The following is a 55,365-nucleotide window of genomic DNA, read 5'->3' as shown; positions in this document are numbered from 1 at the left end:
CGAAGGGTCGCGGGAGCAGATGGAACTCCACGCGCAGGCGATGCACGACTACGGACTCTGGGCGACCGTGCGCGAGGCGGGATCGTGACCGGCCGGCGGGTGAGCCTCGAGCTCACGCTGCTCGAGGCGGCGCACCTGTCGGACCTCCTCGCGCAGTTCGAAGAGGTCGTGGCCGAGCGGGACGCTCGCGATCCCGCCGTCCGCCGGCTCGTCCCCGATGCCTACCGCGACGACGCCGACGCGGCCGCGGAGTTCCGCCGCCTCACGCAGGACGACATCCTGGAGCGACGGCTGACGGATGCCGGGGTGGTGCGCGCGTCGCTGCGCCGGGACGGACGCGACCTGGCCCCTGCGGAGCTCGACCGCACCCAGGCCGAGGACGCGCTGGTCGTCGAGCTGACGCCGGAGGTCGCCGGCGCCTGGCTGCGGACCCTCGCCGCGCTGCGGCTCGTGCTCGCGGAGCGGCTCGGCGTCACCGGCGAAGACCACGACGGCGACGGGGATCCCCGCTTCGGGGTGTACGAGTGGGTCGGGTACCGACTCGACGTGCTCGTCCGCGCCCTCGACGACTGACGGAGGATCAGGGCAGGACGACGACGATCCGCGCGAGCTCCGCCGGTCGGTTCTCGCGCAGGTGCGCATCCTCCTGCGCCGCCCACCGCTCCCAGTGCGGGCGATAGGCATCGCCGTCGCGGGCGAGGGCGCGCGCCTTGCGCGCGGCATCCGGTGCCTCCAGCCAGACCGTGACGTCCGCGAGAACGGCGGATGCCGCGGTGAGGACGCCGGCTCCTTCGACGATGACCACCGGGGCGGGCTCGACCGTCGCGTGACGTCCCGACGGTCTGTCGCGGGACCAGTCCCAGAGCGGCCACCGGGCGGGCTCACCGCGCCGGAGCGGCGTCAGGACCCGCTCGTGCACGATGTCGGTCGCCGCCCGCAGTCCGTCCCACCCCGGGTAGACGTCGTCGAGCCGCACGACGGCCGCATCCGGGAACCGCCCGGCCAGCGTGTCGGCGAAGGTCGATTTGCCGGCACCCGAGCGTCCGTCGATCAGGACGACGACCGGGACGCCGGACGCCGCGTTCACCGCGTCGGCGACCCGCTCGATCCCCGCCGCTGCCGCAGTGGTGAGGGAGGGATCAGCGGGTGAGGGCACGGATGACGCGGCTGAGCGCCCGTCCGGCGACCCACACGAAAGGGATCCCGACCGCGAGGAGCGAGACGAGGTTCGGCTCGAACCGCAGGTCGTCGCCCTTGCGGATGTAGGCGCCGACCGGGATCGCGGCACCTCCGCCACCGCCGCCGCCGCCGTTGGGGTCCTCCCCCGCGCCGAAGCCCGACCAGGTGAGGGCGACGGGGATGAGCCGGATGCCGTCGACGTCCTGCTGCTCGCCGTAGACGCTCGTGACACCGAGGGACGCGAATTGCTTGCCGAGTTCGAGAGGGAGGTTGGCCATGACGACCACGCTAGCCGGTCGCATCACCACGCACAGGGGCTTGCGCGTGACGCGTCCTCACTCCTGCACCGGTCGCGGGTTGGTCGGCAGCGCATTGACGTCGCGTCTGGGGCCGAGTGTGCTCGCCCTCGTCACGGCGCCGCGCCCGAAGCGCGAGCGCGCGTCGTCGAGTGCGGCGTCGACGCGGCGCCACTCGGCATCGTCGTCCCACAGTGCGAGGCCGCCCACGCCGTCGGCGGTCAGCTTCTCGCCGCGCACGCCGATGAGGCGCACGGGTTGCACGAGATCGATCTTCGAGAAGAGGTCGAGGGCGACGTCGCCGATCCGTTGGCCGACGTTGGTGGGCTCGGGGACGCTCACCGACCGCGACAGCGTCGTGAAGTCGGAGAACCGCACCTTCACCGCGATCGTGCGGGCCTCCCAGCCGCCCGCGCGGAGGCGGCTCGCGACCCGGTCCGACAACCGCCGGAACTCGCTCCGCAGCGTCGCGACGTCGGACACGTCCTCGAGGAAGGTCTCTTCGTGACCGACGCTCTTCTCGGTGTGCTCGGTCTGCACGGACCGCGGATCGATCCCGCGGGCCAGCTGCGACACGCGGGCGCCCATCGCCGGTCCCAGCGCCCGGTCGAGGACGCCCCGGGGCGTGTTCAGGATGTCCGACACCATCCGGATGCCGCGGGCCTCGAGCGCCTCGGCTGCTTTCGGTCCCACGCCCCACAGCGCGCCCACGGGCCGCGCCGCGAGGAACGCCTGGGTCTCCGGCTCACTGACGATGAGGAGCCCGTCGGGTTTCGAGACGGTCGAGGCGATCTTGGCGACGTGTTTCGTGGCGGCGACGCCGATGCTGCACGTCAGTCCGGTCTCGTCGAGCACGCGACGCCGGACCATGCGGGCGATCTCGCCGGGACTCCCCCACAGCCGGCGCGCGCCGCTCACATCGAGGAACGCCTCGTCGATCGAGAGCGGCTCCACGAGCGGGGTGACGTCGCGGAAGATCGCCATGACCTTCTTCGACAGCTCCGAGTAGCGTTCGAACCGCGGCACGACGACGATCGCCTGCGGGCACAGCTGCAGGGCGCGCCCGACCGACATGGCGGAGCGCACGCCGAAGCGCCGGGCCTCGTACGAGGCGCTCGAGACGACGCCGCGCCCCTCCATGCCGCCGACGATGAGCGGCTTGCCCGCCAGGGACGGGTCGTAGAGGACCTCGACCGACGCGTAGAACGCGTCCATGTCGACATGGAGGATGCGGGTGCCGGTGTCGTCGGCGCCGTCGGGCGAGACGATCCGCCCCGTCCCGTCACCGCGTCCCATACGTCCATTGTCGACGATGCCGCCGACACCGGTCCGGATCCGGTGCCGACGGCATCGTCACGGCGTCACTGGCCGGCGCGCTCCAGGATGAGCTCGCGGACACGGGCGGCATCCGCCTGGCCCTTCATCGCCTTCATGACCGCACCGATGACGGCGCCGGCGGCCTGGACCTTGCCGTCCTGGATCTTCGCCAGCACGTCGGGCTGGGCGGCGAGGGCCTCGTCGATCGCGGCGATGAGCGCCCCGTCGTCCGAGACGACGGCGAGACCGCGGGCGTCGACGACCTCCTGCGGCGTGCCCTCCCCCGCGATGACGCCTTCCAGGACCTGACGGGCCAGCTTGTCGGTGAGGGTGCCGGCATCCACCAGCTTCTGCAGCTGCGCCACCGACTCCGGCGACACGAGGGCGGCGGGCTCGGTGCCCTGCGCGTTCGCGATGCGGGTGATCTCGCCCGTCCACCACTTGCGGGCGGATGCCGGTGACGCGCCGGCGGCGATCGTCGCCTCGACCTCGGCGAGCAGCCCGCCGTTCGCGACGTCCTGGAATTCGAGGTCGGTGAACCCCCACTCCGCCTTCAGCCGGCGCCGGTACACCGCCGGAGCCTCGGGGAGCGCCGCGCGGAGCTCTTCGATCAGCTCTGCGGACGGCTCGACGGGGAGCAGGTCGGGCTCGGGGAAGTAGCGGTAGTCGTCGGCATCCGACTTGGGACGACCCGGCGAGGTGCGCCCGGTGTCCTCATGCCAGTGCCGCGTCTCCTGCGTGATGGTGCCGCCGGCGGCGAGGATCGCGGCCTGCCGCTGGATCTCGTAGCGCACGGCGCGCTCGACCGAGCGCATCGAGTTGACGTTCTTCGTCTCGGTGCGGGTGCCGAGCTTCTCCTGTCCGCGCGGGCGCAGCGAGACGTTCGCGTCGCAGCGGAGGTTGCCGCGCTCCATGCGGGCCTCGGAGATGCCGAGCGAGCGCACGATGTCGCGGATCGCGGCGACGTAGGCCTTGGCGACCTCGGGGGCGCGGTGCTCCGTGCCGAATATCGGCTTGGTGACGATCTCGACGAGGGGCACGCCGGCGCGGTTGTAGTCGACGAGCGAGTACTCGGCACCCTGGATGCGACCGGTCGCGCCGCCCATGTGGGTGAGCTTGCCGGCATCCTCCTCCATGTGCGCGCGCTCGATCGGCACGACGACGACGTCGCCGCCCTCGAGTTCGATCTCGACGCTGCCCTCGAAGGCGATGGGCTCGTCGTACTGGGAGATCTGGTAGTTCTTGCCGAGGTCGGGGTAGAAGTAGTTCTTCCGCGCGAACCGCGACGACGGCGCGATCGAGCAGCCGAGGGCGAGGCCCAGGCTGATCGAGTAGCGAACGGCGGTCTCGTTCACGACCGGCAGCGACCCCGGCAGCCCCATGTCGACGGGCGCGACGAGCGTGTTGGGTGCCGCATCGTGGTTCGCCTCGTTCGCGGGGTTGCCGGCGGGCGAGAACATCTTGGTCTCGGTGTTGAGCTCGACGTGGACCTCGAATCCGAGGACGGGCTCGAACAGCTCGAGCGCGGTGTCGAAGTCCATCAGCGCGTCCTTGGCCATCAGCGGGCTCCTCCGAGGATCGGGGCGCGGTCCAGGATCGGACCGCCCCAGCTGTCGACGAGCAGCGCCTCGAGCGCCGCCCCCACGCGGTACAGTCGCGCGTCCTCGCGGGCGGGAGCGACGAACTGGATGCCGACGGGCAACCCGTCCTCTTCCGCGAGGCCCGAGGGGATCGAGATGCCGGGGACGCCGGCGAGGTTGACCGGGATGGTCGTGACGTCGTTGAGGTACATCTGCAGCGGGTCGTCGAGCTGCTCGCCCAGGCGGAACGCGGTCGTCGGCGCGGACGGCGTCGCGATGACGTCGACCTGCGCGAACGCCTCGTCGAAGTCGCGCTGGATGAGGGTGCGGACCTTCTGCGCGCTGCCGTAGTAGGCGTCGTAGTAGCCCGCCGAGAGCGCGTAGGTGCCGAGGATGACGCGGCGCTTGACCTCGTCGCCGAAGCCGGCGTCGCGCGTGGCGGCCATGACGTCCTCGACGGTGCCGCCGGGCACGTTCACCCGCATCCCGAAACGGACCGAGTCGAACTTCGCCAGGTTGCTGGACGCCTCCGCCGGGAGGATCAGGTAATACGCGGCGACGCCGTACTCGAAGTGCGGTGCGCTGACCTCGACGATCTCGGCGCCGGCTGCCTCCATCGCGGCGAGGGACGCTCGGAAAGATGCCGAGACGCCGGACTGGAAGCCGGAGTCGTCGAGCTCGCGGATGACGCCGACCTTCAGACCCTTGAGGACCTCGCCGGTCGCGCCCTCGCGGGCGGCGGCGGCGAACGACGGCCAGGCGTCGGTCAGCGACGTCGCGTCGTGCGGGTCGTGCCCGCCGATGACGTCGTGCAGGAGCGCCGAGTCGAGGACGGTGCGCGAGACGGGACCGACCTGGTCGAGGCTCGAGGCGAGGGCGATCGCGCCGTAGCGGCTCACGCCGCCGTATGTGGGCTTCATACCGACGGTGCCGGTGACGTGCGCGGGCTGGCGGATCGAGCCGCCCGTGTCGGAACCGAGCGCGAGCGGTGCTTCGAAGGCGGCGACCGCAGCGGCCGAACCGCCGCCGGAGCCGCCGGGGATCCGATCGAGGTCCCACGGGTTGCGGGTCGGGCCGTACGCCGAGTGCTCGGTCGACGAGCCCATCGCGAACTCGTCCATGTTGGTCTTGCCGAGCGGGACGAGGCCCGCCGCCCGGGATCGTGCGACGACGGTCGCGTCGTAGGGCGACATGTAGCCCTCGAGGATCTTCGAGCCGCTCGTGGAGGGCATGTCGGTCGTCACGAGGACGTCCTTGATCGCCAAGGGCACGCCGGCCAGCTCGCCGAGCTCCTCGCCGGCGGCGCGACGGCGGTCGATGTCCGCCGCGACCTCGACCGCGTGGTCGGAGACGTGGAGGAAGGCGTGCACGTCGCCGTCGACGGCGGCGATGCGGTCGAGGTGGGCCTGGGTGGCCTCGACGCTCGAGAGCTCGCCGGAGCGCAGCTTCGCGGAGAGGTCGGCGGCGGTCAGCTTCAGGATGTCGCTCACTGCTCCTCCCCCAGGATCGCGGTCACGCGGAACCGGCCGTCGGCGGCATCCGGTGCGTTCTGGAGCACCTCGTCGACGGTCAGCATGTCGCCGGGGACATCGGGACGGAAGACGTTGCGCAGCGGGATCGGGTGGCTCGTCGCGGCGACCTCGGGGGTGGCGACTTCGGACACCTTGGCGATGTTGTCGACGATCGCGTCGAGCTGGCCGGTGAGCCGCGCCACCTCCTCGTCGCTCAGCTGGATCCGGGCGAGCACGCCGAGATGGCGCACGAGATCGGGGGTGATTTCTGACACCCCGACAGTCTAGTTCGGGCCGGTCGCCCTCCCGAGCCCGCGCCGACCCGCGCCCTAGGCTGGGGGCGTGACCGATTCGCCCTCCGCCGATCGCCCGTGGCTCTCCTCGTACGGTGAGGGCGTCCCCCTCGACCTGCCCCTCATCGACGGGTCGTTGATGGACCTGCTCGACGAGTCCGCGCGCGACTACCCGGACGCGCCCGCCCTCCAGTTCTTCGGCCGCGAGACGACGTACGCGGCTCTGCACGACGCCGTGAACCGGGCCGCCGCGGGGCTGCGCGATCTCGGGGTGAACAAGGGCGACCGGGTCGCGATCGTCCTCCCCAACTGCCCGCAGCACATCATCGCGTTCTATGCCGTCCTGCGACTGGGCGCGGTCGTCGTCGAGCACAACCCGCTCTACACCCCGCGGGAGCTGCGGACGCAGTTCCAGGACCACGGCGCGCGGCACGCCATCGTGTGGGACAAGGTCGCGCCGACCGTGCAGGGGTTCCCCGCGGACCTCCGGGTCGAGGCGCTCGTCGCCGTCGACGTCACGCGGGCGCTGCCCCTGCACACGCGCCTCGCGCTGCGGCTGCCCGTGAAGAAGGCGCGGGAATCGCGTGCCGCTTTGACCTCGCCGGCGCGCGGTGCGCTGTCGTGGGACGACCTCGTGCGGACGCCGGCACTGGCGGCATCCCACCCCGGTCCGCGGACCGAGGACCTCGCGGTCCTGCAGTACACCTCGGGGACGACGGGGACACCGAAGGGGGCGATGCTGACGCACCGCAACCTGCTCGCCAACGCCCGGCAGAGCCAAGCGTTCATCCCGGCCGTGCAGCGCGGGGACGGATGCGTCTTCTACGCCGTCCTGCCGATGTTCCACGCCTACGGGCTCACCCTCTGCCTCACCTTCGCCATGTCGATGGGAGCGCGTCTCGTGCTCTTCCCCAAGTTCGACCCCGACATGGTGATCGATGCGGTCAAGAAGCACCCGCCCACCGTCCTCCCGCTGGTCCCGCCCATCGCCGAGCGGCTGCTCGCGCGGGCACGCGAGCGCGGCGCTTCGATCCGCGGCATCCGGATCGGCGTCTCGGGGGCGATGGCCCTCTCCCCTGCCCTCGTCGAGCCGTTCGAGGAGGCCACCGGCGGTTACCTCATCGAGGGTTACGGCCTGAGCGAGTGCTCCCCCGTCCTCATGGTCAACCCGCCCGCCGACAACCGGAAGGCGGGCACCATCGGCATCCCGATCCCAGGAACGGACGCGCGGGTCGTCGACCCCGACAACCCGTCGCGTGTCCTCGGCGACGGCGAGCCGGGCGAACTCGTGGTGCGGGGACCGCAGGTGTTCTCGGGGTACTACGGTAAGCCGGAGGAGACCGAGAAGGTGCTCGTCGACGGCTGGTTCCGCACCGGCGATATCGTCGAGCGCGACGCCGACGGCTTCTTCCGCGTGGTCGACCGCCTGAAGGAACTCATCGTCACGGGCGGGTTCAACGTGTCGCCCTCCGAGGTGGAGGCCACGCTCCGGCAGCACCCGCAGGTCGCGGATGCCGCCGTCGTCGGTCTCCCCGACGCGCACAGCGGCGAGCAGGTCGTCGCCGTCGTGATCCCCGCCCCGGGGGTGGGCGAAGTCGACGTCGAGGACGTCCGCGCGTTCGCCCGCACCCGGCTGACGCCCTACAAGGTGCCGAAGCGGATTGAGACGGTCGACGAGCTGCCGCGCTCGCTCATCGGCAAGGTCCTGCGCCGACAGGTGCGCGACGCGCTCCTCGCGAAGGACGCCTGAGCGTCACTCCGCGGCGGGAGCGTCGCCGAGCGCGGCCGGACCCTCGGTGACGAGGACGTGGAACTGCGCGGCGTCGATGATCCGGATGCCGAGGGCCTCGGCCTTCGCGAGCTTCGATCCCGCACCGGGCCCGGCGGCGACGAAGTCCGTCTTCTTCGAGACGCTCGACGCCGCTTTGCCGCCCGCCTGCATGATGGCCTCCTGCGCGCCCTCGCGGGTGTACCCCTCGAGCGAGCCCGTCGCGACGACGGTGATGCCCTCGAGCACTCCTCCGGCCGCGGCCGCGGCGCCGGGTCCCGGGTGCCCGGGCGTGGCCAGCCGCGCGCCCGCGGCGGTCCAGCGGTCGACGATCTCGACGTGCCAGTCGACGGCGAACCAGTCGATGAGAGCGTCGGCGATGATCCCGCCGACACCGTCGACCGCGGCGAGCTCGTCGCGCGAGGCGGCCCGGATCGCGTCGAGCGAGCCGAAGTACTGCGCCAGGGCGCGGGCGGCGACGGGTCCGACGTGGCGGATGTTCAACGCGACGAGGAAGCGCCACAGATCCTTCGTCTTGGCCTTCTCGAGCTCGTCGATGAGGGTGAGGGCCTGCGCCGACGGCTGCGGACCCGTGAGGCCCTCCTTCTTCTCCGCCGCGGTGGGGTTGCGGCGGAACGGCGCGCGGCGGACGACCTCGCCGGTGCTCTCGTCGACCCGCGGCTCGCCGGTCTCGGCGTCGCGGACGATGACCTCGATGGGCACGAGCCGCTCCAGGGTCAGCTCGAACAGTCCCGCCTCGGTCTCGAGCGCCGGCTGCTGCGGATCGATCGGCTGGGTCAGCGCGGCCGCAGTGACCTCACCGAGCGCCTCGATGTCGAGCGCGCCGCGCGAGCCGATGTGCTCGACGCGCCCGCGGACCTGCGCGGGGCAGCCGCGCGTGTTGGGGCAGCGCAGGTCGATGTCGCCCTCTTTGGCAGGGGCGAGGGTCGACCCGCACTCCGGGCACGCCGTCGGCATGACGAAGGCGCGCTCCGTGCCGTCGCGGAGTTCGGCGACCGGGCCCAGCACCTCGGGGATGACGTCCCCGGCCTTGCGGAGCACGACCATGTCGCCGATCAGCACACCCTTCGCCTTGACGACGTCCTGGTTGTGCAGGGTCGCCTGGCGCACGACGCTGCCCGCGACGAGCGCCGGCGCCATCTGCGCGTACGGGGTGGCGCGGCCGGTGCGCCCGACCGACACGATGATGTCGAGGAGTCGCGTCTGCACCTCTTCGGGCGGGTACTTGTACGCGATCGCCCAGCGCGGGGCACGGCTGGTCGCGCCGAGCTCGTCGTGCAGGGACAGCTCGTCGACTTTCACGACGATGCCGTCGAGTTCGTGCGCGACCGAGTGGCGCTTCTCGCCGTACTCGGCGACGAAGGCGAGGACGCCGTCGACGTCGTCGAACGTCTGCGGATACGGGCTGACCGGCAGGCCCCATTCGGCGAGCAGGCCGTACACCTCGCTCTGAGCGGACACGGGCGGGTCGGGCCACGCGCCGATGCCGTGGACGTACATGCGGAGGGACGAGAGACGGGCCTCGCCGGCTTCGAGTTCGAGCCCGGACTTCTTGTCGAGCTGCTGGCGCAGACCTCCGCTCGCGGCGTTGCGCGGATTGGCGAACGCCGGGAAGCGCCGCGCCGCGCTCTTCTGCGCCTTCTCCTCGTCGTAGCGGGGGCGGGAGGCGGCGTCGGCGACGACGCGGTCGCGCAGACGCGCCTGCAGCGCGTTGAGTTCTTCGAAGGCCGCCACCGGGATGAAGACCTCCCCCCGCACCTCCACGAGAGGGGGGTGCCCCTGCCCCGACAGCCGCTCCGGGATGCCGGCCACGCGCACCGCGTTCACCGTGACGTCCTCCCCGACGCGGCCGTCGCCGCGGGTCGCCGCCGAGGTCAGCACACCGTTCTCGTAGCGCAGCGAGATGGCGAGCCCGTCGATCTTGAGCTCCGTCAGCCATCGCACCTTGCGCCCCGCTGCGGCCTCGGCCTTCGTGCACCACTCCTTCAGTTCGTCCGGCGAGAAGACGTTGTCGAGGCTCAGCATCCGCTCGGCGTGCTCGACGGGAGCGAACATCGACGACTCCGCCGCGCCGACGGTCTGCGTCGGCGAATCCTGCCCCTGCAGCTCGGGGTGCGCGCGCTCGATGGCTTCGAGGCGATGCATCCACCCGTCGTAGGTGGCGTCGTCGACCAGACCGACGTCGCCCCCGTAGTAGGCCTCGCGCGCGGCGAGGATCTTCTCCGTGAGCCGCGCGGCCTCTGCGCGGGCCTCATCGAGGGTCAGCTCGGGGAGTTCTGCGTCAGCCACATCGACAGTGTAGGGAGGCCCGGCGACACCGCCGGGACCGTTCCGCGCTCCGGCAGGATGCGGTAGACGAAGGTCCCGGAGTAGCGGAAGACCTCGCCGAGCAGCGGCATCCGCAGTCGGACGTCGACGCGCTGCCGGCCGTTCCCGTCCTCCGTCTCCCGCACCTCCACCCCCGCGATGCGCGGCGCAGCACCGGAGGCAGCGAGCGGATGCCGGGTCCCACGGCGCGTTCGTACACGGATGCCGCGTGTTCCCGGCCCTCGGAGTTCATGGTCGGAATCTACCGGCGACGTGACCGGGTAGCGTCGAGGCATGTCCCGTCCTCGTGCCGTCGTCGCCGGTGCCGGCGGATTCATCGGCGAGGCTCTCGTCGCAGCCCTCACGGACGACGGATACGACGTCGTCACCGTCGGACGCACCGCCGCCGTCCGCTGGGACGACCCCGCCGCGCTCGCGGCCGCCGTCGACGGCTCCGACCTGCTCGTGAACCTCGCCGGGAAGTCCGTCGACTGTCGCTACACCGATCGCAACCGCGACGAGATCCTGCGGTCGCGGGTGGAGACGACGCGCGCCCTGCACGCTGCGGTGGCCGCGGTATCCGCCCCGCCCCGGCTCTGGCTCAATGCGTCCACCGCGACGATCTACCGCCACGCGATGGACCGCCCGAACACCGAATCGGGCGGCGAACTCGGGCAGGGTTTCTCGGTCGACGTCGCGCGGTCGTGGGAGCGTGCGTTCTTCGCGGGGAATCTCCCTCGTACGCGCCGCGTCGCCCTGCGTCTGGCGATCGTCGTGGGCGACGGCCCCGCCTCCCGGATGCTGCTCACCCTCGCACGTACCGGACTCGGTGGGCCGCAGCACGACGGCTGGCTCCCGCCGCACCGTCGCTACCGGGGCATCGGCGACGAGCCGACGGGCGACCGGCCGCCCTGGTACCGCACCCGGGGGCGCCAGCGCTTCAGCTGGGTGCACATCGAGGACGTGCTCCGCGCCGTCCGCTTCCTCATCGAGCGGGACGACATCTCCGGCCCCGTCAACATCGCGGTGCCTGAGGCATCCGACAACCGCACCCTCATGCGCACCCTCCGCGGCGTCGTCGGGATGCCGGTGGGCCTGCCGTCGCTGCGCTGGATGCTCGAGATCGCCATGTGGGTGCTGCGGACCGAGCCCGAGCTGATCCTCAAGAGCAGATGGGTCTTCCCCGAGCGGCTCGTCGACGCCGGATTCCGGTTCGCGCACACCGACCTCCGCGCGGCGTTCGCCGAGGTCGAACGGGGCCGCCGGGTCAGGCGTTCTGGGGAACGGCGGAGACGGTCCGCGCGATCGTGAACTGCCCGATCACCCGGGTCCCGTCGTACAGCACCGCCGTCTGACCGGGCGCGACGCCGTCGAAGGGGGTCTCGGGGACGACCGTGATCGACCCGTCGCGCACGCTCGCCCGAGCGCGGACCGGATCGGCGTGCGCGCGGATCTGCACGTCGCAGGCGAACACGCCGTCGGCAGGAGCACGTCCGGCCCAGCTGTGCCGCTCCCCGGAGATCTCCGCCGTCGCGAGAGCCTCCTTCGGCCCGACGACGACCGTGTTCGAGACGGGACGCACCTCGAGGACGAACCGCGGCTTGCCGTCCGCGGCGGGGACGCCGAGCTGCAGCCCCCGGCGCTGACCGACCGTGAACGCGTGCGCTCCCTCGTGCCGCCCGACGACCGATCCCCCGCGGTCCACGACGTCACCCTGCTCGGCGCCCACCTTCTCGGCGAGCCACCCGCGGGTGTCGCCGTCGGGGATGAAGCAGATGTCGTGGCTGTCCGGCTTCTGAGCGACCGTGAGACCGCGCGTGGCGGCCTCGGCGCGGACGACGGCCTTCGACGGCGTCGTCCCGAGCGGGAAGTAGGTGTGGGCGAGCTGGTCCGCGGTGAGCACCCCGAGGACGTAGGACTGGTCTTTCGCCTCATCCGACGCGCGATGCAGCTCGCGCCCCTCCGAACCGTCGACGAGGGTCGCGTAGTGGCCGGTGCAGACGGCGTCGAAACCGAGTTCGAGGGCCCGTTCCAGCAGGGCCGCGAACTTGATCTTCTCGTTGCACCGCATGCACGGGTTCGGCGTGCGCCCCGCCCGGTACTCGCTGATGAAGTCGTCGATGACGTCGTCGCGGAAGCGCTCGGAGAAGTCCCACACGTAGAACGGGATGCCGAGCAGGTCGGCCGCGCGCCGGGCGTCGAGTGCGTCCTCGATCGTGCAGCAGCCCCGGCTGCCGGTGCGGAGGGTGCCTCCGGCGCGCGAGAGCGCGAGGTGGACGCCGACGACGTCGTGACCCGCGTCCACCGCGCGCGCCGCGGCGACGGCCGAATCGACCCCACCGCTCATGGCTGCCAGTACGCGCATCGTCCCAGTCTACGAGCGCGACCCCGCACGGGCGCTGGACGCCGCCGCGCGGCGGTGCGCCTCGGGGAGGGCGGCGAGGAACGCGTCGACGTCGGCCGCCGTGGTCGTGCGCCCGAGCGTGACCCGAAGGACCGAACGGGCCTCGCGATCGGTGCGACCGAGGGCGAGGACGACGTGGCTCGGCTCGGCGACACCCGCTTGGCATGCCGATCCGGTCGACACACGCACGCCCGCGGAGTCGAGGAGGAACAGGAGGGTCTCCCCCAGCGCGTCGGGGAAGAGCAGGTGCAGGTGGCCGGGCAGTCGCTGGTCCGGTGCGCCGAGCAGTACGACCTCCGGGGCGATGTCGTGCACACCGATGAGGAGCCGGTCGGACAGCGCGCGCAGGCGTTCCGCCTCGGCGGCGCGCTCCGCCGCCGTCAGCTCGAGGGCCACGGCCAGGGCGGCGGCACCGGCGACATCCGGTGTGCCCGAGCGGAGGCCACGCTGCTGCCCGCCGCCGTGAAGGACCGCGCCCATGCGGGCGTGACGCGACACGACGAGCGCCCCCGTCCCGACCGGCGCCCCCACCTTGTGGCCTGCGACGCTCAGCGCGACGAGTCCGCCGCGACCGGCTCCCGGTCCCCGCAGCGCGGCGAAGTCGAGCGACAGATGGGCGATGGCCCCGACGGCGTCGAGGTGGAGGGGCACGTCTGCCGCCGCCGCCGATGCGGCCAGGGCGGCGACATCCGACACGCTCCCGACCTCGTTGTTGGCCACGAGCGCCGTCGCCAGGGCGGCGCCCGGGAGTGCCGCATCGAAGGCCGCGACATCGATCGCCGCGCTCTCGTCGAGCGGCACGGGTCGTACCTCCGCCCCCTGGGCGGAAGCGAGCCACGACACCGTGTCGAGGGTCGCGTGGTGCTCGCCGTCGGGCAGGACGACCGCCGACCGGTCCGGGTCGCGCGCCCACCACGTCCCCTGGAGGGCGAGGTTCACCGACTCCGTGCCCCCAGAGGTCAGCACCACTTCGATGGGGTCGCACCCCAGCACCGCCGCGATCCGCTCACGGGCGTCCTCGAGCAGCCTCCGCGCCGCCTGGCCTGCGCCGTGCACGGACGACGCGTTGCCGGTGACCTCCGACGCGGCGAGCCACGCATCACGCGCCTCCGGCCGCAGCGGAGTGGATGCCGCGTGGTCGAGATAGACCGCCATGACCCTCCGCCTGCCGCTGACCTTCATCGCCTGCTCACTACTGTAGGACGCATGACCTTCGCTCCGGCCGGCCCGACGACCGCGGCGTCCGACACCCCCGTCCCGGGGATGCTGTCGGACGTCTACGACCGGCTCGGGGTACGCCTGCACGACGGGGGCGGGACGCTGCGGGTGTGGTCGGAGCACGCCAACGACGTCGAGCTCGTGGTCTTCGACGACGACGACCCGGACTGGCTCGTCGACACCGTCCCGCTGGCCCCCGTGGGCGGCGGCGTGTGGGAGGCGACGACGCGCGCGCTGCGGGGCGGCGTCACCTACGGCGTGCGGGTCGACGGACCGCACGGCCCCGGGATGACCTTCAACCCGGCGACGCTGCTGATCGATCCCTACGCGCGGGGGTTGTCGGCCCCCGGCATCCACTCCTGGCGCTCCGTCGTCGTCGACGACTGCTTCGACTGGGGCGGCGTCGCGAAGCCGGCGACGCCGCTCGATCGCACCGTCGTCTACGAAGCGCACGTCAAAGGCCTCACCAAGCGGCATCCCGGTGTGCCGGCGGCGTTGCACGGCACCTACGCCGGGATGGCGCATCCGGCCATGATCGAGCACTACCGGAGCATCGGGGTGACCGCGATCGAGCTGCTCCCGGTCCACGCCTTCGCGAGCGAGCCCCGCCTCCTGCAGCTGGGGTTGACCAATTACTGGGGCTACAACTCCGTCGGCTTCTTCGCGCCGCACGCCCCGTATGCGACGGCCGCCGCCCAGGCCGAAGGCGCCACCGCGGTGCTCCGCGAGGTGAAGGGGATGGTGAAGCTGCTGCACGCGGCCGGCATCGAGGTGATCCTCGACGTCGTCTTCAACCACACCTCCGAGCAGGGACTCGGCGAGCCCCGCTCGAGCTTCCGCGGGATCGACAACCGGTCGTACTACCGGCAGGCCGACGACGGCACCTACATCGACGTGACGGGATGCGGGAACTCCCTGAACACGTCGACGGATGCCGCGTCCCGCCTCGTCCTCGATTCGCTGCGCTACTGGGCGAACGAGGTGCAGATCGACGGGTTCCGCTTCGACCTCGCCCCCGTCCTGGGACGCGATGCCTCCCACGCCTTCACCCCGGAGCACCCGCTCCTGCAGGCGATCGTCGAGGACCCCGCGCTGGCGGGCGTCAAGATGATCGCCGAACCCTGGGACGTCGGCATCGGCGGCTGGCAGACAGGGGCGTTCGGCGCCGGCTGGAGCGAATGGAACGACCGCTACCGCGATCGGGTCCGCAACTTCTGGCTGAGCGACATCGACTACTCCCGCCGCGCCGATGTCACGCCGGTGGGGATCGGCGGATTCGCGACCCGGCTCGCCGGATCGGCCAACACCTTCAGCGCCGAGCGCGGACCGCTCGCGAGCGTCAACTTCGTCACCGCGCACGACGGGTTCACCCTCCACGACCTCGTCTCCTACGACTCCAAGCGCAACGAGGCCAACGGCGAGCACGGGCGGGACGGGGCGGACACGAACCGCTCCTTCAACCACGGATTCGAGGGGCCGACCGACGATCCGGCCGTTCTCGCCGCCCGCCGGCGCGCGATGCGCAACCTGCTGGGCACGCTCCTGCTCTCGGCGGGCGTTCCGATGATCACCGCGGGCGACGAGATCGGGCGCACGCAGCACGGCAACAACAACGCGTACTGCCACGACTCCGCGCTGACCTGGTACGACTGGGGCCGCGAACCCTGGCAGGACGACCTGCGCGCCCACGTCGAGCTGCTCACCCGCATCCGCCGGGAGAACCCGGCCCTGCGACCCATCCGGTTCGCCCATGCCGACAAGGCCGTTCCGGGCGCGTCCGTCATCGACTGGTACGACGAGCAGGGGAACACGATGTCGGTCGAGCAGTGGACGGATCCCTCGCACCGCACGCTGCAGTACGACGCCTGCTCCACACCCGAGAGCGAAGCGCCCAACCGCACGCTCCTGGTGGTCCACGGCCGCGAGAGCGACGTCGAGATCACCCTTCCGGCGCTGGAGGGTGTGACGCGCTTCGCCCCCCTGTGGTCGAGCGTCGACGAGCGTCCGCGATCGGATGCCGCCCCGCTCTCCCCCGGCGATGCGTTCACCGCGACCGGTCCGTCAATGTACCTGTTCCGGGCCGAGTGATCCAGGCCGTTTCGAGCCTTCCTCGGCACCGGTAGGTTCGGAACGTGGCCACACAGATCTCCCCCGTTTCCGTCCGCAGCTCCGCTGAGATCCCGGTCCGGCCGGTGAAGGCGACCAGAAAGGATGCCGGCATCCGCAACGGCCGCATCCCGATCGCCTCCCATCGTCCCAGCGTCCCGGGCGGCCGGTTCGCGCCGACCGCGTTCGTCGGCGAGGCGGTGCCGTTCACGGTCGCCGCCTTCCGCGAGGGACACGACCGCATCGGCGTGCACCTGCGGCTGACGGCGCCCTCGGGCGCGGTCACGCTCCACCGGCTCCGGCCCCTCGACGACGGCTTCGACAATTGGCGCGTCGTCGTGGCACCCCTCGAGCAGGGCACCTGGAAGTTCCGTTTCGAGACGTTCGCCGACGACTACGCGACCTGGCGTCATGCAGCCGAGCTGAAGATCGCCGCGGGTGTCGACCCGATCCTCATGCGGGAGATGGGCGCGCGGCTGTTCGAGCGCGCCGCCGCGGAGAAGACCCGTCCCGTCGAGGAGCGCACCGCCCTCACCTCCGCGGCGCGCGCCCTCCGCGATGACGCCGTGGACGACGAGGCGGCCCTCATCGTGGTGCGCGACCCGGGGCTCGCCCGGGCGTTCGCCGACCGCCCCGCCCTCTCGCTCCACACCCTCCACGAGGAGAACACGCTCCACGTCGAGCGCGAGCGAGCCGGCGTGGGCGCCTGGTACGAGTTCTTCCCGCGCTCCGAGGGGGCGGTCCGCCTGCCCGACGGCACCGTCCGCAGCGGCACCTTCCGGACGGCGGCCGAACGCCTCCCCGCCGTCGCCGCGATGGGCTTCGACGTGGTCTACCTCCCGCCCATCCACCCGATCGGCGAGGTGAACCGCAAGGGCCCCAACAACACCCTGAACGCCGGTCCCGGGGACCCGGGATCGCCGTGGGCCATCGGCTCGGCGGACGGCGGACACGATGCGGTCCACCCCGACCTCGGGACGCTCGAGGACTTCCGCGCGTTCGTGGACACCGCGAACGCCCACGGCCTGGAGATCGCCCTCGACCTCGCCCTCCAGGCCGCTCCCGACCACCCTTGGGTGACCGAGCACCCGGAGTGGTTCACGACCCTGCCCGACGGTTCGATCGCCTTCGCCGAGAACCCGCCGAAGAAGTACCAGGACATCTACCCGGTCAACTTCGACAACGATCCGGTCGGCATCCGCGCCGAGGTGCTGCGCATCGTCCAGCACTGGATCCGACAGGGGGTGAAGATCTTCCGCGTCGACAACCCCCACACCAAGCCGCTGCAGTTCTGGGAGTGGCTCATCCGCACCGTCAACGCCGAGCACCCCGACGTCGTCTTCCTGGCCGAGGCGTTCACCCGTCCCATGCCGATGCGGGCGCTCGCACAGAGCGGTTTCCAGCAGAGCTACTCGTACTTCACGTGGCGCAACACCAAGACCGAGCTGGAGGAGTTCTTCGCCTCGATCTCGGACGAGACGGCGGATTTCATGCGCCCGAACCTCTTCGTCAACACCCCCGACATCCTCACCGAGTACCTGCAGTTCGGCGGTCGCCCCGCCTATCGGATCCGCGCCGCTCTCGCGGCCACCGCGGGGGCCAGCTACGGCGTCTACGCGGGATACGAGCTCTACGAGAACGTCGCCCGCCCGGGGTCCGAGGAGAACATCGACAACGAGAAGTACGAGTACAAGTTCCGCGACTGGGCGGGCGCCGAGGCCGCGGGCGACTCCCTCGCCCCCTACCTGCGGCGGCTGAACGAGATCCGCCGGGCGCATCCCGCGCTCCGGCAGCTGCGCGGTCTGCACCTGCAGGGGACGGACGACGACGCGATCCTCGCCTACGTGAAGCACCTGCCCGCGGCGGTGGCCGAGCGCGGCGAATCCGACACGATCATCGTCGTCGTGAACGTCGACCCGCACTCGGCGCGCGAGACGACGGTGCACGTCGATTCGCAGATCTGGGGGCTCCCCCGCGGCCACGACTACGAGGTCGAGGACCTCCTCACTGGCGCGCGCTGGACGTGGAACGAGCACAACTACGTCCGACTCGACGCTTTCGCCGAACCCGTCCACATCCTCCACGTGAAGGCACACTCATGACCCGTCCCGATGATTCGATCCTGGATGCCGTCGGTGCCGGCGCCTACCACGCCCCCCACGACGTGCTGGGCCCGCACCCCGAGGGCGACGAATGGGTGATCCGGGCGCGGCGCCCCTTCGCGCAGACCGTGACCGCCGTGCTGGCCGACGGCTCCCGCGTCGAACTCGAGCACATCCGTCAAGGGGTCTGGGAGGGCGTCGCGGAGACGCAGCCGACCGCCTACGATCTCGTCGCGACGTACGAGGGCGCTCCCGACTACCGCGTGGACGACCCGTACCGGCATCTGCCGTCGCTCGGCGAGATGGACCTGCACCTCATCCGCGAGGGGCGCCACGAGCAGCTGTGGACCGTCCTCGGGGCCCACGTCCGCCACTACGGCCCCGTCAGCGGCGTCTCCTTCGCGGTGTGGGCGCCCAACGCCCGGGCCGTCCGCGTCGTCGGCGATCTGAACGGGTGGGACGGCACCCAGCATGCCATGCGCTCGCTCGGATCGAGTGGCGTCTGGGAACTGTTCGTCCCGGGTATCGGCGCGGGCTCGGCCTACAAGTTCGAGATCCTCACCGCCGCGGGCCACTGGGTGATGAAGGCCGACCCGATGGCCCGGGCCGCCGAGGTCCCGCCCGCGACGGCATCCGTCGTCACGGAGAGCGCGTACACCTGGTCGGACGACGAGTGGATCGCCGCACGGTCGTCCGGCTCCGTGCACGACAAGCCGATGTCCACCTACGAACTCCATCTCGGCTCGTGGCGGCCCGGTCTCAGCTACCGCGACGCCGCCGACGAGCTCGTGGACTACGTGGGGGCGCAGGGCTTCACCCACGTCGAGTTCCTCCCACTCGCCGAGCACCCCTTCGGGGGCTCCTGGGGCTATCAGGTGACGGGCTACTACGCCCCGACGAGCCGCTTCGGCAGCCCCGACGACCTCCGCTATCTCATCGACCGGCTGCACCAGGCGGGCATCGGCGTCATCATGGACTGGGTGCCCGGGCACTTCCCGAAGGACGAGTTCGCGCTCGCGCGCTTCGACGGAGCCCCGCTCTACGAGCACCCGGATCCCCGGCGCGGCGAGCACCGCGACTGGGGCACGTACATCTTCGACTACGGGCGCAACGAGGTGCGTAACTTCCTCGTCGCGAACGCGCTCTACTGGTTCGAGGAGTTCCACGTCGACGGCCTGCGTGTCGACGCCGTCGCCTCGATGCTCTACCTGGACTACTCCCGCGAGGAAGGGCAGTGGGAGCCGAACATCCACGGCGGCCGCGAGAACCTCGAGGCGATCCGCTTCCTGCAGGAGGTCAACGCCACCGCCTACAAGCGCCACCCGGGGATCGCCATGATCGCCGAGGAGTCGACGAGCTTCCCCGGCGTCACGGCGCCGACGAGTCAGGGCGGTCTCGGCTTCGGCTTCAAGTGGAACATGGGCTGGATGAACGACTCGCTCGTGTACATCGGCCGCGATCCGCTCTACCGCTCGCACCACGAGGGCGAGCTCTCGTTCTCGTTCGTCTACGCGTTCAGCGAGAACTTCGTGCTCCCCATCAGCCACGACGAGGTCGTGCACGGCAAGGGGTCGCTGTTCACCCGGATGCCGGGCGACCACTGGCAGCAGCTCGCCAACATGCGAGCCTTCCTGGCGTACATGTGGGGGCACCCGGGCAAGCAGCTCCTGTTCATGGGGCAGGAGTTCGGGCAGATGTCCGAATGGTCCGAGGGGCGCGGCCTGGACTGGTGGATGCTGGATCAGCCGGCGCACCAGCAGTTGCAGCACTTCGTCGCCGCCCTCAACCGCACCTACCGGGACGAAGCGCCGCTGTGGTCGCGCGACACCGACGGGTCCGCTTTCTCCCGCGTCTGGCCGCACACCCCCGACGGCAACATCCTCGGGTTCGCCCGCCGCGACCACGACGGCGGCACGGTGGTCGTGCTGTGCAATTTCGCCGGCTCCCCCCGCCACGACGTGCGGATCACCCTGCCCGAGGCCGGGGCGTGGGCCGAGATCCTCAACAGCGACGCGCAGGAGTTCGGCGGGTCCGGGGTCGGCAACTTCGGCGGCGTGACGACGGATGCCGACGGCACCGCGACCGTCGTCCTGCCGCCGCTCGGCGTCCTCTGGCTCCGTCACCAGGCGTGAGAGAAAGGGGGTCCGGGCTGATGCCCGGACCCCCTTTCCTCTGTCAGAAGAGCAGACTCGCGAGCCGTCCCCGCGCTCGGATGACCCGAGAGTCTGCGTCGCCCACGACGCCGAAGAGTTCGAGCAGACGTGCCCGCACGGGCGCGCGCTCGTCCGTCGGCAGAGCGGCGAACAGATCCAGCAGTCGCGCGAACGCGTCGTCGACGTGCCCGCCGGCGAGATCGAGATCGGCGACGGCGAACTGCGCCTCGACGTCGTGCGGAGCGGCAGCGGCAGCGGCGCGCGCGCCGGCGAGGTCCAGGTTCTGCACACGGCCGAGCAGATGCACCTGCGCGAGGCCGGCTTTCGCGTCCTCGTCGCGGGGGTTCTCGGCGAGAGCCTGCTCGTACGCTGCCGCGGCGGCCTGGTAGTCACCGGACTCGATGGCGTCGAACGCCTCCTGATGGAGCGGCGGCAAGGCGGCCGGGCGGTCCTCGGCATCCGTCTCAGCGCCTTCGACGGGCACCGTCCCGGTCACCCCGTGCTGCGCGGCGAGCTGCAGCAGTTGCGTGAAGACCTCGCGCACCTGCGCCTCGGGCACGGCCCCCGTGAAGAGCTGGACGGGCTGACCGGCGACGAGGGCGACCACGAGCGGGATCGACTGCGCACGGAAGCTCTGCGCGAGCTGCGGGTTCGCGTCGACGTCCACCTTCGCGAGCACGAGCCTGCCGCCGAGCTCGTTCACAAGCTTCTCGAGCACGGGGCTCAGCTGCTTGCAGGGGCCGCACCAGTCGGCCCAGAGGTCGACGACGACGGGGACGGTCCGCGACAGCTCGAGGACCTGACCGAAGTCGGCATCCGTCACGTCGAAGACGAGGCGGGATGCCGGGGCTCCGCCGTCGGCGGGCGCGGCGGCCTCGGGCTGTCCCGCGGGCCGGTTGCGAAGGGACGAGAGATCGACGGCGCCGCGGAGGACGGCGCCGGGTGCGGGGGTGCTCACTCTTTTTCAACCACCTTGGCGTCGAGGACGTTGGAACGGGAGGCCAGCAGCTGGATCTTGTCGTTCGAACCCTGCGCGGGCACGAAGAAGTACAGCTGATCGGTGTAACGGGTCTGGAAGCCGGTGCTCGACTGCGAGACGCCCGAGAGCGCCTTCACCACGACGTTCTCGCCGAGTTTGATCACGGCGTCGTCATCGGTCGGGACGGCGGTCTCGTTCTCCGTGACGGTCACGGCCACGATCGCACCGCTGTCGAGTGTGACGAGGGAGAGCGGCTCGGAATCGCCGGGCTCGGCCAGGAACGAGACCCGGCCGGTCTCCTCACCGGTCTCGTTGAACTTCTTGAGGACGGCAGCGCGGTTCTCGGCGACGAGTGAGCGGAACGTGTCGGTCTTCTCGTCGAACAGGGCGGCGAACTCGCTCTTGTCGCCCTTGTCGAGGACGTCCGCGTACGCGGCGGCCAGGTTCTCGGGCGGCATGAGGAGGAACGGTGAGTTGGGCTCGACGGCCACCGCGCCGACGTACTCCGCGGCGAGGTTCATCGTGGCATCGGCGCGGAGACTCGAGATGTAGGCGACCTTGTACTCGGCCCACGGGTCGCTCTGCGTCGCCGTCATGACGGTGGCGACGCCCTCCGCGTCCTCGACCACCGCCATGAACATGCGCGGCCAGTCGTTCTTCGCCTGCGGCAGGAGCGCGGTCATCGTGCCGGCCGGGATGGCGGGCAGCGGGTCGGCATCGGGGAGTTCGGTGCGGAGTCGGTAGTTCGTCTCACGCTCGGTGAGGGCGGGCCCCGTAAGTCGCAGTGCGGCGGCCTTCGGGTCCTTCGCCTCGTCGGCGGCGGCGACCTGCTCGGAGATCCGGCCGAGGATGCGCTCGGCCTGCGTCTTCGTCACGGCGGGCGCTCCCTGGCCCTCGGGCACGATGACGGATGCCGAGGGCGATGGCGTCGCCTCGGGCTGCAGGTCGGGCCAGGCGTCGGGCGAGCAGCCGGTGAGCGCGATTCCGCCGACGAGAAGCGCGGAGAGCGCGACGAACGGGCGCCGTCCGCGGCCGAGTCGCTTCCGCGCGGGAGCCGCCGTGATGACGCCCTTCTCCGCCTGCTCGACCGAGAGGTCGATGGGTTGCGTCGCAGTGGTCGGCAGACCCTTGCGACGCGGGCCCCGGGACCGCCGGACGTGACGCAGAGCGAGGATGTACAGGACGAGGCCCACGACGGCCATCAGGATGCCGCCGGCCAGCAGCGGTCCCGCCCACGGCGTGGTCGCGCCGGTCGGCCAGGTGACGCTCAGCTCGGAGGGGGCCGCCGCGGTGCCGTCCGAGGCGACCAGGACGCTCATGTCCGCGGGGAGGCGGAGGGTGGTGGCGAGAGATCCGTCCTGCTCGAACTCGTCCAGCCAGAGGTCGGACCCGGCGGGCGCCGCGGTCGGCGCATCGCCCTCGACGGGGGCCGACGCGGCGACGGTCTCGGAGACGGGCAGGTCCTCGGCGCCGAGGGTCACGTGGACGTACTCGGTGGGAGCCAGCCACGCCGCGATGTCCTGCGTCCGACCGTAGGCGGCGAAGACCGGGCCGTCGCCGGCGATGCGGAGGGTCTGCGCGCCCGGGTGGCTGGCGAGGACCGCACCGTCGATGAGGACGTAGGGGGCGTCGGCATCCGTCGTGAGGGTCGCCGTCTCGGTCGCCGGTGCCTCGAGGATCGTGCGCTGGGCCACTCCGGCGCCGATCATCAGCGTGGCAAGGACGAAGGCGATGATCGCCCACACGAATCTCACGAACTGCCGCCCTCCTCCAGCCGGCATCCGGGGTGCACGGCCGATCATTCGACATTCCAGCCTAGCGAACGGTGCTGGCAAACGCGTGGGAGGGCGTCGCTCCCGCGTCCGGGCGCATCGGCGAACTAGGGTGAGGGAAGACCTGGGAGAGGGCACCGTGAAGATCCAGCATCCGTTCCGCACCGCGCTGATCGCCACCCTCGGCGTGGGCGTCGGCATCCTCATCCTCACCGGGGTGCAGACCCTGTCGACCGTCCTGCTCTACATCGGGACGGCCCTCTTCCTCGCCCTGGGACTCGACCCCGTCGTGTCGTTCTTCGAACGCCGCGGACTCCCCCGCTGGGGCGCGCTGCTGGCGACCTTCGCGGGCCTCCTCGCCATCGCGACGGCGCTCGTGCTCATCGTGGTCCCGGTCCTCGTCGACCAGATCGCCAAGCTCGTCCAGCAGATCCAGACACTGGTGGAGAGCGCGGTCGATCAGGAGTGGAACCCGGTCACGGTCGCGCGGGACTGGCTCTCGCACACGTTCCCCCTGCTGCAGGTCGACATGGTGTTGGGCTACGTCAACGATTGGTGGAACGGGCTCGACTTCGCCGACATCGGAGCGGCCCTCGGCACCGGCCTGCTCTCCTTCGGTGCGGGGATCGTCGCGACGACGACGGGGACCATCATCGTCCTCATCCTGACGATCTACTTCACCGCCTCGATGCGCTCCCTCAAGCGCTCCGTCTACCAACTGGCACCGGCGTCGAAGCGCGAGCGCTTCGTCGGCCTCTCCGAGCAGATCACGGCATCCGTCGGCTACTACGTCATGGGGCAGGTCGTCCTCGGCGCGATCAACGGCATCCTGAGCGCCATCTTCCTCACCATCATCAATGCGCCGTTCCCCGCAGTCCTGGCCGTGATCGCCTTCTTCTTCTCGTTGATCCCGCTGGTGGGGACCCTGACCGGATCCGCCATCATCGTGCTCGCCTGCCTGGGGCTCGCGTCGCCGTTGACCGCGCTGGTCGCCCTCGTCTGGTATCTCGTCTACATGCAGGTCGAGGCGTACTTCCTCTCCCCCAGGATCATGAGTCGGGCCGTCTCGGTACCCGGTGCCGTCGTCGTGATCGCCGCCCTCGCGGGTGGATCGCTCCTCGGCCTGCTGGGTGCGCTCATCGCCATCCCCGTGGCGGCGAGCGTTCTGATCATCTACCGCCAGGTGCTGATCCCCCGCCAGAACGAACTCTGATCAGGCGATCCGCCAGCACGCCGTGTGCCAGTGCCGCCTCGCGGCCAGGTCCGCGGCATCCCCGAGCACACCGTCGGCACGCCAGACGACGACGTGCGCCGTCCCGGCCGCCACGGTCCGTCCGCATCCCGGGCACACGTAGTCCTTCTGCGCCTGGACGGCGGACACCGGCTGCACCGTCCACTCGACACCGCGGCGCTGCTCCGTGCGCTTCCAGCCCGCAAGCAGACGGTCGAACGACGCGTCCGGACCGCTGGGCTTGCGCCGATTCGACCGGGGCACGGCTCAGTACCAGCCCGAGCGCTGCGACTTCCCCCAGGCGCCGCACGGGGTGCCGTAGCGACCCTGGATGTATTTCAAGCCCCACGTGATCTGGGTCGCAGGGTTCGTCTCCCAGTCGGATCCGACCGAGGACATCTTGCGGCCCGGCAGGGCCTGCGGGATGCCGTAGGCACCGCTCGAGGCGTTGTAGGCGTTCACCCGCCAGCCGGATTCCTTCTTCCAGAGCGCGACGAGGCAGGCGAACTCCGAGTCCCCCCAGCCGCGCGCGGTCACCATGTCGTACGCGATGGCCTGCGCACTGCCGGGATTCGGCGAGACGAACGGCGGCTGCCAGGAGGAGAACGACCGCGTCGACGAGGACGACCCGGCCGGGGGCGGCGGAGGCGGCGTCGGGGTGGGCTTCACGTAGACGGTGTACTCACTCGCCCGCTCGAGCTCGACGGTCGGAGCGTCACCGGCCTGGTAGCGCTGCGCGTCCTCGACCGCCGACGCGTAGAGCGAGAGCGGGTCGAGTTGCGTCGCTTCGGCAGGGTCGGGGAACGAGACGAGCGGAACGAGCGTCGCGGCGACGAATCCCGCGGTGGCGACCACAGAGAAGACAGCCAGCACACCCCGGCGACGTGACCAGCGCGACGGGGGAGCCGCACGCCCGGACCGCCGGACGGTCTGCGTCGCGACGCCGGCGCGCGATGGGAGGATCTCGTTGCCGGAAGTCACAGTCTCCCGATCATATCGGCGACGCACGGCACCCGCCACGCATCAACCGACGGACTGCATGACGTCGACGACGGCGTCGAGGACGGCGTCGACCTGCGCCTCGTCGTAACCGCGGAGCTGCATGCGGAAGGCGACCGAACGGACCTGTTCGATCGTCAGCCCCTCCCCGGATTCGAGGTAGCGCGCGATCCGACCCGCGACGAGATCCACCTCGTCGACCCGGTACCCGAAACGGAGCGGGGAAACCCGACGGAAGCGGTGTCGCGGCTTCCGAGAGAGGCGGTCGAGGATCTCCTGCGCCAGCGCACGGGACGCCCCCACCCAGGCGCGGGCGCCCCGCTGATTCATCGCCGTCACGCGCTCCCGCTGCGCGAAGGCATCCTCGATGCGGGCGAGGGCCGCGTCGACCGCGTCGATCGCATACCCCTCGCTCACCAGCGGGAACGCGGCGGCGCGGACGTCGGCGGAGGTGAGGTCGGTGTCGTCGGCCTCGAAAGCGACGCGCGCGGAGGCGAGGAACTCGTCGACCGCGCGGGGGGAGTAGCCCTTGCGACGCCCCGAGGTCTTCGGGAAGGCGGCGGGAGAGGTGAGCTCGGTCATGACAGTCCGCTCAGGGGGCTCAGGAGGATGTACAGGGCGAGACCCGGGACGAGCGACGGCAGGATCGAGTCGAGGCGATCGAGCACTCCGCCGTGACCGGGCAGGAAGGAGCTCATGTCCTTGATGCCGAGGTCCCGCTTGATGAGCGATTCGCCGAGATCGCCGATCGTCGCCGACACGAGGATCGCGACCCCGAGGACCGCACCCGCCCACAGCGGCAGCTGCAGCATCAGCACGGCGAGCAGTCCGCCGGCGACCAGACTCGCGACGACGGCACCCGCGAAGCCCTCCCACGTCTTGTTGGGGCTGATCCGCGGGGCCATGGGATGCCGCCCGAAAGCGACCCCGCTCGCATAGGCCCCCGTGTCGACCGAGACCGCGATGACGAGGACGGCCAGTAACCACAGCTCACCGTGCTCCTGGCGCAGGATCACGAGCGCCAGGCTCCCGTGGAAGACGACGTACAGCTGGACGAGGGCGCCCGCGAGGACGTCGGTGACGACGTCACCGTAGCGACGACCGTCGCCGGCTGCCATCTGCGCGATGAGGCGCCACACGATCACGAGGACGACGGCGGCGAACAGGACGAACCACTGCGTGAGGTAGCCGACGAAGGCGGCCCCCAGCACCAGCGCACCGGCGGTCAGCTGCGCGGGGACGTCGATCCGCCGGCCCGATGCCTGCAAGGCCCGCGAGAACTCGAACGCCCCGAGGAAGCACAGCGGCACCGCGAACGCGATGAACGCCCACTTCCAGAAGAGGAGCGATCCCAGCACGATCGCGCCGATGCCGAGGCCGATCAGGGTCGCCATGATCAGGTTGCGACCCGATCGCGCGTTGATGCGCTCGTTGGCCTCTTCGAACTCGACCCGGGCGCGCTCGATCTGACTCTCGAACTCGCTGCGCGCCGCGCGGACGTGCGACTGGAACGAGGACGGGTCGCCCGTCGCCCGACCGGCCCGCTTCAGCTCGGATCTGCTCGGCGGCGTCTCCGGTCCGACCGCGCTCCCCGGTGCGTCTTCGGACATGGCGCTCTCAGACCTCGAGGAGTTCTGCCTCTTTGCGCTTCAACGCCTCGTCGATGAGCTCGACGTGCGTCTTGGTCACCGCGTCGAGCTCCTTCTCGGCCCGAGCGAGGTCGTCGTCGCTCACCTCGCCCTTCAGGGCGTCGAGCTCGTCCTTGGACTTGCGGCGGATGCCGCGCACGTGGACCTTCGCGTCCTCCGCCTTGCTCTTGACGAGCTTGACGTACTCCTTGCGGCGGTCCGCGGTGAGCTCGGGCATCGTCACGCGGACGATGTTGCCGTCGTTCGTCGGGTTCGCCCCGAGGTTCGGCATGTCGCGGATCGCCTGCTCGATCGCCTTCAGCGCGGACTTGTCGTACGGCGTGATCACGAGGGTGCGCGCCTCGGGGGCGTTGAGCGACGCGAGCTGCGCGAGCGGCGTCGGCGTGCCGTAGTACTCGACCTGGACTTTCTGGAAGAGCTGGGGGTTCGCCCGTCCGGTGCGGACGGTCGCGAAGTCCTCCTTGGCGGCCTCCACGGCGCGGTCCATGCGGGTCTTCGTGTCGGCCAGGATGTCGGCGATCACGGTCTCTCCATTCGTCGGTACGTCCGGTTAAGTCTAGTCGGCAGCGTCCCCTGCCTCAGACGCTGACGAGGGTGCCGATCGATTCGCCGAGGAGGGCGCGGGTCACGTTGCCGCCGGGCTCCATGCCGAACACGCGCATGTCCATGCCGTTGTCCATGCAAAGGCTGAACGCGGTCGAGTCGACGACCTTCAGCCCGCGCTGCAGTGCGTCACGGTAGGTGATCGTGTCGAGCTTCTCGGCCGAGGCATCCGTCCTCGGGTCAGCCGTGTAGACGCCGTCCACGCCGTTCTTCGCCACGAGCACCTCGACGGCACCGATCTCGAGCGCGCGCTGCGCCGCAACGGTGTCGGTGGAGAAGTACGGCAGGCCGGCACCGGCGCCGAAGATGACGACGCGCCCCTTCTCGAGGTGACGCTCCGCCCGCCGCGGGATGTAGGGCTCCGCGACCTGGGTCATCGAGATGGCGGACTGGACACGGGTCGCCGCACCCGCCTGTTCGAGGAAGTCCTGAAGGGCGAGCGCGTTCATGACCGTGCCGAGCATGCCCATGTAGTCGGCACGCCCGCGGTCCATCCCGCGCTGGCTGAGTTCGGCGCCGCGGAAGAAGTTGCCGCCGCCGACGACGACGGCGACCTCGACCCGGTCGACCGCTGCGGCGATCTCCTGTGCGATCTGGCTGACGACATCGGGGTTGACCCCCAGCTGTCCTGCGCCGAACGCTTCGCCGGACAGTTTCAGAAGGACGCGACGGCGTCCGGTGTTCTCGTCGATCACGCGGGGATCCTCTCGTCTAGGGGGAGACTATCGAACGGCATGGAAAAGGGGTTCGCATCATCCGATGCGAACCCCTTTCTCATGTGCCTACGCGCCGACCTTGAAGCGGGCGAAGCCGGTGACCGTGATCCCGGCGTCGGCCGCGACCTTCGCGACGGACAGCTTGTTGTCCTTGGCGTAGTCCTGGTCGAGCAGGGCGACCTGCTTGAAGAACGCGTTGACGCGGCCCTCGACGATCTTCGGGAGCGCAGCCTCGGGCTTGCCCTCGTTGCGGGAGATCTCGGTGACGATCTCGCGCTCCTTCTCGACATCCGCCTCGGGCACCTCGTCGCGCGACAGGTACGTCGGGTTCGCGAACGAGATGTGCTGCGCGATCGAGCGAGCCGTCTCGGCGTCATCACCCGAGTAGGCGACGACGACGCCGACCTGCGGGGGCAGGTCCTTGCTGGTCTTGTGCAGGTACACCTGGAAGGCGTCCCCGGACAGCGTGCGCACGCGACGCAGCTCGACCTTCTCGCCGATGATGGCGGCCTCGTCCGAGATGAGGTCGGCGACGGTCTTGCCGCCGGCGTCGGCCGCGAGGGCTTCCTCGGCGGAGTCGGCACCGGCCGCGGCAGCGGCGTCGAGGACCTTCTCCGACAGCGCGATGAAGCGCTCGTTCTTCGCGACGAAGTCGGTCTCGGTGTTCAGCTCGATGAGCGTGACCTTGCCGTCCTGCTCCTTCGCGGCGACGAGTCCCTCGCTCGTGGAGCGGTCGGCACGCTTCGCGTTGCCCTTCGCGCCCTTGAGACGCAGGATCTCGACAGCCTTCTCGAGGTCGCCGTCGGCCTCCTCGAGCGCCTTCTTCGTGTCGACCATTCCCGTGCCGAGCTGCTCGCGCAGCGCCTTGATGTCGGCGATGGTGAAGTTTGCCATGGGTGGCGGCTCCTCAGTAGTTGGGTGGGTGTTTCCAGGCGCCTGTGCCCCGCGGATGGCGGGGCACAGGCGGGATGATCACTCGGCGGACTTCGCCTCGGCGGTCTCGTCGGCGGCGGGAGCCTCAGCGGCCTCCTCCGCGGCGGGGGCCTCGTCAGCGGGCGCCTCGGCGGCGGGGGCCTCGGTCTGCTCGGTCGGAGCGGACTCGAGCAGCTCGCGCTCCCAGTCGGCCAGCGGCTCGGCCTCGGCCGACTCGTCGGTCGGGTTGTGGCGCTGGATGAGACCCTCGGCAGCGGCGTCGGCGATGATGCGCGTCAGCAGGCTGACCGAGCGGATCGCGTCGTCGTTGCCCGGGATCGGGAACTGGAACTCGTCGGGGTCGGCGTTCGTGTCGAGGATGCCGATCACGGGGATGCCGAGCTTCTTGGCCTCGTCGATGGCGAGGTGCTCGCGCTTGGCGTCGACGACCCAGATCGCCGACGGGGTCTTCTGCAGGTTGCGGATACCACCGAGCGACTTGTGGAGCTTGTCGAGCTCGCGCTTCTTGAGGAGGAGCTCCTTCTTGGTGAAGCCGCTCTCGGCCGGGTTCTCGAAGTCGAGCTCCTCGAGCTCCTTCATGCGCGCGAGGCGCTTGGAGACCGTCGAAAAGTTGGTGAGGAGGCCACCGAGCCACCGCTGGTTGACGAAGGGCTGGCCGACACGCGTGGCCTGCTCGGCGATGATCTCCTGCGCCTGCTTCTTGGTGCCGACGAAGAGGATCGTGCCGCCGTGGGCGACCGTCTCGCGCACGTACTCGTACGCCTTGTCGATGTACCCGAGCGACTGCTGCAGGTCGATGATGTGGATGCCGCTGCGCTCCGTGAGGATGAAGCGCTTGACCTTCGGGTTCCACCGACGGGTCTGGTGTCCGAAGTGAACGCCGCTGTCGAGCAGCTGGCGGATGGTGACGACGGCCATGGCCGTTCTCCTGTTCGTTGTGGTTGATCGCGCCGGACGATGGTCGCGGCGAGCCTGGTGCCCGGCACGCACCCGCTCCCGGAGGAGACCGTTGGGTGGGATGCCGCGATGTCGATCGACGGTGTCGGATCGAGCCGCTGTGGGCACGCGTAGTCACCCCGACGGACGGGGTGCCCCACCAGCATAGCAAGAACGAGACCTCCTCCCCCGCCGCCGCCCGCCGCGATCCATCCCCCGTCGCCGAGCGGGACGCCCGTGCCGGCCACGTCGCGGAGCACCATCGGGTCATGCCCTCGATCCGCCGCGTGACCCTGGCTCTGGTGGCTGCCGCCACCCTCGTCCTGCTGACACCTCTGCGCGTCGACGCGGTCCCCGACGGCGCGCCGGACTGGCGACTGCCGGCGGAGGGTGCGAGCGTGGTCGCCCCGTTCGAAGCCCCCGCCCACGACTACGGCGCGGGCCATCGGGGAATCGACATCGGACCCGTGGCGGGTCCCGTCGTCGCACCGGCGGCGGGGGTGGTCGCCTTCGCGGGAACGGTCGTCGACCGCGGTGTCGTCACGATCGACCACGGCGGCGGGTGGGTCACGAGCGTCGAGCCGATCGCGCCCTCCGTCGCCGTGGGCGTCATGGTGGAGGCCGGTGCTCCGATCGGCACCGCCTCCACGGGAGGCCACGCGCCCGCGGGGACGCTCCACGTCGGCGTCCGGCTGGACGGGGAGTACGTCAACCCGCTTCTCCTGCTCGGGCGGGTGCCGAGAGCGATCCTGTTGCCGTGTTGCTGACCTGGACGTCCGGGTGTCTCAGGCCCGGGGGTGGGCCAGTCGATACGCGGCGGTGAGCCGTTCGGTCGAGACGTGCGTGTAGATCTGGGTCGTGCCGAGACTCGCGTGTCCGAGCATCTCCTGCACGGCTCGGAGGTCCGCGCCCCCGTCGAGCAGGTGCGTCGCCGCCGAATGCCGCAGGGCGTGGGGACCGACGGCATCCGCGCCGATCACGGGGCCGAGCGTGCGACGGACGACCTCGTAGGCCGTGCGGACACCGAGACGGCCGCCGCGGGCTCCGAGGAACAAGGCGGTGACCCCGGGGTCGGTCAGAAGAGCGGGTCGCCCGCGGACCAACCACGCATCGACGGCTCGGGCGGCTGGAGCGCCGTAGGGGACCACTCGCTCCCTTCCGCCTTTGCCGAGGACGCGGACGGTCGCCGCTGCGCGGTCGAGCGACCCGAGGTCGAGCCCGCAGGCCTCCGACACGCGGAGGGCGGCGCCGTAGAGGAGCTCCAGCAGTGCCGCATCCCGCAGCGCGACGGGGTCTCCTGTCCCGTCGGCGCCGACGCGCTGCGCTTCCAGCACGGTGTCGAGCTCCGCCGCGGCGGCGACGGTCGGTAGCGTGCGACCGCGCTTGGGCGTCACGAGGCGCAGCGTTGGGTCGTCTTCCCGCATCCGCTCGGCGGACAGCCACCCGAAGAACCCGCGCAACGAGGCGGTGCGCCGCGCGAGGCTCGCGCGGGAGATGCCGCGCTGCGTGGCGGACCAGAGCCACTCGCGCAGGTCCTCGACGTCGAGGCCGGCGACCGACGGATCGTCCGCGAAGGCCGCGAGGTCGGCGAGGTCGGCCCGGTAGGCGCGGACCGTGGCCGGCGACAGCCGTCGAACCCTGGTCAGGTGCTCCGTGTAGAGCTCGACCGCCTCCGACATCCGCATGCTCCCAGGATGCCTCGCCTTCCGCCCTTCCGGCGCGAGGCCTGCGGGGAAAGCCCCTGCCCGACGGATGGTCACCGCGCCGCCGGGGCGCGGCGCCACCCCTCCGGTCCGCGCTGCGCGCGGCCGTCGAGCTCGAGCAGCGCCAGCAGGCCCCTGGCCTCGCCGGCGGCGAATCCGGCGCGACGGGCGACGTCGTCCGGGGTCCGCGGGCTGCGGGCGCTCAGGGCGTCCAGGATCCTCGTCGCATCATCGACCCGTTCTGAGGACGCGTCGACCGTGGGGCTGTCGAGTCCCAGGAGCTCGCGGGCCTCGTCGGCGGAGGTCACGCACCGCGCGTCGTACTCGCGGAGCAGTCGATGGCACCCCGCCGATGCGGCGCTCGTCACGGGTCCCGGGACGGCGCCCAGGGGTCTCCCGAGCGCGGCGGCATGCCCCGCGGTGTTGAGCGAGCCGCTGCGCCATCCCGCTTCGACGACGACCGTCGCTCCCGCCAACGCCGCGATCAGCCTGTTCCGCTGGAGGAAGCGCCATTTCGTCGGCGCGGTCCCACAGGGCACCTCGGCGACCACGACACCCGGACCCGCCGCGATCCGCGCGAGGAGGTCCGCATGGCCCGACGGATAGGCGCGGTCGACACCGCCGGCGAGGACGGCCACCGTCACGCCGCCGGCTGCGAGCGAGGCACGGTGGGCCATGCCGTCGATGCCGTAGGCCCCGCCGGAGACGACGCAGACGCCCGCGCGCACCAGATGCGTGGCGAACTCCCCCGTCACGTGCTCGCCGTACCCGGTGGCGGCCCGCGCACCGACGAGGGCCAGAGCCGGACGCGCACCGCTCAACGCGGTGGTGTCACCGCGTGCCCACAGGGCGCGCGGTGCGTGGACGCCGAGATCGTCGACCGCCCGCGGCCACCCGTGACCGCCGGGGACCAGGAGCTGGGCGCCCACCCGGCGTGCGCGATCGAACGCATCCTCGGCGGAGTCCCGCCGCGCATGCCACCGCCGTCTTCCCGCCTCGAGCTCCGCCGAGGTCGGCCCGCCGCTCCCCCACGCGACGTGGAGCGCAGCGACCGCGCCGAGTTCCGCGATGAGGGATCCCGCGACGCCGTCACCGGGTTCCGTCAGGCACGACCAGACGGCGCAGGCGTGATGGTGGGCGACGGCATCCTCGTCCGCGAGGACGTCTTCCGGCACAAGACCGGCCAATCGCTCGCGCTGCCGAGTGAGGCTCACGGTCAGCACGACGATGCCCCGCGCTTCAGGAACAGGGCTCCGCCGATGTCGGCCGCGTCCGGGCGCTCTCTGCCGGCGAGGTCCGCCAGGGTCCACGCGACGCGCAGCACGCGGTCGTACCCGCGCAGCGTCAGCGATCCCCGGTGCAGGGCGTCGTCGAGCGGCCTGGTGGTCTCGGGCGCGGGGCGCAGAGGTCCCGATCTCAGCCACGTGCCGTCGACCTCGCCGTTGGTCGTCCACGGTGTGCCGGTGAGCCGTCGTCGTGCGCGGTCGCGCGCCGCCCGGACGCGCTCGCGGGCGGCGGCGCTCGTGACACCGGCGCCCACCGCCTGCGTCGCCGACACCCGCTGGAGACCGAGCTCGATGTCGATGCGGTCGATCAACGGACCGGAGAGCCTGCCGAGGTAGCGGCGGATGGCCAGCGACGGGCACGAGCAGACGCCCCCGGGGATCCCGTAGTTGCCGCACGGGCAGGGGTTCGTCGCGACCACCAGCTGGAAGCGAGCCGGGAGCACGGCGCGGAACCCCACTCGGTGTATCTCGATGCGACCGGACTCGAGCGGCTGCCGGAGGGCGTCGAGCGCGTGGCCGCTGAACTCCCCGGCCTCGTCGAGGAAGAGCACTCCGCCGCTCGCCCTCGCGATCGCCCCCGGCTGGAGGATGCGGCTGCCGCCCCCGACGAGCGCGACGGCGGATGCGGTGTGGTGCGGCGCCTCGAAGGGCGGTCGCCGTCGGAGGGTGGTGACGGGCAGACCTGCGAGCGATCGGATCGATGCGACCTGCAACGCCGTCTCGTCATCCAGGTCCGGGAGGAGCCCGGGCAGCCTGCGGGCGAGCATCGTCTTGCCCGCCCCGGGCGGACCGCTCATGAGGACGTGGTGTCCGCCCGCCGCGGCGACGATGAGCGCCTCGACCGCATCGCTCTGCCCGATGACGTCCGCGAGATCGGGGACCGACTCCTCCTCCGCCGGCGCGCTCTCGGGGGCCGGCACGGGTTCGGCGACGACATCGGGGACGTCGAGGCCGTGAGCGCGGGCGACATCACGCAGGCTGACCGCGCCGCGGACCTCGATCCCGTCGACCAACTCCGCCTCGGAGAGGTTCGCGTGCGGCACGATGACGCGACGGAACCCTGCGCGAGCGGCCGCCAGGACCGCGGGCAGCACGCCGGAGACCGGGCGCAGACGACCGTCGAGCCCGAGCTCCCCCAGGTGGACGGTCTCGGCCAGCGACTGCCGGTCGAGAGGCGCCTCCGTCGCCACCGCGGCGATCGCGACGGCGACGTCCAGCGCGGATCCGCGCTTCGGGAGGTTCGCCGGCGACAGATTGACCGTCACGTGTCGCCGCGGGAGCGGGAGGTCGCTGTTCGCGCACGCGTTGTGCACGCGCTGCTGCGCCTCCCCGATCGCCTTGTCTGCCAATCCGATGATGGAGAAGCCCGGCACCTGGTTCGACAGATCGGCCTCCACCTCGACGATGTCGCCGACCAGCCCGGTGAGGACGACCGACCACGTGCGCCCCAGGCTCATCGCAGGTCCTCGAGGTGCTCCACCACGGCCGACTCCGGGTCGGGTCCCGTGATGCCGATGACATCGAGTCGCAGTCGGCGTCCCCGGGCCGCCTCGGGGTGTGCCACGATCCACGCGGCGGCAAGCCGCCACAGGCGATCCCGCTTGCGGGCGTCGACGGCGGCGAACGGATGCCCGAACCACTCCCCTCGGCGGGTCTTCACCTCGACGACCACGAGATCGGCCCCGTGCGCCGCGACGATGTCGATCTCCCCGCCGTGGGTACGCCAGTTCCGGTCGAGGATCTGATACCCGCCGGCACGCAGATGCCGCTCGGCGCGCTCCTCACCGGCCCGTCCGAGGTCGTCTTTCGCTGCCATGCGACCAGCGTGGCCCGCCCGTCCCGGCGAACGGGGTCGTCGACCCGCCCTGGTGGACGAACGCGGAGGGACGACTCCTGGGGAGGAGGCTCAGCCGTCGAGCGAGAGCTCCTCCGGCAGCTGGAAGTCGCGCCGCTGCAGTTCCTCGACGTTCACGTCCTTGAAGGTGAGCACCCGCACGGACTTCACGAACCGGTCGGCGCGGTAGATGTCCCACACCCACACGTCGTTCATCGAGATCTCGAAGTAGAAGTCGTGCTCGGTGTCGCGGCGGACGACGTTGACCTCGTTGGCGAGGTAGAACCGGCGCTCGGTCTCGATCACGTACTGGAACTGACCGACGACGTCGCGGTACTCCTTGTACAGGGCCAGCTCGAGTTCGCGGTCGTAGTCCTCGAAGACTTCGTCATCCATGGTGACTCCATCCTAGGCGGGCGGCGAACGGCCCCGGACCTAGAACAGGGTCGGGGCGGCCGCGATCGACCACGACGCACGGTGGTGTCCGGAAAGACCGTGCTCTTCGATGGCCGCGCGGTGTTCCGCGCTCGCGTACCCCTTGTTGCGGGCCCATCCGTAGACCGGCGCCTCGGCGTCCAGCTCGCTCATGTGCTCGTCGCGCGCCACCTTCGCGATGACGGATGCCGCCGACGCCGACGCGCAGTCGCGGTCGGCCTTGATGATGGGCAGGACGCCGCGACCCACCGGCGCGACCGGGGTGATGTAGTCGTGGTTCCCGTCGAGGACTACCAGGGCATCGCCGATGTCGACACCCTGCACGCGGAGCTCCTCGATGGCGCGCGCGGCGGCAAGGCCCAGGGCCCGGATGATCCCGACCTCGTCCACTTCCGCCGCCGACGCCCACCCCACCGCGTGGGCGGGCACCCAGGCCCGGACGCGTTCCGCCATCCCCGCTCGGCGCGGTTCGACGATGAGCTTCGAGTCCCGCAGTCCCTCCGGTACGCGACGCCGGCTGAACGCGGCATCCGCGGCGACCGCGCCGACCGCGACGGGCCCCGCCAGCGCGCCCCGGCCGACCTCGTCGCACGCGATCACGAGGGGATGCTCCCGGAGCAGTCGACGCTCGAGCGACAGCGTCGGCGCGACCACGGCCATCACGGCGCCGGCACCCCGCGGAACACGTCGTGGTGCGAATCGATGAGACCGAACCGGTCGAACGGCCACGTGATGAGGAACGCCCGCCCGACGATGTTGTCCATCGGAACGAACCCCTGCCCCGGCTGCTCCTGCTGGTACCGCGAGTCCTGCGAGTTGTCGCGGTTGTCGCCGAGCACCCAGATCGAGCCCTCCGGCACCGTGACGTCGTAGTCGAACTCGTCGGGAGCCGACTGGGACGGACCGAGGTCCAGGTAGGGCGTCTCGTCGATGGGCACGTCGTTGACGGTGACCTGCCCGAGCGCGTTGCAGCACACCACGTGATCGCCGGGCAGACCGATGATGCGTTTGATGAGGTGGTCGTCGCTGTCGGACGCCGTGAGCCCGACGAGGGATCCCAGCCAGTCCAGCGCCGCCGTCAACGGAGGCTGCGCCGGCTCGTACGTCGTCGGGAGCCACCCGCCGGGGTCCCGGAAGACGACGACGTCGCCGCGTTCGTACCCGTTGAACCGCGGCGTCAACTCGTCGACGAGGATGCGGTCGCCCTTCAGCAGCGTGCGCTCCATCGAGCCGGACGGGATGTAGAACGACCGCACCAGGAAGGTCTTGACGAGGAAGGACACGAGGACGGCCACCAGGAGGATCACCAGGACGTCCCGGATGAACGGCCACGGTCCGCGTCGGGGACGGGAATCGGAGTCGCTGCCGAGCGTCGGGGACGGGGAATCGGTGGTCATGCTGTCCTTCACCGGTGCCGGGGTTCGGCGACCATCCACCAGCGTCGCACATCATGTGCACGCCGAGCACCGAAACACCCGGGAACGACGGATGCCCCGGGACTCGGTCCCGGGGCATCCAGTGGAGAACGCGATCAGTTGTCGCGCTTCTCCTTGATCTTGGCCTTCTTGCCACGCAGCTCGCGCAGGTAGTAGAGCTTCGCGCGACGCACGTCACCGCGGGTGACGACCTCGATGTGGTCGATCACCGGGCTGTGCACCGGGAAGGTGCGCTCGACGCCCACCTGGAAGCTGATCTTGCGGACCGTGAAGGTCTCACGGACGCCGTCACCGGAGCGGCCGATGACGACACCCTGGAACACCTGGATGCGCGAACGGTTGCCTTCGGTGATGTTGACGTGCACCTTCACGGTGTCGCCGGCGTTGAAGACGGGGATGTCGGAGCGCAGCGAGGCTGCGTCGACGGAGTCGAGGATCTGCATGATCGTCACTTCCTGCGACCGCCTCAGGTCGACCGCGAGAGTAAGAGGAGAAAAGGATGTGGCGCCCGTCGGAGCCGACTCGGCTCCGAACTCCCCCGAGGCAGAGAACTGTCAGGGCACAAAGGGTCATTCTGCCATGGATGCCGACGGCCGCAAAACCGCGGCGCGCGGCCTCACACGAGCGGGTCGCGCTTCTCCTCGACGACGACCACGCTCTCGGGCGTCCGAGCGGGCGCGGTGTACCTGCGCAGGATGACGGAGGGCCGCGTCTCCTGGAACAGCTGTCGCAGCGACAGCCAGAACACGGCGAGGAAGACGACGGTCGCCGCGATGAGGAGAGGCCAGAACCACGCCTCCGAGAAGAAGCCCACGGCGATGGTCAGGACGTGCCAGAGACCGACGCCGCCGACGTCCCACCAGGAGACCGCGCGCGTGTGCCGGACCGTGCCGCGGGAACGGATCAGCAGCGTCAGGACGAGCTGGCCGATGAGGACGGAGGGGATCGCGACGACCAGCACCCAGGCGAGCGCCCAGCCACCGGCATCCGACACGATCCATCCGACGATCAGCCACAGGGGCAGGATGACCGCGCTCGGCAGGAGCCAGAAGAAGAATCCACGACGCAGGGGCATCCTCCGATGCTACGCCGCCGGGCAGCCGCGGCGACCGCCGCCAGCTGATCACTCGCTGAGCAGGTCCGGGCGCCGAAGGCGGGTCCGCTCCACCTGCTGATCGCGCCGCCACTGCGCGACCCGCCCGTGGTGTCCGCTGAGCAAGACGTCGGGAACGTCGTAGCCGCGCCACGATGCCGGCTTCGTGTAGGAGGGGTACTCGAGGAGGCCGTCCTCGTGCGACTCCTCGACGAGGCTCTCCGGGTTGCCGACGACGCCCGGGACGAGGCGTCCGACGGCCTCGATCATGGCCATCGCCGCGACCTCCCCGCCGTTCAGGACGTAGTCCCCCAGGCTCACGAGCCGCACGCGGCCGATGGTCGCGGCGTAGGCGAAGACGCGCTCGTCGATGCCTTCGTACCGCCCGCACCCGAAGACGATGTGCGATTCGGTGCTCCACTCGCGCGCCACGGACTGGGTGAAGCGCTCCCCCGCCGGCGACGGGAAGACGAAGAGCGGTCCGGATGCGGCATCCGTCTCCGTCTCGTGGGAGCCGGCGATGATCGCGTCGAGGGCCTGCGCCCACGGCTCGGGCTTCATGACCATCCCCGCGCCGCCGCCATAGGGCGTGTCGTCGACGGTGCGGTGCCGGTCGGTCGTGTGATCGCGGAGGTCGTGGACACGGATGTCGAGCAGTCCCGCGCCCCGAGCGCGCCCCAGCAGCGACACTTCGAGGACGTCGAAGAAGGCGGGGAAGATCGTGACGACGTCGATGCGCACGTCAGGACCCGGCGTCGGCCTCGTCGCCGGCCTCCGGACGAGGCTCGTCGTCACCGGGGAGGTCTTCGAACAACCCAGCGGGCGGAGTGACGACGAGACGACCGGCGCTCATGTCCACTTCGGGCACGATGGCCTTGACGAAGGGGACGAGCACCTCGCGGTCGTCCGCGGCAAGCTGGACACCCAGCAGATCCTGCGCCGGGAAGTGGTCGACCCGCGTCACGCGTCCGACGACCTGACCGTCGCGCACGACGTCGAGCCCCACCAGCTGGTGGTCGTACCAGGCGTCGTCCTCGACGACCGGCGCAGCGGCATCCTGGTCGATCCACAGGATGGCGCGGACGATGGATTCCGCGGCGGTGCGGTCGTCGATCCCGTCCAGGAAGACGACCGGGTGCGAGTTCATCCACTTGAACTCGCGGACCGTCACCGTCTTTCCGTGCCAGGGCGAGGACTCCGGCACTTGCAGGGTGAACTCCGCACCCGGGACGAACCGTCCGTCGGGATCGTCGGTGTAGAGCTCGAGTTTGAGGGCGCCCTTCAGACCGTGCGCCTTGACGAGGCGCCCGACGCGGAGCTGCGTGCGAGCCGACTTCGCCGACACGTCAGTCGTCCGCGACGTCGACGCGGACGCGCGTACCGTCGGCCAGGGCGGAGATGAGGGTACGCAGGGCTTTCGCCGTGCGTCCGCCGCGCCCGATCACACGACCCCGGTCGTCGGGGTGCACACGCACCTCCAGCACCTCGCCGCGGGGCGACGAGCTGGAGGCGATGGTGACGTCGTCCGGGTGATCGACGATCCCCTTGACGATGTGTTCGAGCGCGGCGGCCAGCAAGGTCTTACTCGGACTCGGTCGCGTCGTCGGCGGCCTCGGCGTCGGCGGCGGGCGCCTCGGCCTTCTTCTCCGCCTTCGGCTTGATGACCGACTTCTTGGACGAGTCGAGCTCGAACGGCGCCTTGGGCTCCGCCGTCTTCACGGTGGAGACGGCGTCCTTGTCGCCCTTGAACTTGCCCCAGTCGCCCGTGAGCTTGAGGATGGCGGCGACCTGCTCGGTCGGCTGCGCACCGACGGAGAGCCAGTACTGCGCGCGCTCCGAGTCGACCTCGATGAACGAGGGCTGCTCGGTCGGGTGGTACTTGCCGATCTCCTCGATCACGCGGCCGTCGCGCTTGGTGCGCGAGTCGGCGACGACGATGCGGTAGTACGGCGCACGGATCTTGCCCATGCGCTTCAGACGGATCTTGACAGCCACAATTCTCCTGAATGGTGTTGCGAGTGATGATGAACGTCGCCTGGAGCGTGGGGTGCACACCCGGCGGGAGCTCTGCGGTGGACCTCCGAGCCGGATAGAGGGTCGGGCAAGGCGGTCCAACCGTCCATTCTGCCAGATGCGGAGGGATGCCGCGAACCGCCGGACGCGCGTGACACACTGGCCCCATGACGGTGACCTTCGCCACATCCGCTCGTTCGACCGTCGGGATCGAGTGGGAGATCATGCTGGCCGACCGGACCACCGGCGATCTGGTCCCGGAGGCGCCCGCGATCCTCGACCAGATCGAGGAGCAGACCCGTCACGAGCGTCACACCGTCACCGGTGAACTGCTCACCAACACGATCGAGGTCACCAGCGGCGTGGGCGACACGGTGGCCGCAGCCGTGGACGACATCGCCGATGCGATCGCCCTGGTCCGCACCGTCACCGATCCCCGCGACATCGAGCTCCTGTGCGCGGGCAGCCACCCCTTCGCCCGGTGGTACGACCAGCAGGTGACCGACAAGACCCGGTACCACAAGCTCATCGAGCGTACCCAGTGGTGGGGGCGCAACATGATGATCTGGGGCATCCACGTGCACGTCGGGGTCGAAGACGTCGCGAAGGTCTTCCCCCTGATCAACGCCCTCTCCGCCTACCTCCCCCACCTGCAGGCCCTCTCCGCTTCCAGCCCGTTCTGGGCAGGCGACCGCACGGGCTACGCATCCAACCGCGCCCTCGTCTTCCAGCAGCTCCCGACCGCGGGGCTGCCCTGGCCTCTCGAGTCCTGGGCGGAGTACGAGGCCTACCTCGCGGACATGGAGCGGACCGGCGTCATGGCGGACTCCACCGAGGTCCGCTGGGACATCCGACCGGCGCCGCGGTGGGGCACGATCGAGATCCGCGCCTGCGACGGGATGTCGACGCTCCCCGAGCTCGCCGCCGTCGCCGCCCTGGTCCAGGTGCTGGCCGAGCATTTCTCGCGCATGATCGACGAGGGTCGCCCGCTCCCCACCATCCAGCCGTGGTTCGTCCGCGAGAACAAGTGGCGTGCGGCGCGCTACGGGCTGGATGCCGACGTCATCGTCGACCGCGCCGGCCGGCAGCGTCCCGTCGCCGACCACCTGCGCGAGGTGACCGAGGCCCTCGCCCCCCTCGCCGCGGAGCTCCACTGCGCGAAGGAGTTCGCCGGGGTCACGCAGATCCTCGATCAGGGAGCCAGCTACGCGCGTCAGACCCGCGTGGCCGATGCCGCCGACGGGGATCTGCGCGAGGTGGTCCACCACCTCATCCGCGAGTTCCGGGGCGGCCCTACGCTGCGCGAGGTCGTCTCGGTCGGCTGAGCTCTCAGCCCTTGCCGAAGAGTTTCTGGATCTCGGCCAGGTCCGCCTCACTCGGCTGGGGTGCGCCGCCGAGGCCGAAGCCTGAGCCCGAAGGTGCGGTGTTCGCCGCCGCGAGGCCCGCGTTCTCGGCTGCGCGCTTGGCGGGGTTGCCCGACCTCGAGCCGCCGCTGCTCTTCTGCTTCTTGCCGCGCTTGCTCGACGCGCCCGGCTTGCCGCCGATCGCACCCATCCCGGGCATGGAGGGCACCCCGCCCCGCGCCACGGTCTTCATCATCTTGGCGGCCTGATCGAAGCGCTGAACGAGCTGGTTGACGTCGGTGACCGTCATCCCCGAGCCGCGCGCGATGCGGAGTCGCCGGGATCCGTTCAGGACCTTGGGGTTCCGGCGCTCGGCGGGGGTCATGGACCGGATGATCGCCTCTGTGCGGTCGATCTCGCGCTCGTCGAAGCTCTCGATCTGCTGCTTCATCTGGCCCATGCCGGGCAGCATCCCCAGCATCTTCTTCATCGAGCCCATCTTGCGGACCTGCTGCAGCTGCTCGAGAAAGTCCTCGAGGGTGAACTGCTCGGTCGCGAGCTTCTGCGCGACGCGCTGCGCTTCCTCCTCATCGAACGCCTGCTGCGCCTGCTCGATGAGGGTGAGGATGTCACCGAGATCGAGGATGCGGCTCGCCATGCGATCGGGGTGGAAGGCCTCCAGGTCGTCGAGACCTTCACCGGTCGACGCGAAGATGATGGGGCGGCCGGTGACCGACGCCACCGACAGCGCCGCACCACCGCGGGCGTCGCCGTCCAGCTTCGACAGCACGACACCGGTGAAGTCGACACCGTCCTGGAACGCCTTCGCCGTGTTCACGGCGTCCTGTCCGATCATCGCGTCGATGACGAAGAGGACCTCGTCGGGATCGGTCGCCTTGCGGATGTTCGCGGCCTGCTTCATCAGTTCCGCGTCCACGCCCAGGCGTCCCGCGGTGTCGATGATGACGGTGTCGTACTGCTGGCGGCGCGCGTACTCGACGCCGTCACGGGCGACCTTCACCGGGTCCCCGACCCCGTTGCCCGGCTCGGGCGCGTAGATGGCGGCACCTGCGCGCTCGGCCACCACGGTCAGCTGGTTGACGGCGTTCGGACGCTGCAGGTCGCAGGCGACCAGGAGCGGAGTGTGACCGTCCTTCTCGAGCTGCTTCGCCAGCTTCCCGGCGAACGTCGTCTTACCGGAGCCCTGCAGGCCGGCGAGCATGATCACCGTCGGAGGCTGCTTCGCGAACTGCAGTCGCCGCTGCTGGCCGCCCAGGATGGCGACGAGCTCCTCGTTCACGATCTGGACGACCTGCTGCGCCGGATTGAGGGCGCGGTTCACCTCGTCACCGAGGGCGCGCTCGCGAACCTTGCCGGTGAAGTCCTTGACGACCTGAAGCGCCACGTCGGCGTCGAGGAGGGCGCGACGGATCTCGCGCACGGTCCCGTCGATGTCGGCGGGCGAGAGCTTGCCCTTCGTGCGGAGGTTGCGGAAGGTCTCGGTGAGACGATCGGAGAGCGTGCCGAAGGTAGCCATGATGGCTCGAGTTTAGTCGAGACCCGTCGTCGCGCCGGCGAGGGACGCAAGCGTGGCCGCGGCCACCGCCAGAGCGCGGGCGAGCTCGTCAGGCAGGGACGATCTGCCGGCGCCCGAGCGAGCCCACCCTTCGATGGCGATCATGACGGCTGCAGCGTGGGCGGCCCCCGCGATCTCGGCGGCGACGCGTGGCGCCCCGAGCGCGGACCAGGATGCCGAAAGAGCCCGGGCGATCCGCGCCTGACGGACGGCGGCTCCCCGCTCGATCTCGTCCTGAACGCCCATCGCCTCGGCGTGGACGAGCGCGAGGGCGAGGCTGTCCGGCGCAAAGCCGTCGCAGAGCTCGATGAGCCCGGCCACGGGTTCGGACAGCGGCACCCGTGCGTGCAACCGGTCGATCCGACGGTCGAGCGAGGACCACAGGATGGCTTCCTTCGACTCGAAGTAGTTGAAGAAGCTGGACCTGCTCACGCCCGCGCGGACGGAGATGTCGGTGACCGATGTCGCGTCGTACCCGCGCTCGAGGAAGAGCTCGCACGCCGCCTCGGATAGCACCTCCCGAGAGGATGCGCGCGGTCGGCCGGTCGTCATGCGAGGAGCCTATCGTCGCGTATTGTTGCACGCAGTCCAACAAATAGGAGATGGCCTCGTGATCGAGATCCGCACCGTAGGGATGGCCCCCGACCTCGTCCCGTATCGGCAGGGTTGGGACCTCCAGCGCACCCTGCACGCCGACATCGTCGCGGGCACCCGCCCCGACACGCTGCTCCTCCTCGAACACGAAGCCGTCTACACGGCGGGCGCGCGCACGGCACGGCACGAGCGGCCGGTCGACGGAACGCCCGTCGTGGACGTCGACCGCGGCGGCAAGATCACCTGGCACGGTCCCGGACAACTCGTGGGCTACCCGCTCGTCCGACTTCCGGAACCCGTCGACGTCGTCGCGCACGTCCGCCGGCTGGAGGACCTGCTCATCGAGGTCATCCGGACCGTCGGCGTCGCGGGTGAGCGCGTCGACGGACGCAGCGGCGTCTGGGTCGAACGAGCGGGGTCGCTCGAGAAGGTGGCGGCGATCGGGGTCCGGGTGCAGCGCGGAGTCACGATGCACGGCTTCGCGCTGAACTGCGACAACTCCCTCGAACCGTTCCGCAGCATCATCCCCTGCGGGATCGCGGATGCCGGGGTGACGACCCTCAGCCAGGTCACCGGTCGCGACATCTCCCCCGTCGACGTCCTCCCCGCCGTCGTCGCGGCGTTCACGCGTGAGCACGGAGCGGAGGTCGCCGCGTGAGCGCGAACACCGCACCCGAAGGCCGCCGGATGCTCCGGCTGGAGGTCCGCAACGCCGAGACCCCGATCGAGCGCAAGCCGGAATGGATCCGCACGAAGGCGAAGATGGGTCCCGAGTACCGGGAGCTGCAGGGACTCGTGAAGGACGAGGGACTCCACACCGTCTGTCAGGAGGCCGGTTGCCCGAACATCTTCGAGTGCTGGGAGGACCGGGAGGCCACGTTCCTCATCGGCGGCTCGCAGTGCACGAGGCGGTGCGACTTCTGCCAGATCGACACGGGCAAACCGGCCGACTACGACACCGACGAGCCACGCCGTGTCGCCGAGAGCGTCACCCGCATGCGCCTGCGGTATGCGACCGTGACGTGCGTCGCGCGCGACGACCTGCCCGACGGCGGCGCGTGGCTCAATGCGGAGACCGTCCGCCGCATCCACGCCGACAACCCCGGTACGGGTGTGGAGCTCCTCGCCACGGACTTCAACGGTGACCCTGAGCTCCTGGACGTCGTGTTCGCGTCGCGCCCCGAGGTCTTCGCGCACAACGTCGAGACCGTGCCCCGCATCTTCAAGCGGATCCGACCGGCGTTCCGGTACGAGAGGTCGCTCGGCGTCCTCACCCGCGCGCGGGACGCAGGACTCATCACGAAGTCGAATCTGATCCTCGGGATGGGTGAGGAACGCGACGAGGTGGAGGACGCACTGCGCGACCTGCATGCCGCCGGTACCGACATCATCACCCTCACGCAGTACCTCCGCCCCACGCCGCGTCACCTTCCCGTGGCGCGGTGGGTCACGCCGCAGGAGTTCGTCGAACTGCGCGAGCTCGCCGAGTCCATCGGGTTCCTCGGGGTCCTGGCCGGACCGCTCGTGCGCTCGTCGTACCGCGCCGGGCGGCTCTGGGCGCGCTCGATGCGGTCGAAGGGTCGCGAGATCCCGGCGGCGCTGGCGCACCTCGCCGACGAGGCCGACGCCGAGGGATTCGCCCAGGCGGTCTGACGCCTCCTCCCCAGGTCGGGCGCGGCCGCGTCCCTCCCCCACCTGGCACGGACGGGATCGCGCGCGGCGCGACGCTTCCTACCTTCGGGATGCCGGATGCACCGGCCTCACCGAAGGAGACACATGCGTACGTCACTTCCGCTCGCGACCGCTCTCGGCGCGGCCATGGCTCTCGCCGCCCTGCTCCCCGACACGGCCTCCGCGCCGACCACGCACGATGTGCCCGAGCCCGCGCCTGGCACCGTGGTGTCCGTGACCGGTGACGCCGCGAACGGGTTTGAGATCGGGTACGACGACGGATCCGCCGAGTACCCCCCGACCGACTCCGAAGCACTCGCCGAGTGCAACGAATACGACACCCGCGTCGAGCGGGTGCGATGCCGCACCGAGGTGAAGACCTGGTACCGGGACCTCGCCACCCTGCGGAACGCGATCGACTGGGCGCACGCGTCGCGCGGCTGACCGCCCGGTGACGCAGACCGTTCAGTCGGCGCTGGTCACCGACTGGACGGCGCCCGAGACGTCGAGGTTGACCAGGAGGACGTCGTCGGTCGAGTCAGGGTCGAGGGCGTACTCCAGCACCGCGAAAGGGTCCTTGCCCCCGTGCTCGTCGGCGAGGATCGTCATGCTCATCAGCTGCAGGGAGCGGATGACGTCCATGTGGGTGTCACCCGAAACGTCGACGAGGAGGTCCTCGATGTCCTCGCCGAGCATCTCCTGCTGCTGGAGGATGAACTCCGTGACCTCGCTCGTGCGATCGTCCAGCTCGGAGACCATCGCGTTCCGGGCACGCAGATCGATGGTCTCCAACGCCGCGATCATGCCGGCCGCGACGTCGAGGGCGTCGATCGAGACGTCGTCCTGGTCGGGCGCGGTGAGGTCGACGGTCACCCGCTGATCACCGAAGTCCACGACCTCCGACCAGAAGATCGACCCGTCGGGTCCGGACTCGAGAAGTCCGAAGTAGTCGTGCTCGATCGCCATGCATCAATGAAACCAGCCTTGACGGTCGCGCGCGACCGCCTGGGTCAATCGACGAGGGCGGATGCGAAGACGTGGGGCGTGAAACCGGTCAGATCGCCGATCCCCTCACCCTGACCGAGGAGCTTGACCGGGATGCCGGTGCGCTCCTGGACCGCGAGCACGAACCCGCCGCGGGCCGAGCCGTCGAGCTTCGTCAGGACGAGCCCCGTCACTCCGGCGTGCTCGAGGAACGCCTCGGCCTGCATGACCCCGTTCTGGCCGGTGGTGGCGTCGAGCACGAGGAGGACCTCACTGATGGGCGCCTGCTTCTCGATGACCCGGCGGATCTTGGTCAACTCGTCCATGAGGCCGCCCTTGGTGTGCAGGCGGCCGGCCGTGTCCACGAGGACGATCTCGGTGCCGGTGCGGATCGCGTGCTCGATCGTCTGGAAGGCGACGGATGCCGGGTCCTGCCCCTCGTGCTGCGGGCGGACGATCGCTGCTCCCCCGCGCTCGGCCCACGTCGCGAGCTGATCCACCGCGGCCGCGCGGAAAGTATCGGCCGCGCCCACCACCACCGTCCGTCCGAAGCGCTTGAGGTAGCTCGCGAACTTCCCGATCGTCGTCGTCTTGCCGACCCCGTTGACCCCGACCACGAGCACCACCGCGGGGCGCTCCGTCAGCCGGAGGGTCGTGTCGAACTTCGCGAAGTGCTCCTCGAGCGTCTCGCGCAGCATCCGTTGCAGGTCCTTGGGATCCGTCGTGCGATACCGCTCGACCTTCTCGCGAAGCTCGTCGACGATGCGTTCGGTGATATCGGGCCCGAAGTCGGCGGTGAGCAGCGCGGTCTCGAGGTCCTCCCACGTGTTCTCATCGATCGTCGGCTTGACGAACATGCCGCGCAGCGCGCGACCGAGGGACCAGGAGCTCTCCGCCATGCACCCAGGCTAGTTGACCGCGTCAGCCCTTCTCGCAGGCGATGCCGTCCTTGTCGCGGTCCATCTTCTTGTTGGCGTTGTAGAGCGCCGTCGAGACGTAGGGCTTGACGGTGAACGGCTTCTTCTTGCCGCTGACCGTGTTGTGGGTCACCCCCGCCCGGGCGACACCGCCCTTGTAGGTCTTGTTGAGCGCCGTGCAGTTCTTGAAGGTCTTGATCGGCGACTTCGCGGCCGGGACGATCGCCCGCACCTGTGACGCCGCGGCCGTCGGCGCGGCCGCGGCCGCCGTCACCGTCACCGGCGCTGCGACGAGCGCCGCCGCCAGCATCGTCGCCACCGCACTCCGCCGCAGCGTTCCCGCGCGCACCGAAATCCTCATCCCCACCCCTTGTCTGGTGTCGGCGACGACGACACCGTCCCCGCTGCCCACACGCTAACGCACACTCGCCGCGCTCAGACGCCCGCCCGCTCGCGCACGCGCTGTCCCACGACGGCGGAGACGCCGTCCTGACGCATCGACACGCCGTACAGGGCGTCCGCGATCTCCATCGTCCGCTTCTGATGCGTGATGACGATCAGCTGGCTCGATTCGCGCAGCTGCTCGAACACGCCGAGCAGACGACCGAGATTCGCATCGTCGAGGGCGGCCTCGACCTCGTCGAGGATGTAGAAGGGACTCGGCCGCGCCTTGAAGATCGCCGTCAGGAGCGCGACCGCCGCGAGGGACCTCTCCCCACCCGAAAGGAGCGACAGCCGCTCGATCTTCTTGCCCACGGGTCGGACGGCGACGTCGATCCCGGTCGTGAGCGGGTTGTCGGGGTCGGTGAGCGAGATGGAGCCCGTGCCCCCGGGGAAGAGGATCGGGAACACCTCCCCGAAGGCCACCTTGGTGTCCTCGAAGGCCGCGAGGAAGATCGTCTGCATCCGCTCGTCGAGCTCCTCGATGATCGTCAGCAGATCCGTCCGGGTGCGGACGAGGTCGTCGAGTTGCTCGGTGAGGAATGCGTGACGCTGCTCGAGCGCGGCGAACTCCTCCAGGGCAAGAGGATTCACGCGACCCAACTGCGCCAGCTTGCGCTCCGCATCCTGCAATCTGCGCATCTGCGCGGAGCGGTCGAACGGCGACGCCTCGCCCTCCTCCGCTCCCGGGACGGGGGCGTCGGGACCATATTCCACGAGGAGAATATCCTCGGAGAGGCCGAGCTCGGACTGCACCCGGTCGAGGAGGCTCTGCACATGCAGCCGCTTCTCGTGCATCTGCAATTCGAGGCCGTGCACCGACTCGGTGAGGCGATTCAGCCTCTCGCGGGTCGCCGCATCCTCCTTCCGGAGCTCGGCCAACTCGGCCGTCAGCGCCGTCCGCGTCTGCTCCGCGCGTTCCAGCTCGACCCGCGCCTGCGCCGTCGACCGGTCGATCGAGTCGAGGACGGGCGGCAGCGCACCGACGACCTCGGATGCGATCGCCCGCTGCGCGCGTCGGATCACGGCTCGACGGGCGGCCGCTTCGGCGGCTGCGCGCTCCTTCTCGCGTTGACGTTCGAGTTGCACCACGCGGCTCTCGGCGGCACGCACCCGTTCCCGGAGCGTTTCGACGTCGAGGCGTGTGTCCATCTCGCGCGCCCGAGCCGACTCGAGCGCATCGAGCAGACCGTCCCGGGCGGACGCATCCAGGATCGGACGCGGCATCTCCTCGGCGGCGCTGAAGGCCTCCGTCGCGGCCCGTGCCGCGTTCTCGGCATCCCGAGCCGCCGACTCGGCCTGAGCGAGGCCGGCGCGTAGCCGGTCGCACTCGGCCACCGCGGATTCCAGACGCACGGTCGCACGGTTGAGCTGTTCCGCGTGGGCCGCGAGAGCGGAGTCGTGCTCGCGCAGCGCGGCGAGGGCATCACGGGTACGCTGGCGCGCCGCATCCCAGGCAGCCTGCGCGTCGGTCAGCGCTTCACGCAGGGAATCCGCGACCACCGTCACCTCGTCGAGACGGACGCGGGCCGCGTCGCGCTCGGCGGCGAGCTCGAGACGCGAGCGCGACTGCCCGGAGCCGGCACGGACCGTGCTCGGCGTCACGGTCTCGCCCGCGCGCGTCACCAGCACGACGCTCTCCCCCGCGTCGGCGGCCGACATCGCGGCAGCGTGGGCCGCATCCAGATCCTCCGCGATCGCGACACCCGCGAGGACGGCGCGGAGGCCCGCCGGCGCCTCGACGACATCGACCGCCCACGTCACCCCCGCTCCAAGGGGCGTCCTGCGAGGAGCCGCAGGACCGTCGGCCAAGGCGACGTCGATCGAACCCAGATCGTGCTCGCGCACCGTCGCGATGACCGCGCGTGCGGCCGCGAAGTCGTCGACGAGGACCCCCTCGGCGAGGGCGCCGAGTGCTGCGGCGATCGCCGCTTCATAGCCGGCCGAGACGCGGATCGCATCGCTGACGATGCCACGGATGCCGTCGCCACCCCGATCGACGACCGCCGCCGCGGCGTTGCGGATGTCGAGGGCGCGGCCGAGAGCCGCCGTCTCCGCCAGCAGCGACTCGCGCTCCCGCTCCGCCGCGTGCAACCGGTCGCGTATCGACCCCACCTCGGATTCGGCATCGGATGCCTCGCGCTGCGCGCCCTCGTACGCGGCCGAGTACTCCCCCGCGGCGTCCGCAGGACCCTCGGTCGCCGGTTCGATCGCCGCCAGCGCGCCTTCCGCGTCGGCGCGACGTTCCTCGGCTGCATCGAGGGCGCGCTGCTGCCTCTCCACCGCCAGCCGAAGCGCCTCCGCCTTCGACCCGGCTGCCTCGGCTCGTCCTCTCAGTGAGGCGAGCCGCATGTCGTGCTCGGAGACCAGCGCACTCTGCGCGGCGATGTCGGTGTCGAGCGCATCGAGCTCGGCGCGCGCCCGGATGACGTCGCGCGCGGCGGCGGCGGCGGCATCCTGCGCGGCACCGAGACCCGACGCGATCTCGTCGATCTCCCGACGTGCGTCGTCGATGACGGCCTGGGTGACGGTGGTCCCGGTGTCCGGCTGGTCACCGTCGTCGTCGAGCAGCGACAGTCGCTGGCCGGCGAGCGAGTACAGCCCGCGCAGTCGCTCCTGGACACGGCCGAGTTCGAACGTGACGGCGCGCGCCCGATCGACCGCCTCGGCGCGCTGATCGTTCTCGAGCTCGTCGATGCGGCGACGCAAGCCGTCAGCGCGGTCCTGCAGGACCAGCCGCTCGGCGTGACGCTCGTGCTCGGCTCGGGCGTGATCCGCCAGCTCCGCTCGGAGGCGCGACATCTCATCGGCGTAGAGGCGCGCCTTCGCGTCGCGAACGACCGCAGCGATCGTGGCCGCCTCGCGCGCGACCTCGGCCTGCTTGCCGAGCGGCTTCAACTGACGCCGCAGCTCGCCGGCCAGGTCGCTCAGCCGAGTGAGGTTCGCCTCCATCGCCTCGAGCTTGCGGAGCGTCTTCTCTTTGCGGCGACGGTGTTTGAGGATGCCGGCGGCCTCCTCGATGAAGCCGCGCCGATCCTCGGGACTCGCCTGCAGGACGGTGTCGAGTCGCCCCTGACCCACGATGACGTGCATCTCGCGCCCGAGCCCCGAATCGCTCAGCAACTCCTGGACGTCGAGGAGCCGACAGGTCTCGCCGTTGATGGCGTACTCGCTCGACCCGTTGCGGAACAGGGTCCGGCTGATCGTGACCTCGCTGTACTCGATCGGCAGCGCGCCGTCGGCGTTGTCGATCGTCAGCTGCACCTCCGCGCGGCCGAGGGGACCCCGCGTCGCGGTGCCGGCGAAGATGACGTCCTCCATCTTGCCGCCGCGGAGGGTCTTCGCCCCCTGCTCGCCCATCACCCAGGCGAGGGCGTCGACGACGTTCGACTTGCCTGATCCGTTGGGACCGACGATGCACGTGACGCCGGGCTCGAGCGCGAAGGTCGTCGGCTGCGCGAAGGATTTGAACCCCTTGAGCGTCACGCTCTTCAGGTGCATGCGGGTCCTCCGGGGTCGTCGTCCCGTCCACGCTAGCGGACGAATCCCGTTTCCCACTTGACGCCGCGCGCGGGCCGGGTCTAGTGTCAGTGCTCGCGTCAGAAGTCTGAGAAAGGAGGTCCCCTGACATGATCATCGAAATGACACCCACCGGAATCGCGTCCACCGCGTTCCCGTGCGCGCTGGGGACCGTCTCCTTCGGCGCCGCGGTGGCAGACCGCATCCGTTCCGGCCACTGACAGCCGTCACGGATCCCGTCCTCGGACGGTGAACTCTCCCACGCCCTGAGGGCGGACTCCGTCCGTCCCCTCCCGGATGCCGGGCCTCTGTGCCCGTGCGTCCCCGTGTCCTCTCGTGCTGCGGCACGATCCTCCGCCGCGCTCCGCGGCATCCATCCCTTCCGAAATGAGATCACTCATGTCCACCCTCACCGCGCCGCAGCGCACCTCGGCGGTCCTCGCCGCGCTGCAGCATCCCACCTCGACGGGCACCTCCGCCCGTCAGACGTTCCTCGACCGGATCGCCCTGCGACTGGCCGTCGCGCTGCTCCTGTGGAGCACGCGCCCCGGCCCGGATCGCGCGGCCGTCCATGCCCGCCGTGCCCAGCGTCTCGCTCGCGAGGCGCGGGAAGCCGAGTGGGAACGCCGTCGTGCGCTCCTCGCTCCGCGTCAATGACACCCCGGGGGCCGCGACCCGCTCGCGGCCCCCGCACCTCTCAGAGAAGAGTCCCTCATGACAACGTCAGTCCCCTTCGAACTGCGCCCCCTCGTCGTACCGGCCAGCGTCGATGCCTCGGATGCCGCCGATTTCGTCGCCATGGTCGACGTCCGGAACGAGATCTACCGCGAGATCAGCGACAACGACGATGAAGCCGTGACACCGGCCCAACTGCTCCCCCACTTCCAACCCGACCCGGACAACGACAAGCGCAGCTGGATCGTTCTGGTCGAGGACCAGGTGGTGGGGCGCGTCATCGTCGACCTCCCCGCTGAGGAGGGGTCGCAGGTCGCCTACTGGACCGTCGAACTCCTCGAGCGGGTCCAGGGCAGGGGCATCGGCGGTGCGCTTCACGCCGTCGTCGAGGGCACCGCCCGTGACGCGGGACGCACCGTCCTGCAGGCATGGGCCGAGCATCCCGAGCCCGACGCCGGTGCGACCTCGGAACGGCTCGCCGCGCCGACGGGCTCCGGGGAGATCCCGCTGGACCGTCCTGCGCGCTACTTCCGACGCCACGGGTACACGCTCGAACAGGTCGACCGGAAGAGCGTGCTCGAGATCGAACCCGCACTGCCGAGCGTGCGAGACCTCCTCGCCGATGCCCGATCGCATGCCGACGGTTACCGCGTGGAGCAGTGGATGCTCCCGACTCCCGAGGCCTACCGCGAGAGCTTCGCCTGGGCGAAGTCGCGGATGTCGACGGACGCCCCGGCGGCGGGGCTCGAGATCGACGAGGAGACCTGGGACGTCGAGCGCCTCGCGCGCCACGACGCCCGCTTCGTCGACGGCGGACAGATGGTGCTCGTCACGGTGGCCGTCCATGAGGCGACCGGCACGGTCGTCGCGTTCAACGAGCTCTGCTCCGGCGTCGACCCGACCGCGGCGACGCAGCAGATGGACACCCTCGTGCTCCGTGAGCATCGGGGGCACCGCCTCGGGCAGCTGGTGAAGTGCGCGGGTATCCTCCGGTGGCGAGAGGTCATGCCCCGGTCCTCCCGCATCGTCACCTGGAACGCCGAGGAGAACCGTCCGATGCTCAGCATCAACGAGACGATCGGCTTCGAGCCGGCGGCGTACATCGGCGCCTGGAAAAAGGTCCTCGACTAATTGCGTCGCTGACACCGCGGGCAGTAGTGACTCGATCGGTTGGTGAAGCTCACCCGCACGATCGGCGTGCCGCAGCGCGGGCAGGGCTGACCCGTCCGCCCGTAGGCGTTCAGGGAATGGGCGAAGTATCCCGCCTGTCCGTTGACGTTCACGTACTGCGCGTCGAAGCTCGTCCCGCCCTCGGCGAGGGCCCGGTCCAGCACGGCCCGGACCTCGCCGAGCAGGCGGGTGACGGCGCGCGTCGGGAGCTCGTTCGCGGGGCGTTCCGGATGCAGCCGCGCGGCCCACAGCGCCTCGTCGGCGTAGATGTTCCCGACTCCGCTGACGACGGTCTGATCGAGCAGTGCACGCTTCACTGCGGAGCGCGTCCGCCCGAGCGCGGTCCGGAACGCGCGATCGTCGAACGCGGGGTCCAGCGGATCCCGGGCGATGTGCGCCACCTGCGTGGGGACGAGCGAGATGCCGCTCCCCCGTCCTGCCGCGGCCCCGTCGAGGGTGCGCTCGAGCCGATCGATCGCCAGGGAGCCGAAAGTCCGCTGGTCCACGAAGACCACCGCGATCTCACCGTGGGTCGGATGCCGCACCTCGAAGCGGATCCGCTCGTGGCGGAGTGTCGGTGTGCCGGGCTCGCGCAGCAGCATCTGCCCGCTCATCCCGAGGTGACCGACGATCGCCTCGGCCGGTTCCGCACCGGCATCCGCCAGCGGCATCCAGAGGAACTTGCCGCGGCGGACCACAGCGTCGACGCGCCGACCCGTCAGCCGCGCTTCGAAGTCGGGAGCGTCGCCCGGGTGACGGGTGAGGGACCGGGCGTCCAGAACGGTGACGGCGTCGAGGCGAGCGCCGGCGAGAGCGGGGACGAGACCGGCGCGCACGACCTCGACTTCGGGCAGTTCGGGCACGGGGACTCAGGCCCGCGCGGAGAGTTCGCGCCAGACCGAGAGCGCTGCCGCCATCTCAGCCTGCTTCTTGCTCGAACCGCCGCCGGTCCGCGCGACCTCGCCGACGGCCACCGTCGCCGTGAACACCCGGTGGTGATCGGGTCCCGCCGCCTCGACGCTGTACGTCGGTGCCGCATAGCCCAGGCGCGCGGCGAGTTCCTGCAGGCTCGTCTTCGGGTCCATCGCAGCGCCGTACCGCTCGGGATCCGCCATCAACGGGGACACCAGTCGCAGGACGAGAGCGGTCGCCGCTTCGATTCCGGCGGACAGGTAGGCGGCCCCGATGAGCGCCTCGGTGGTGTCGGCGAGGATCGAATCCTTATCGCGCCCGCCGGTCTGGTCCTCGCCCCGGCCGAGCCGCAGGTGCGCACCGAGGCCCATGCCGCGGGCGACCTCCGCGAGAGCGACGGTCGAGACGACGCTCGCCCGCCGCTTGGCGAGGGATCCCTCATCCAGGTCGGGGTGCGTCCGATAAAGGTGGACGGTGACGGCCATGCCGAGGATCGAGTCGCCGAGGAACTCGAGACGCTCGTTGTGCGCGATACCGCCGTGCTCGTACGCGTACGAACGATGGGTCAACGCAAGCGACACAAGCTCGGGGTCGATCTCGACCCCGAGCTTGTGTGTGAGCACCGAGTGATCGGTGGCGGCGTCCGTCACGACGCGACGATCAGATGTCGGCGACCTTGCGGCCCTTGTACTCGAGGAACAGCTCCGTACCCTGCGAGTCGGTGACGACCTTCGCCTGGTGGGGACGGCTGTAGACGACCTTGCCGTTCTCGATGGTCTTGACGAGCGTGGGGGCCTCGGCCTTCCACTGCGCGCGGCGCGAACGGGTGTTGGAGCGGGAGACCTTCCGCTTCGGGGGGTTACCTGCCATGGTCAGCTCTTCTCTGTGTCGTCGGCGTCGGGGCGCGTGGCCTCGTCGTCGTGGTCTGGGGTTCGGGCCGACAAGGCGGCCAGCGCATTCCAGCGCGGGTCGATCTGAGTCTCCGGGACCGGTGCTCCGGTCAGCCTCTCGCCCGTGGACGGATCTAGTCCGGGGCAATCCGGCTGACACACCGGCTGGAACGGAAGCGACAGGACGATCGCATCCCTGACAGGAGTTTCAAGATCCACGTGGTCGTCTTGAACCTCGAAGTCAGTCGCTTCATCCCCAGAATACCCGAAGAGCTCCTGAAACTCGACTTCGAGGGGGTGTGTCAGGTCCACGAGGCAACGGCTGCACTGGCCGTCGTAGGTCGTGGCGATCTCGGCGGTGACCAGGATGCCCTCGTGCACCGACTCGAGACGGACGTCGACCTCGACCTCTCCCCCCGCGCGGACGAAGGCGAGGCCCTCTCCCCATTTCTCCGGTGCGGGGACCCGCAGTTCGAACTCGCGCATCTCACCGGGAGCCCGGACGATGTCGCGGACGGGGAGGACGAACGGACCGCTCACACGCTTTCTGACCACGGTCGTCCATCGTACGCGTGCGCGGACGCCGGCGGGCCGGATCAGGCGGGGTGGGCTCCCGTGTCGAGGAATCGCGCGACCGGAGCCGGGACGAACGGGGACACGTCACCGCCGAGCGAGGCCACCTGGCGCACGAGCGAGCTCGAGACGAGCGCGTGCGCGGGATCGGGCAGCAGGAACACGGTCTCCACGTGGGCGAGGTGGCGGTTCACGATCGCCATGGGCGTCTCGTAGGCGACATCCAC

At 70.6% G+C, this 55,365-nt stretch carries 59 protein-coding genes (2 of these 59 cut by a window edge); 15 read left to right on the top strand and 44 right to left on the bottom strand.

The window, feature by feature from the left end:
- Nucleotides 1-88, top strand: partial view of an ATP-dependent Clp protease adapter ClpS gene (gene clpS / locus ACPEH0_RS02505; protein WP_366213093.1) — the final stretch only. The gene continues 203 nt to the left of window position 1, outside the view; the window shows 88 of its 291 coding nt (coding positions 204-291); its start codon lies beyond the left edge, outside the window; the stop codon is at nucleotides 86-88.
- Nucleotides 85-573: a DUF2017 family protein gene (locus tag ACPEH0_RS02500; protein ID WP_359917831.1), complete on the top strand. Its 489-nt coding sequence runs from the start codon at nucleotides 85-87 to the stop codon at nucleotides 571-573. Before clpS ends, ACPEH0_RS02500 begins: the two co-directional genes overlap by 4 nt.
- 7 nt (nucleotides 574-580) lie before the next feature.
- Here the strand turns inward: ACPEH0_RS02500 and ACPEH0_RS02495 are convergent, their stop codons facing one another.
- The 6 genes from ACPEH0_RS02495 to gatC all read right to left on the bottom strand — a co-directional run bounded on the left by ACPEH0_RS02495 (nucleotide 581) and on the right by gatC (nucleotide 6,158).
- A complete protein-coding gene (locus ACPEH0_RS02495) occupies nucleotides 581-1,156 on the bottom strand; it encodes a hypothetical protein (protein ID WP_217531973.1) in 576 nt (191 codons plus the stop codon).
- The gene (locus tag ACPEH0_RS02490) at nucleotides 1,140-1,457 is read right to left on the bottom strand and encodes a hypothetical protein (protein ID WP_064002474.1); all 318 of its coding nucleotides are present in this window, start codon (nucleotides 1,455-1,457) and stop codon (nucleotides 1,140-1,142) included. The genes ACPEH0_RS02495 and ACPEH0_RS02490 overlap by 17 nt, the downstream gene beginning before the upstream one ends.
- Before the next feature lie 57 nt (nucleotides 1,458-1,514).
- Complete coding sequence (gene dinB / locus ACPEH0_RS02485; protein ID WP_253034418.1) at nucleotides 1,515-2,771, bottom strand: DNA polymerase IV; 1,257 nt, start codon at nucleotides 2,769-2,771, stop codon at nucleotides 1,515-1,517.
- 65 nt (nucleotides 2,772-2,836) lie between these two features.
- Nucleotides 2,837-4,351, bottom strand: coding sequence for an Asp-tRNA(Asn)/Glu-tRNA(Gln) amidotransferase subunit GatB (gene gatB / locus ACPEH0_RS02480; protein ID WP_217531978.1), 1,515 nt, complete (start codon nucleotides 4,349-4,351; stop codon nucleotides 2,837-2,839).
- Complete coding sequence (gene gatA, locus ACPEH0_RS02475; RefSeq protein ID WP_217531980.1) at nucleotides 4,351-5,862, bottom strand: Asp-tRNA(Asn)/Glu-tRNA(Gln) amidotransferase subunit GatA; 1,512 nt, start codon at nucleotides 5,860-5,862, stop codon at nucleotides 4,351-4,353. Before gatA ends, gatB begins: the two co-directional genes overlap by 1 nt.
- On the bottom strand, nucleotides 5,859-6,158 hold the full coding sequence (gatC, locus tag ACPEH0_RS02470; RefSeq protein WP_217531982.1) for an Asp-tRNA(Asn)/Glu-tRNA(Gln) amidotransferase subunit GatC: 300 nt from the start codon (nucleotides 6,156-6,158) through the stop codon (nucleotides 5,859-5,861). The genes gatA and gatC overlap by 4 nt, the downstream gene beginning before the upstream one ends.
- Before the next feature lie 67 nt (nucleotides 6,159-6,225).
- On the opposite strand from gatC, the gene ACPEH0_RS02465 reads away from it, so the two are divergent.
- Entirely contained in the window at nucleotides 6,226-7,926 is a 1,701-nt protein-coding gene (locus ACPEH0_RS02465; RefSeq protein ID WP_366213094.1) for a long-chain-fatty-acid--CoA ligase, read from the top strand.
- A 3-nt stretch (nucleotides 7,927-7,929) separates the two neighbouring features.
- On the opposite strand, the gene ligA is transcribed toward ACPEH0_RS02465, so the two are convergent.
- Together ligA and ACPEH0_RS02455 are read right to left on the bottom strand one after the other, a co-directional pair.
- Nucleotides 7,930-10,254 (bottom strand): NAD-dependent DNA ligase LigA, encoded by a 2,325-nt coding sequence (ligA, locus tag ACPEH0_RS02460; RefSeq protein WP_366213095.1) that lies wholly within the window; start codon nucleotides 10,252-10,254, stop codon nucleotides 7,930-7,932.
- On the bottom strand, nucleotides 10,227-10,418 hold the full coding sequence (locus ACPEH0_RS02455) for a DUF4166 domain-containing protein (protein ID WP_366213096.1): 192 nt from the start codon (nucleotides 10,416-10,418) through the stop codon (nucleotides 10,227-10,229). Before ACPEH0_RS02455 ends, ligA begins: the two co-directional genes overlap by 28 nt.
- Before the next feature lie 148 nt (nucleotides 10,419-10,566).
- On the opposite strand from ACPEH0_RS02455, the gene ACPEH0_RS02450 reads away from it, so the two are divergent.
- On the top strand, nucleotides 10,567-11,583 hold the full coding sequence (locus ACPEH0_RS02450; RefSeq protein ID WP_366213097.1) for an epimerase: 1,017 nt from the start codon (nucleotides 10,567-10,569) through the stop codon (nucleotides 11,581-11,583).
- On the opposite strand, the gene mnmA is transcribed toward ACPEH0_RS02450, so the two are convergent.
- A complete protein-coding gene (gene mnmA, locus ACPEH0_RS02445) occupies nucleotides 11,540-12,637 on the bottom strand; it encodes a tRNA 2-thiouridine(34) synthase MnmA (RefSeq protein WP_366213098.1) in 1,098 nt (365 codons plus the stop codon). The genes ACPEH0_RS02450 and mnmA overlap by 44 nt on opposite strands.
- Nucleotides 12,638-12,646: 9 nt before the next feature.
- The gene (locus ACPEH0_RS02440) at nucleotides 12,647-13,831 is read right to left on the bottom strand and encodes a cysteine desulfurase family protein (RefSeq protein ID WP_366213099.1); all 1,185 of its coding nucleotides are present in this window, start codon (nucleotides 13,829-13,831) and stop codon (nucleotides 12,647-12,649) included.
- A 51-nt stretch (nucleotides 13,832-13,882) separates the two neighbouring features.
- Here ACPEH0_RS02440 and glgX point away from each other — a divergent pair, with 51 nt between their 5' ends.
- From glgX to glgB, 3 genes are read left to right on the top strand one after another with little or no spacing between them, the layout of a single operon-like run.
- Nucleotides 13,883-15,982, top strand: coding sequence for a glycogen debranching protein GlgX (gene glgX / locus ACPEH0_RS02435; RefSeq protein ID WP_366213100.1), 2,100 nt, complete (start codon nucleotides 13,883-13,885; stop codon nucleotides 15,980-15,982).
- Nucleotides 15,983-16,026: 44 nt separating this feature from the next.
- On the top strand, nucleotides 16,027-18,102 hold the full coding sequence (locus ACPEH0_RS02430) for an alpha-1,4-glucan--maltose-1-phosphate maltosyltransferase (RefSeq protein WP_366213101.1): 2,076 nt from the start codon (nucleotides 16,027-16,029) through the stop codon (nucleotides 18,100-18,102).
- Nucleotides 18,099-20,234, top strand: coding sequence for a 1,4-alpha-glucan branching protein GlgB (gene glgB / locus ACPEH0_RS02425; RefSeq protein ID WP_217532000.1), 2,136 nt, complete (start codon nucleotides 18,099-18,101; stop codon nucleotides 20,232-20,234). The genes ACPEH0_RS02430 and glgB overlap by 4 nt, the downstream gene beginning before the upstream one ends.
- 43 nt (nucleotides 20,235-20,277) lie before the next feature.
- Here glgB and ACPEH0_RS02420 read toward each other — a convergent pair whose 3' ends face one another.
- Nucleotides 20,278-21,213 (bottom strand): tetratricopeptide repeat protein, encoded by a 936-nt coding sequence (locus tag ACPEH0_RS02420; RefSeq protein ID WP_217532002.1) that lies wholly within the window; start codon nucleotides 21,211-21,213, stop codon nucleotides 20,278-20,280.
- Nucleotides 21,210-22,988, bottom strand: a complete 1,779-nt coding sequence (locus ACPEH0_RS02415; protein WP_366213102.1) for a glycosyl transferase — start codon at nucleotides 22,986-22,988, stop codon at nucleotides 21,210-21,212. The genes ACPEH0_RS02420 and ACPEH0_RS02415 overlap by 4 nt, the downstream gene beginning before the upstream one ends.
- 157 nt (nucleotides 22,989-23,145) lie before the next feature.
- Between ACPEH0_RS02415 and ACPEH0_RS02410 the strand changes: the two genes are divergently transcribed.
- The gene (locus tag ACPEH0_RS02410; RefSeq protein ID WP_359917803.1) at nucleotides 23,146-24,219 is read left to right on the top strand and encodes an AI-2E family transporter; all 1,074 of its coding nucleotides are present in this window, start codon (nucleotides 23,146-23,148) and stop codon (nucleotides 24,217-24,219) included.
- On the opposite strand, the gene ACPEH0_RS02405 is transcribed toward ACPEH0_RS02410, so the two are convergent.
- The 8 genes from ACPEH0_RS02405 to rpsB all read right to left on the bottom strand — a co-directional run bounded on the left by ACPEH0_RS02405 (nucleotide 24,220) and on the right by rpsB (nucleotide 30,055).
- Nucleotides 24,220-24,501 carry a hypothetical protein gene (locus ACPEH0_RS02405; RefSeq protein WP_217532004.1) on the bottom strand — a complete coding sequence of 94 codons (282 nt, stop codon included), beginning with the start codon at nucleotides 24,499-24,501 and terminating at the stop codon, nucleotides 24,220-24,222.
- A 3-nt stretch (nucleotides 24,502-24,504) separates the two neighbouring features.
- A complete protein-coding gene (locus ACPEH0_RS02400) occupies nucleotides 24,505-25,218 on the bottom strand; it encodes a lytic transglycosylase domain-containing protein (protein ID WP_366213103.1) in 714 nt (237 codons plus the stop codon).
- Nucleotides 25,219-25,260: 42 nt separating this feature from the next.
- Nucleotides 25,261-25,818, bottom strand: coding sequence for a DivIVA domain-containing protein (locus ACPEH0_RS02395; protein ID WP_217532007.1), 558 nt, complete (start codon nucleotides 25,816-25,818; stop codon nucleotides 25,261-25,263).
- Complete coding sequence (locus ACPEH0_RS02390; protein WP_366213104.1) at nucleotides 25,815-26,846, bottom strand: phosphatidate cytidylyltransferase; 1,032 nt, start codon at nucleotides 26,844-26,846, stop codon at nucleotides 25,815-25,817. Before ACPEH0_RS02390 ends, ACPEH0_RS02395 begins: the two co-directional genes overlap by 4 nt.
- 7 nt (nucleotides 26,847-26,853) lie before the next feature.
- On the bottom strand, nucleotides 26,854-27,408 hold the full coding sequence (frr, locus tag ACPEH0_RS02385) for a ribosome recycling factor (protein ID WP_217532011.1): 555 nt from the start codon (nucleotides 27,406-27,408) through the stop codon (nucleotides 26,854-26,856).
- Nucleotides 27,409-27,463: 55 nt separating this feature from the next.
- Nucleotides 27,464-28,183: a UMP kinase gene (gene pyrH, locus ACPEH0_RS02380; protein WP_064001971.1), complete on the bottom strand. Its 720-nt coding sequence runs from the start codon at nucleotides 28,181-28,183 to the stop codon at nucleotides 27,464-27,466.
- A gap of 87 nt (nucleotides 28,184-28,270) precedes the next feature.
- Nucleotides 28,271-29,098: a translation elongation factor Ts gene (gene tsf, locus ACPEH0_RS02375; protein WP_064001970.1), complete on the bottom strand. Its 828-nt coding sequence runs from the start codon at nucleotides 29,096-29,098 to the stop codon at nucleotides 28,271-28,273.
- A 78-nt stretch (nucleotides 29,099-29,176) separates the two neighbouring features.
- Entirely contained in the window at nucleotides 29,177-30,055 is an 879-nt protein-coding gene (gene rpsB / locus ACPEH0_RS02370) for a 30S ribosomal protein S2 (RefSeq protein WP_366213105.1), read from the bottom strand.
- Nucleotides 30,056-30,342: 287 nt separating this feature from the next.
- Between rpsB and ACPEH0_RS02365 the strand changes: the two genes are divergently transcribed.
- On the top strand, nucleotides 30,343-30,840 hold the full coding sequence (locus ACPEH0_RS02365; protein WP_366213106.1) for a peptidoglycan DD-metalloendopeptidase family protein: 498 nt from the start codon (nucleotides 30,343-30,345) through the stop codon (nucleotides 30,838-30,840).
- Nucleotides 30,841-30,858: 18 nt separating this feature from the next.
- Here ACPEH0_RS02365 and ACPEH0_RS02360 read toward each other — a convergent pair whose 3' ends face one another.
- From ACPEH0_RS02360 to rpsP, 13 genes are all read right to left on the bottom strand, one after another.
- Nucleotides 30,859-31,758 (bottom strand): tyrosine recombinase XerC, encoded by a 900-nt coding sequence (locus tag ACPEH0_RS02360; protein WP_217532015.1) that lies wholly within the window; start codon nucleotides 31,756-31,758, stop codon nucleotides 30,859-30,861.
- A 71-nt stretch (nucleotides 31,759-31,829) separates the two neighbouring features.
- The gene (gene dprA, locus ACPEH0_RS02355; RefSeq protein ID WP_366213107.1) at nucleotides 31,830-32,990 is read right to left on the bottom strand and encodes a DNA-processing protein DprA; all 1,161 of its coding nucleotides are present in this window, start codon (nucleotides 32,988-32,990) and stop codon (nucleotides 31,830-31,832) included.
- A gap of 2 nt (nucleotides 32,991-32,992) precedes the next feature.
- Nucleotides 32,993-34,519 (bottom strand): YifB family Mg chelatase-like AAA ATPase, encoded by a 1,527-nt coding sequence (locus ACPEH0_RS02350; protein WP_366213108.1) that lies wholly within the window; start codon nucleotides 34,517-34,519, stop codon nucleotides 32,993-32,995.
- Complete coding sequence (locus ACPEH0_RS02345; protein WP_366213109.1) at nucleotides 34,516-34,878, bottom strand: YraN family protein; 363 nt, start codon at nucleotides 34,876-34,878, stop codon at nucleotides 34,516-34,518. The genes ACPEH0_RS02350 and ACPEH0_RS02345 overlap by 4 nt, the downstream gene beginning before the upstream one ends.
- A 90-nt stretch (nucleotides 34,879-34,968) precedes the next feature.
- A complete protein-coding gene (locus tag ACPEH0_RS02340) occupies nucleotides 34,969-35,292 on the bottom strand; it encodes a DUF2469 family protein (protein ID WP_036309185.1) in 324 nt (107 codons plus the stop codon).
- Between the two features lie 39 nt (nucleotides 35,293-35,331).
- The gene (locus ACPEH0_RS02335; RefSeq protein ID WP_366213405.1) at nucleotides 35,332-35,991 is read right to left on the bottom strand and encodes a ribonuclease HII; all 660 of its coding nucleotides are present in this window, start codon (nucleotides 35,989-35,991) and stop codon (nucleotides 35,332-35,334) included.
- Complete coding sequence (gene lepB / locus ACPEH0_RS02330) at nucleotides 35,991-36,728, bottom strand: signal peptidase I (protein ID WP_366213110.1); 738 nt, start codon at nucleotides 36,726-36,728, stop codon at nucleotides 35,991-35,993. The genes ACPEH0_RS02335 and lepB overlap by 1 nt, the downstream gene beginning before the upstream one ends.
- A gap of 134 nt (nucleotides 36,729-36,862) precedes the next feature.
- Nucleotides 36,863-37,210 (bottom strand): 50S ribosomal protein L19, encoded by a 348-nt coding sequence (rplS, locus tag ACPEH0_RS02325; RefSeq protein ID WP_064002469.1) that lies wholly within the window; start codon nucleotides 37,208-37,210, stop codon nucleotides 36,863-36,865.
- Between the two features lie 173 nt (nucleotides 37,211-37,383).
- On the bottom strand, nucleotides 37,384-37,842 hold the full coding sequence (locus ACPEH0_RS02320) for an MFS transporter permease (RefSeq protein ID WP_217532023.1): 459 nt from the start codon (nucleotides 37,840-37,842) through the stop codon (nucleotides 37,384-37,386).
- 48 nt (nucleotides 37,843-37,890) lie between these two features.
- Nucleotides 37,891-38,601, bottom strand: a complete 711-nt coding sequence (trmD, locus tag ACPEH0_RS02315) for a tRNA (guanosine(37)-N1)-methyltransferase TrmD (RefSeq protein WP_366213111.1) — start codon at nucleotides 38,599-38,601, stop codon at nucleotides 37,891-37,893.
- 1 nt (nucleotide 38,602) lies between these two features.
- Nucleotides 38,603-39,205: a ribosome maturation factor RimM gene (gene rimM / locus ACPEH0_RS02310; RefSeq protein ID WP_366213112.1), complete on the bottom strand. Its 603-nt coding sequence runs from the start codon at nucleotides 39,203-39,205 to the stop codon at nucleotides 38,603-38,605.
- Nucleotide 39,206: 1 nt separating this feature from the next.
- Complete coding sequence (locus tag ACPEH0_RS02305; RefSeq protein WP_253035186.1) at nucleotides 39,207-39,437, bottom strand: RNA-binding protein; 231 nt, start codon at nucleotides 39,435-39,437, stop codon at nucleotides 39,207-39,209.
- Nucleotides 39,438-39,441: 4 nt separating this feature from the next.
- On the bottom strand, nucleotides 39,442-39,855 hold the full coding sequence (rpsP, locus tag ACPEH0_RS02300; RefSeq protein WP_064001959.1) for a 30S ribosomal protein S16: 414 nt from the start codon (nucleotides 39,853-39,855) through the stop codon (nucleotides 39,442-39,444).
- Nucleotides 39,856-40,040: 185 nt separating this feature from the next.
- On the opposite strand from rpsP, the gene ACPEH0_RS02295 reads away from it, so the two are divergent.
- Complete coding sequence (locus tag ACPEH0_RS02295) at nucleotides 40,041-41,198, top strand: glutamate--cysteine ligase (protein WP_366213113.1); 1,158 nt, start codon at nucleotides 40,041-40,043, stop codon at nucleotides 41,196-41,198.
- 4 nt (nucleotides 41,199-41,202) lie between these two features.
- Here the strand turns inward: ACPEH0_RS02295 and ffh are convergent, their stop codons facing one another.
- A complete protein-coding gene (gene ffh, locus ACPEH0_RS02290; RefSeq protein ID WP_064001957.1) occupies nucleotides 41,203-42,753 on the bottom strand; it encodes a signal recognition particle protein in 1,551 nt (516 codons plus the stop codon).
- A gap of 12 nt (nucleotides 42,754-42,765) precedes the next feature.
- The gene (locus ACPEH0_RS02285) at nucleotides 42,766-43,344 is read right to left on the bottom strand and encodes a TetR/AcrR family transcriptional regulator (protein WP_366213115.1); all 579 of its coding nucleotides are present in this window, start codon (nucleotides 43,342-43,344) and stop codon (nucleotides 42,766-42,768) included.
- Between the two features lie 58 nt (nucleotides 43,345-43,402).
- Here ACPEH0_RS02285 and lipB point away from each other — a divergent pair, with 58 nt between their 5' ends.
- The 3 genes from lipB to ACPEH0_RS02270 all read left to right on the top strand — a co-directional run bounded on the left by lipB (nucleotide 43,403) and on the right by ACPEH0_RS02270 (nucleotide 45,501).
- Entirely contained in the window at nucleotides 43,403-44,044 is a 642-nt protein-coding gene (lipB, locus tag ACPEH0_RS02280) for a lipoyl(octanoyl) transferase LipB (RefSeq protein ID WP_366213116.1), read from the top strand.
- Nucleotides 44,045-44,073: 29 nt separating this feature from the next.
- Nucleotides 44,074-45,039, top strand: coding sequence for a lipoyl synthase (gene lipA / locus ACPEH0_RS02275; protein WP_366213406.1), 966 nt, complete (start codon nucleotides 44,074-44,076; stop codon nucleotides 45,037-45,039).
- Nucleotides 45,040-45,162: 123 nt separating this feature from the next.
- On the top strand, nucleotides 45,163-45,501 hold the full coding sequence (locus ACPEH0_RS02270; protein WP_366213117.1) for a hypothetical protein: 339 nt from the start codon (nucleotides 45,163-45,165) through the stop codon (nucleotides 45,499-45,501).
- A 21-nt stretch (nucleotides 45,502-45,522) separates the two neighbouring features.
- Here ACPEH0_RS02270 and ACPEH0_RS02265 read toward each other — a convergent pair whose 3' ends face one another.
- From ACPEH0_RS02265 to smc, 4 genes are all read right to left on the bottom strand, one after another.
- Complete coding sequence (locus ACPEH0_RS02265; RefSeq protein ID WP_217532040.1) at nucleotides 45,523-46,023, bottom strand: DUF2004 domain-containing protein; 501 nt, start codon at nucleotides 46,021-46,023, stop codon at nucleotides 45,523-45,525.
- Nucleotides 46,024-46,067: 44 nt separating this feature from the next.
- Nucleotides 46,068-46,940 carry a signal recognition particle-docking protein FtsY gene (gene ftsY / locus ACPEH0_RS02260; RefSeq protein WP_064001951.1) on the bottom strand — a complete coding sequence of 291 codons (873 nt, stop codon included), beginning with the start codon at nucleotides 46,938-46,940 and terminating at the stop codon, nucleotides 46,068-46,070.
- Nucleotides 46,941-46,962: 22 nt separating this feature from the next.
- Complete coding sequence (locus ACPEH0_RS02255; RefSeq protein WP_254632298.1) at nucleotides 46,963-47,319, bottom strand: excalibur calcium-binding domain-containing protein; 357 nt, start codon at nucleotides 47,317-47,319, stop codon at nucleotides 46,963-46,965.
- A gap of 74 nt (nucleotides 47,320-47,393) precedes the next feature.
- On the bottom strand, nucleotides 47,394-50,900 hold the full coding sequence (smc, locus tag ACPEH0_RS02250; protein WP_366213118.1) for a chromosome segregation protein SMC: 3,507 nt from the start codon (nucleotides 50,898-50,900) through the stop codon (nucleotides 47,394-47,396).
- A gap of 417 nt (nucleotides 50,901-51,317) precedes the next feature.
- On the opposite strand from smc, the gene ACPEH0_RS02245 reads away from it, so the two are divergent.
- Nucleotides 51,318-51,575 (top strand): hypothetical protein, encoded by a 258-nt coding sequence (locus ACPEH0_RS02245; protein WP_366213119.1) that lies wholly within the window; start codon nucleotides 51,318-51,320, stop codon nucleotides 51,573-51,575.
- A gap of 57 nt (nucleotides 51,576-51,632) precedes the next feature.
- Nucleotides 51,633-52,724 carry a GNAT family N-acetyltransferase gene (locus ACPEH0_RS02240; RefSeq protein WP_366213120.1) on the top strand — a complete coding sequence of 364 codons (1,092 nt, stop codon included), beginning with the start codon at nucleotides 51,633-51,635 and terminating at the stop codon, nucleotides 52,722-52,724.
- Here the strand turns inward: ACPEH0_RS02240 and mutM are convergent.
- The 5 genes in view from mutM to coaD are tightly spaced (at most 56 nt apart) and all read right to left on the bottom strand, a layout consistent with a single transcriptional unit that may run on beyond the window.
- Nucleotides 52,721-53,626, bottom strand: coding sequence for a bifunctional DNA-formamidopyrimidine glycosylase/DNA-(apurinic or apyrimidinic site) lyase (gene mutM / locus ACPEH0_RS02235; RefSeq protein WP_366213121.1), 906 nt, complete (start codon nucleotides 53,624-53,626; stop codon nucleotides 52,721-52,723). The two genes, ACPEH0_RS02240 and mutM, sit on opposite strands and share 4 nt — an antisense overlap.
- A gap of 6 nt (nucleotides 53,627-53,632) precedes the next feature.
- On the bottom strand, nucleotides 53,633-54,325 hold the full coding sequence (gene rnc, locus ACPEH0_RS02230) for a ribonuclease III (protein ID WP_311862286.1): 693 nt from the start codon (nucleotides 54,323-54,325) through the stop codon (nucleotides 53,633-53,635).
- Between the two features lie 10 nt (nucleotides 54,326-54,335).
- Nucleotides 54,336-54,545, bottom strand: a complete 210-nt coding sequence (gene rpmF, locus ACPEH0_RS02225) for a 50S ribosomal protein L32 (RefSeq protein ID WP_018188062.1) — start codon at nucleotides 54,543-54,545, stop codon at nucleotides 54,336-54,338.
- A gap of 2 nt (nucleotides 54,546-54,547) precedes the next feature.
- Complete coding sequence (locus tag ACPEH0_RS02220) at nucleotides 54,548-55,105, bottom strand: YceD family protein (protein WP_253035192.1); 558 nt, start codon at nucleotides 55,103-55,105, stop codon at nucleotides 54,548-54,550.
- A 56-nt stretch (nucleotides 55,106-55,161) separates the two neighbouring features.
- Nucleotides 55,162-55,365, bottom strand: the 3' end of a protein-coding gene (gene coaD, locus ACPEH0_RS02215; protein WP_217532052.1) for a pantetheine-phosphate adenylyltransferase. It continues 294 nt past the right edge of the window; 204 of the gene's 498 nt are visible here — the last part of the coding sequence; its start codon lies beyond the right edge, outside the window; the stop codon is at nucleotides 55,162-55,164.

It is taken from the genome of Microbacterium sp. NPDC079356 (assembly GCF_049545465.1).
Classification (GTDB): domain Bacteria; phylum Actinomycetota; class Actinomycetes; order Actinomycetales; family Microbacteriaceae; genus Microbacterium; species Microbacterium gawkjiense.
Note: the sequence above shows the minus strand (reverse complement) of the source record. Positions and strands in the feature narration are given on the sequence as shown.

Excerpts from the sequence above, each read along its gene's own strand:
- ACPEH0_RS02320 (WP_217532023.1), bottom strand. The coding sequence starts at position 37,842 with ATGCCCCTGCGTCGTGGATTCTTCTTCTGGCTCCTGCCGAGCGCGGTC.
- lepB (WP_366213110.1), bottom strand. The coding sequence starts at position 36,728 with ATGACCACCGATTCCCCGTCCCCGACGCTCGGCAGCGACTCCGATTCC.
- ACPEH0_RS02365 (WP_366213106.1), top strand. The coding sequence starts at position 30,343 with ATGCCCTCGATCCGCCGCGTGACCCTGGCTCTGGTGGCTGCCGCCACC.
- mnmA (WP_366213098.1), bottom strand. The coding sequence starts at position 12,637 with ATGCGCGTACTGGCAGCCATGAGCGGTGGGGTCGATTCGGCCGTCGCC.
- ACPEH0_RS02345 (WP_366213109.1), bottom strand. The coding sequence starts at position 34,878 with ATGGCAGCGAAAGACGACCTCGGACGGGCCGGTGAGGAGCGCGCCGAG.
- gatB (WP_217531978.1), bottom strand. The coding sequence starts at position 4,351 with ATGGCCAAGGACGCGCTGATGGACTTCGACACCGCGCTCGAGCTGTTC.
- ACPEH0_RS02335 (WP_366213405.1), bottom strand. The coding sequence starts at position 35,991 with ATGGCCGTGGTCGCGCCGACGCTGTCGCTCGAGCGTCGACTGCTCCGG.
- ACPEH0_RS02390 (WP_366213104.1), bottom strand. The coding sequence starts at position 26,846 with ATGTCCGAAGACGCACCGGGGAGCGCGGTCGGACCGGAGACGCCGCCG.
- ACPEH0_RS02440 (WP_366213099.1), bottom strand. The coding sequence starts at position 13,831 with ATGGCGGTCTATCTCGACCACGCGGCATCCACTCCGCTGCGGCCGGAG.
- ACPEH0_RS02245 (WP_366213119.1), top strand. The coding sequence starts at position 51,318 with ATGTCCACCCTCACCGCGCCGCAGCGCACCTCGGCGGTCCTCGCCGCG.
- rpsB (WP_366213105.1), bottom strand. The coding sequence starts at position 30,055 with ATGGCCGTCGTCACCATCCGCCAGCTGCTCGACAGCGGCGTTCACTTC.
- ACPEH0_RS02490 (WP_064002474.1), bottom strand. The coding sequence starts at position 1,457 with ATGGCCAACCTCCCTCTCGAACTCGGCAAGCAATTCGCGTCCCTCGGT.
- ACPEH0_RS02240 (WP_366213120.1), top strand. The coding sequence starts at position 51,633 with ATGACAACGTCAGTCCCCTTCGAACTGCGCCCCCTCGTCGTACCGGCC.
- ACPEH0_RS02350 (WP_366213108.1), bottom strand. The coding sequence starts at position 34,519 with ATGAGCCTGGGGCGCACGTGGTCGGTCGTCCTCACCGGGCTGGTCGGC.
- glgX (WP_366213100.1), top strand. The coding sequence starts at position 13,883 with ATGACCTTCGCTCCGGCCGGCCCGACGACCGCGGCGTCCGACACCCCC.
- ACPEH0_RS02255 (WP_254632298.1), bottom strand. The coding sequence starts at position 47,319 with ATGAGGATTTCGGTGCGCGCGGGAACGCTGCGGCGGAGTGCGGTGGCG.
- rpmF (WP_018188062.1), bottom strand. The coding sequence starts at position 54,545 with ATGGCAGGTAACCCCCCGAAGCGGAAGGTCTCCCGCTCCAACACCCGT.
- glgB (WP_217532000.1), top strand. The coding sequence starts at position 18,099 with ATGACCCGTCCCGATGATTCGATCCTGGATGCCGTCGGTGCCGGCGCC.
- tsf (WP_064001970.1), bottom strand. The coding sequence starts at position 29,098 with ATGGCAAACTTCACCATCGCCGACATCAAGGCGCTGCGCGAGCAGCTC.
- smc (WP_366213118.1), bottom strand. The coding sequence starts at position 50,900 with ATGCACCTGAAGAGCGTGACGCTCAAGGGGTTCAAATCCTTCGCGCAG.
- ACPEH0_RS02265 (WP_217532040.1), bottom strand. The coding sequence starts at position 46,023 with ATGGCGATCGAGCACGACTACTTCGGACTTCTCGAGTCCGGACCCGAC.
- ACPEH0_RS02340 (WP_036309185.1), bottom strand. The coding sequence starts at position 35,292 with ATGGATGACGAAGTCTTCGAGGACTACGACCGCGAACTCGAGCTGGCC.
- ACPEH0_RS02395 (WP_217532007.1), bottom strand. The coding sequence starts at position 25,818 with ATGACCGAGCTCACCTCTCCCGCCGCCTTCCCGAAGACCTCGGGGCGT.
- ffh (WP_064001957.1), bottom strand. The coding sequence starts at position 42,753 with ATGGCTACCTTCGGCACGCTCTCCGATCGTCTCACCGAGACCTTCCGC.
- ftsY (WP_064001951.1), bottom strand. The coding sequence starts at position 46,940 with ATGGCGGAGAGCTCCTGGTCCCTCGGTCGCGCGCTGCGCGGCATGTTC.
- dinB (WP_253034418.1), bottom strand. The coding sequence starts at position 2,771 with ATGGGACGCGGTGACGGGACGGGGCGGATCGTCTCGCCCGACGGCGCC.
- ACPEH0_RS02360 (WP_217532015.1), bottom strand. The coding sequence starts at position 31,758 with ATGCGGATGTCGGAGGCGGTCGAGCTCTACACGGAGCACCTGACCAGG.
- ACPEH0_RS02285 (WP_366213115.1), bottom strand. The coding sequence starts at position 43,344 with ATGACGACCGGCCGACCGCGCGCATCCTCTCGGGAGGTGCTATCCGAG.
- ACPEH0_RS02450 (WP_366213097.1), top strand. The coding sequence starts at position 10,567 with ATGTCCCGTCCTCGTGCCGTCGTCGCCGGTGCCGGCGGATTCATCGGC.
- rplS (WP_064002469.1), bottom strand. The coding sequence starts at position 37,210 with ATGCAGATCCTCGACTCCGTCGACGCAGCCTCGCTGCGCTCCGACATC.
- ACPEH0_RS02295 (WP_366213113.1), top strand. The coding sequence starts at position 40,041 with ATGACGGTGACCTTCGCCACATCCGCTCGTTCGACCGTCGGGATCGAG.
- ACPEH0_RS02270 (WP_366213117.1), top strand. The coding sequence starts at position 45,163 with ATGCGTACGTCACTTCCGCTCGCGACCGCTCTCGGCGCGGCCATGGCT.
- lipA (WP_366213406.1), top strand. The coding sequence starts at position 44,074 with ATGCTCCGGCTGGAGGTCCGCAACGCCGAGACCCCGATCGAGCGCAAG.